Here is a 57,671-nt window from a genome sequence, read left to right on the forward strand (position 1 = left end):
CGGTTCAACTATACCCTCGAACCACCACCGCGCCCCAGGTATTCCTCGGCGGCCACCGGAAGCCCCGGCGCCCCCCTCCCCGCACCAACGCGCAAACCGCTTGACCGCACCCCACCGCATGCCCGACATTTATCTGCGTGACACAGACATTGCGTGACGCAGATGAAAACGGCCTGCACGACACCCCTCATCCACCCGCCCGCGTCCGCTGGGCGATCCTCGGCGTCGTCCTCGCCGCCGACGTCCTGGACCTCCTCGACGGCACCATCACGAACATCGCCGCCCCGACCATCACCCACGACCTCGGCGGCGGCACCTCCCTCGTCCAGTGGCTCGGCGCCTCCTACGCCCTCGCGCTCGGTGTCCTGCTCGTGCTCGGCGGACGGCTCGGCGACCTGTACGGCCGCCGGCGGCTCTTCCTCACCGGGCTCGCCGGTTTCACCACCGCCTCGGTCGCCTGCGGCCTCGCCCCGACACCGGGCACCCTCGTCGCCGCCCGCCTCGTCCAGGGCGCCTTCGGCGCGCTCGTCGTCCCGCAAGGCTTCGGCATCCTCGGCGCGACCTGGCCCCGCGCCCAGATCGGCAAGGCCTACAGCCTCTTCGGGCCGGTGATGGGACTGTCCGCCGTCGGCGGCCCGATCCTCGCCGGACTCCTCATCGACGCGGACCTCGCCGGACTCGGCTGGCGCCCGATGTTCCTCATCAACCTCGTCCTCGGCGGCGCCGCCCTGTTCGCCGCCGCCCGCCTGCTCCCCCACGACACCGGCGACCGCACGACAGCCGTCGACATCCCCGGCTCCGCACTCCTCGGCGCCACCATGCTCGCCCTGCTCACCGGCCTCATCCAGGGCTCGGCGCACGGCTGGACCGCGTTCCCCGTCCTCGCGTCGCTCGCCGGTCTCGCGCTCTTCGCGGCGTTCTGCCACCGCCAGCGCACCGCGCCCAGCCCACTGATCCGGCCCTCGCTCCTGCACAACCGGGGCTTCACCTCGGGACTGGTCCTCGGCATCGTCTTCTTCGCCGCGGTCTCCGGCCTCCTCTACGTCGTCTCGCTCTTCCTCCAGCAGGGCCTCGGCCGCTCCCCCGCGGGCGCCGCACTCGCCCTCATGCCCCTGTCCGCGGGCATCGTCATCGCCTCGATCGCCTGCTACCGGCTGATCGCCCGGCTGGGCCGCCGCCTCGTCCTCATCGGCTTCCTCGTCACACTCGCCGGAACGCTCCACCTCCTCGCCCTGGTCGCGGCCTCCGGCACCGGCCCCTGGGCCCTGGTGCCGCCCCTGTTCGTCATCGGGCTGGGCATGGGCGCCTGCTTCGGCTCGCTCTACGACGTGACCATCGGCGACATCACCCCCGCCGAGGCCGGCAGCGCGGGCGGCTCGCTCGGCGCGGTCCAGCAGCTCGCCAACGCCGTCGGAGCCGCCGCCGTCACCAGCGTCTACTTCCACTCCGGCGGCGGCGAGAAGCACGCCACCACGGTGAGCCTCACCGTCGTCGCCGCCATCACCCTGCTGTGCTGCCCCCTCGTACGCCTGCTCCCGCCCAAGGCACCCGAGGACCAGCACCACTAGGCCGTGTCCGGCACCTCGAGCCGTCGAAGGGGGTCGTCGAGGCCCGCGAACCCTACGACGCGTCCTGCGCGTCCTGCTGGAGGTCCCCGGCCCGAAGCCGCGCGACCTGCTGCGCGCTGAAGTCGACCGTGCGCCTCATGTGCCCGATGATCAGGGCGACTTCGGCGTCGTCGAGCCCGTCGAACAGGGCGTACCAACCGCCGCCCAGCCGGTCCCACATACGGCCGAACTCGGCGATCTTCTCCGGCACGGTCGCCACGAGCACCCGCCGCCGGTCCACCACGTCGCGCTCCCGGACGACGTAGCCCGCCTTCTCCAGCCGGTCCACCAGGCGCGTGGCCGAACCGGTCGTCAGCCCCGTCATCTCGGCGATCCGGCCGGTGGTCACCGGCTCCGCCTCCAGGCTGAGCAGGTTCACACACTGCACGTCCGTCGGATGCAGGCCGAGGTGGTCGGCGAGGGCCTGGTTGAACAGGGCGTACGAGGCCATGTACCGCCGCGACACGACCGCCAGTTCACCCAGCAGCCCCTCGCGCCCGTCCCCAGCCATCCCGCCCCTTCCCAAGCCCTCCAGAAATCCTACGCCGCCCCCGCCTCCGGCACCCCGACCAGGCTTCATCCGCCCCCTCCCGACCCGTACATAGGGCTCCGCCCCGGACCCCGCTCCTCAATCGCCGGAGGGGCTGAAATTCACGCCCGCACCCGGCCCCCGACGAAAGGGACGCGCCCCGGCCATTCGCTGCCCGCACCCGGCACTCGACGAAAGGGACGCGCCCCGGCCATTCGCTGCCCGCAGTCGGCATGCGGCGTGAGGGGCCGTGCCGGTACATCACATGCCCGTCGCTTACGCCCGGATCGAGCAGCTCCAGCCTCTCGACCGACGTCTGATTCAACGGCGACGGGCGGATGTACCGGCACGGCCCCGACCCACCCACCGGACAGGAGCCGAAGCCGAAGGCACCCTCACCGCCGCGCCTAGAACGCGTACGCGTCCCCCGTGTCCAGCACCAACACCTGCTGCCGGTCATTCGCATGGTTCCGGTCCACCGACCCCCCGCCCCACACCGTGTCCAGCCCCACCGTCACCTCGGACGCGACCTCCCGCAGCCGCACGGTCATCCTGATCTCCTCCCCCGGACCGTCCGCCGGCAGCGCCCCCGTCCGGCACACCACCACCCGCTCGCCCGACCGGGCGCACCCGACCGGCAGCACCTGGGCGTCGCCCAGCGCGGCCGACCACCGCAGCCGCACCGTCGCGTCGTCCACCGGGTCGGGCCCGTGGTTCCGCGGCGTCAGGCGGACGTCGACCAGTCCCGAGGCCATGGACGCGGTCCCGTGATAGGCGAGATCGGCCTCAGGAGCCACCGCACCCCCGAGACCCCCCGGGCCTCCCACGGCACCCGCCCCTCCGACCAGCACAGCCCCCGAACCCAACAGACCCACCGCACTCAGCAACCACATGGCCATTTCCTCCGCCGGCACGAACCATCACGATCATCGAGTCGTCGTCGACCCACCGTCCCGGGATGTATCCCACCCTGGCCGCCCCCCAGGCGCCCTCCAACAGGTGACACCCCGGAACCGGCCCCGGCCCCCGTGTCCACCACCCCCACCACCCCACCGCCCCCATGTCAGAGTGACCGCATGCTCGTCGCCCGCTCCGCCGCCCTGTTCGTGCTGGCCGCCCTCTTCGAGATCGGCGGGGCCTGGCTGGTCTGGCAGGGCGTACGGGAGCACCGCGGCTGGCTGTGGATCGGCGCGGGCGTGATGGCCCTCGGCGTGTACGGCTTCGTCGCCACCCTTCAGCCGGACGCCGAGTTCGGCCGCATCCTGGCCGCGTACGGCGGCGTCTTCGTGGCCGGCTCCCTCGCGTGGGGCGTGGTCGCCGACGGCTACCGCCCCGACCGCTGGGACATCACCGGCGCCCTGATCTGCCTGGCCGGCATGGCCGTGATCATGTACGGCCCCCGCAACGGCGCCTGAGACCCGCCTCACCCCCGGCCGCGTCCCGCCCGCACCCACCTATCCTTGCCGGAGACACCAGCCGGCCCGCCCGAGCCGCCGCCAGACGGCCCGCGAGCCACCGCCGAGGAGCAGGAGCAGCCGTATGACCCCCGCCGCCGCATCCCGTATCGCCGTCATCACCGGCGCCAGCAGCGGAATCGGCGCCGCGACGGCCCGGCAGCTGGCGGCCGAGGGCTACCGCGTCGTGATCACCGCCCGCCGCAAGGACCGTATCGAGGCGCTCGCGGAGGAGATCTCCGCGGCGGGCGGCCAGGCGACCGCGTACGCCCTGGACGTCACGGACCGCGCGGCGGTCGACGAGTTCGCTTCGGCGTTCAGGACGATCGGCGTGCTGGTGAACAACGCGGGCGGCGCGCTCGGCGCCGACCCGATCGCGACGGGCGACCCGGCCCAGTGGCGCCAGATGTACGAGACGAACGTCATCGGCACCCTGAACGTGACCCAGGCCCTGCTGCCCGCGCTCACCGCCAGCGGCGACGGCACGGTCGTCGTCCTCTCCTCGACGGCGGGCCACGGCACGTACGAGGGCGGCGGTGGCTACGTCGCCGCCAAGCACGCCGAGCACGTCCTCGCGGAGACGCTGCGCCTGGAGATCGTCGGCACGCCGGTCCGGGTGATCGAGGTCGCCCCCGGCATGGTGAAGACGGACGAGTTCGCGCTGACCCGCTTCGGCGGCGACACGGAGAAGGCGGCGAAGGTCTACGCGGGCGTCGCCGAGCCCCTCACCGCGGACGACGTCGCCGAGACCATCACGTGGGCCGTCACGCGCCCGAGCCACGTCAACATCGACCTGCTCGTGGTCCGCCCCCGCGCCCAGGCGTCGAACACCAAGGTCCACCGGGAGCAGTGATGCCCACCCCGGCGTCACCCGAGGACCGGCTCCCCGCGGACGAGGGCGAGAAGGCCCGCCTCGCCCTGGAGAAGAAACGCGAACGCTTCGTCTGGTACTACCTCGCGTACTTCCTCTTCGGCATCCACATCATCGCCTTCGTCATGATCTACGCGGTCCTGCACGCGAAGTGAGGAACCGATCGAAGACAACAGCCGAACGGCCCTCATGTAACCCACAAGGGTGAACTGAATCGATCACCCATACGTGGACAGAACTCGCGATCTAGGCTCAGCCGCATCATCGAAAGCGACGGCCCTCGGCCGGGACTGCCATCCCGGCCGAGGGCCTGACCAGCACGGAAGTGAGCCTTCCTCGTGGCTGAACGCGAGCCTAACGCTGTCCCCCGGCCTGCGGACGAAACCCGCAGTACGACAACCGGTTTCATGGACCTCGAAGACCCCGAGTACGCCTACATGTTCGGCTTCTTGCAAGCCGACGGGCACCTCTCGAAGGGGACGGGCCAGAAAGGGCGCCTGACCGTCGAGATCAGCGCTCGCGACGTGGGAATTCTGCGCGAATTCCAACGCCTGACCCCGTACAACAGCAGCATCACCGGACGGACCCGGACCACGAACTTCGCCGCGTCGCACAAGTCCGCCAGCTGGAACCTCTGCGCCCTCGAAGCCAGGACCAGGCTCAACGAACTCGGGCTGCCGTACGGCCGAAAGTCCACGAGCATCGCGCCTCCCCAGGTCCCGTTCTCGCCGCGCGACTATCTCCGAGGAGTGATCGACGCAGACGGCTCGGTGGGCTTCACGGCCCAAGGATTTCCCTTCTGCTCACTGACCACTGCCAGCACCGCCGTCGGCGCCTACCTCTGTTTCTACGCGGGCAAGATCACCGGCGCCGAGCGGTCCATCAGGCGCAACACCCGCGACGGCATCTTCAACATCCTGTACACGAACGAAGCGGCCCAGAAGCTGAGCGCCCACCTGTACTACCCGGATTGCCTGGCCCTAGAGCGCAAGCGGATTGCCGCCGCCGCTCTGGCCACGTGGTCGCGCCCCGCGAACATGCGCGTCGCACCCGACCGCCGCCGCTGGACGGAGTCGGAGGACCGCGTGCTGCTGGCACTGAACGACGATGCCGCGGCGGCCAGGGAACTCGGTAGGACTGAGAAGAGCTGCTACATCCGGCTCTGGCGGCTCCGCACCGGCAAAACACCGATGCCGACCGTCCGGCCGAACTCCGTCTGACCGACGAAGAGTCGTGGGGCCCCCGGCAGCGAGGGCCCCACGACTTCAGCCCTTCACACAGATGAACTGCTTCAACTTCGCCACGACCTCCACGAGGTCCCGCTGCTGCTCCATCACCTGCTCGATCGGCTTGTAGGCGCCCGGGATCTCGTCCACGACGCCCGAGTCCTTACGGCACTCCACGCCTCGCGTCTGCTCCTCCAGGTCCTTCGTCGTGAAGCGGCGCTTCGCGGCGTTACGGCTCATGCGCCGACCGGCACCGTGCGACGCCGAGTTGAAGGCCTTCTCGTTGCCGAGACCCTTGACGATGTACGAACTGGTGCCCATTGAGCCCGGGATGATCCCGTACTCACCGGAGCCCGCACGGATGGCGCCCTTGCGCGTGACGAGCAGGTCCATGCCCTCGTACCGCTCCTCCGCGACATAGTTGTGGTGGCAGGAGATCTCCGGCTCGAACGTCGGCTTCGCCTTCTTGAACTCCTTACGGACCACGTCCTTCAGAAGCGCCATCATGAGCGTCCGGTTGTTCTTCGCGTACTCCTGGGCCCAGAACAGGTCGTTGCGGTACGCCGCCATCTGAGGGGTATCGGCGACGAAGACGGCGAGGTCACGGTCGACAAGCCCGTGGTTGTGCGGGAGCTTCTGGGCCACGCCGATGTGGTGCTCGGCCAGTTCCTTGCCGATATTCCGGGATCCGGAGTGCAGCGTGAGCCATACGACGCCATCAGAATCGAACAAAAGCTCGATGTAGTGATTTCCGGATCCGAGCGTTCCCATCTGCTTCAGTGCCCGTTCCTGACGGAACTTGACCGCATCGGCCACTCCGTCGAACCGCCCCCAGAAGTCGTCCCAGCCCGCGGTGGGCAGGCCGTGGAAGGCGTACGGGGTGATCGGGGAGTCGTGCATGCCGCGGCCGACCGGGATCGCCTGCTCGATCTTGGAGCGGAGGCGGGACAGGTCGCCCGGCAGGTCGTTGGCCGTGAGGGACGTCCGGACGGCGGACATGCCGCAGCCGATGTCGACACCCACCGCGGCCGGGCACACCGCGTCCCGCATCGCGATGACGGAGCCGACCGTCGCACCCTTGCCGTAGTGGACGTCCGGCATGACGGCGAGCCCCTTGATCCAGGGCAGGGTCGCCACGTTCTGGAGCTGACGGAGTGCCACGTCCTCGACCGACGCCGGGTCGGTCCACATACGGATGGGAACCTTCGCACCCGGTACCTCTACGTACGACATATCGCCCTCAATCCCCCGGGAACCAACAGAAGTCATTAATCGCAAAACCGGCGCCTAGGTCGACGTATGGGACAACGGACCGGCGTCCACGGCTGTGCGTGCGATACACATTGTCTCCAGGGGTCGCCCCTGTGCGGCAACCGAATAACCACAGGACACCCGGGCGGAAGCGCGCCGGGGAACCGTCGAGAGGAGCCTGACCGTGCAGCGGAAGGCGTACGTACCCGGCGCCGCCGTGCTCCTCGCGGCTTTGCTGGCGGGCTGCACCGGCGCTTCGGACGACGGGGGTTCGCCGACCGACTCCAAGGGCGGCGACACCGGCACGACGGCCGTCGCGGCTCAGCCGGGCAAGTACCGCACGCTGCCGGAGGCGTGCGGCGCGGTCGATCACGACACCCTGGACGCCCTGCTGCCGGGCATCGGGCAACTCCCCGACGCGGCGCAGCAGGAGCAGGCGTACGAGGGCGAGGCGGCCCTCACGTACGACACGGACCGGCGTGACGGCTGCAGTTGGAAGGTGGAGTCCGCCTCCGCCACCGACCATCTCTCCATCGCCTTCGAGCGGGTCGTGTCCTACGACAACACGGTGAGCGACGACAACAAGGCGGAGGAGCTGTACTCCACCCAGGAGACGGCGGCGGACCTTCCCGAGCCCGCGGCCACCGGCAGCGACGCCTCGTCGAGTCCGGGCGGCGACGCCGGCACGCCGAGCGGTGACGCCGGCAGCAGTGACAGTGGCGGCGGCAACGACAGCGGCGGGAGCGGCTCCGAGCCCACGCCGTCCGGCTCCGGTTCCCCCGCGGAGACGTCCGCCGCGCTCCAGCCCCGCGTGCTCGACGATCTGGCGGACCAGGCGTTCCTGAACGACAAGCTGAGCGCCGGCTCCTCGACCGCCCGGCAGCGCACGGTGACTGTGGTGTTCCGCACGTCGAACGTCATCGTGACGATCGAGTACGCGGAGCAGCCGACGGCTTCCGGGGGCGTCCCCGACAGCGAGGAAATGCAGGACAGGGCCCGGAAACTGGCCGACGTGCTCGCCGGAAAGCTCGACGGCTGACGGGTCGGCGACCCCGTCGGGCACCCCTGCACGAACCGCCCGAACGGGAACCGGCCCGGCGGATCACCGCGTACCGTGGCCCCTCGGACCCGACCGGCCGCACGCCCCATGTGCGGTCGTACCACGAGCCTCGAGTGAAGGAACCATGCACCGACCAGTACAGCGAGTAGGCCGAGCACCGCGACTCACCCGCATCCTTGTCAGCGCAGCAGCCATCCCGGTGGCGCTCGTCGCCGCGGGCTGTTCCTCGGACTCCGGCTCCACGGACGACGCCCAGAAGAGCGCGAGCGCGACACCGGACGCGAAGAAGTCCGCGAGCCCGACGGCCGAGGCCGTGCAGCCGGCCGCGTACGGGACGCTTCCGCAGCCGTGTTCGGTGCTGTCGAAGAAGACGCTGGGCGAACTGGTCCCGAAGGCGGGCAAGCCGGGCAAGAAGGGCGCATCGGACGATGCGGCCCAGCGCGGCAACTGCAACTGGAGCAGCCTCGACAACAACGGCGTGAAGGGCTCGCAGTTCCGCTGGCTGAACGTGGCACTGCTGCGCTTCGACTCGGACGCGCGCGGCGCGGGCGACAAGCAGGCGCACGCGTACTTCGAGAAGCAGGTCACGGCCGCGCAGGCCGTCAAGGGCGCGAAGGGTGCCAAGTCGGCTCCGGTCGCCGGCACGGGCGACGAGGCGACGGCCGTGCACTACGACCTGAAGAAGAAGGAAGGCGCCTTCAAGCAGCAGACGATCGTGGCGCGCGTGGAGAACGTGGTCGTCACGGTCGACTACAACGGCGCCGGTCTCGCGGGAGAGAAGACCCCGGACTCCGGTGATCTGCTGAAGGCGGCCGAGAAGGCCGCGAAGGAGGCCGTCGCGGCGGTGTCCGCGGCCAACAAGGACGGTGGCTCGACCGGTTCGTCCCCGTCGAAGGGCTCGTCCTCGAAGCCCTCCTCCGGCGCGACGTCGGCCTCGCCGTCCAAGAGCGCGGACAAGAGCGACGCGAAGGGCGACTCCAAGGGTGACGCGAAGGCGGGCTCCGGGAGCGACTCCGCGACCGCGTCCCCGTCGAAGTCCGCGTCCAAGTCCGCGGCGACGAAGAGCTGACCCGACCACGATCCTTCCGGAGGCCCAACTTCCGGTCTGAGCTGGACAGTTGCGGGAGCCCGGTACCCGAGGGGGCCGGGCTCCTCCCCTGCCGGGCACCCGGACGCCGCACACATGTGCCACTCTGTTGCGCGCAACAACACGCAAGGGGAGGGGAGTACAGGTGTCCGCGCCCATACAGCTGACTCGGATGCACAAGATACTCATCGGTGTGGTCGTCGCCGGTGCGGTCGTCATCGCCGGGATCGGCTTCGCGGGTTCGTACGCGGCGGTCCGTGAGCTGGCGATCAAGAAGGGGTTCGGGAACTTCTCGTACGTCTTCCCGATCGGTATCGACGCCGGGATCTGCGTCCTGCTCGCGCTGGACCTGCTGCTGACCTGGATCCGCATCCCGTTCCCCCTGCTGCGCCAGACCGCGTGGCTGCTGACGATCGCCACGATCGCCTTCAACGGCGCGGCGGCCTGGCCGGACCCGCTCGGTGTCGGCATGCACGCCGTCATCCCGATCCTGTTCGTGGTCTCGGTCGAGGCGGCCCGGCACGCGATCGGCCGGATCGCCGACATCACGGCCGACAAGCACATGGAGGGTGTCCGCCTCACCCGCTGGCTGCTCTCCCCCGTCCCGACCTTCCTCCTCTGGCGCCGGATGAAGCTGTGGGAGCTGCGCTCCTACGAGCAGGTCATCAAGCTGGAGCAGGACCGCCTCGTCTACCAGGCCCGCCTGCACTCCCGCTTCGGCCGCGCCTGGCGCCGCAAGGCCCCCGTGGAGTCCCTGATGCCGCTGCGCCTGGCGCGCTACGGCGTCCCCCTCGCCCAGACGGCCCCCTCGGGTCTCGCCGCGGCGGGCATCGAGCCGGTGCTGCTGCCGCCCGCGCCGCAGCTGGAGGTGGCGCGCGAGCCCGAGCCGGCGGCACCCGCCGTGCAGAGCGACGCCGCATCTGTCCGGGAGCAGCTTCCCGCCGGCGGGGCGAACGAGTCCCCCGACCGGACGGACGGCCCCGCCGAGCCGCAGAATCCGTGGCTGCACTCACGCAGCCCCCAGGCCGTCGCCTACCAGGGCGGCTACGACCCGTCGTACGACCCGGATGACGCGGCCCAGCAGTGGTACGAGGAGCAGCAGCGGGCCGAGCAGTTCCAGCAGGCCGACCCGTCCCGGCAGGCCGAGGAGTTCCAGCAGGCCGAGCAGTTCCGGCAGGCCGACCAGTTCCGCCAGTACGAGGAGGAGCAGCGGCGGTTCGAGCAGCAGGCGTTCCCCCAGCAGCAGTACGCGGAGCAGCCCGACCCCGTCGCCGCCGCCGCTCCCGCGCCGGAGCCGTCTCCGGAGGACACCGGCACGTTCCCGATCCCGGCCGGCCCGGGCCGTACCCGTGAGATGGGTGCGGGCGGCGGCTCGGAGCCGACCGAGGACGACTACTACCTGGTCTTCAAGAAGTCGATAGACGGCAGCTATCCGACGTCGGGCCAGTTCAGGGGCAATGTGGAGGCCACGTACGGCACCACGCTCCCGCAGCGCGAGGCGGAGCGGATGGTCAACCGCTTCACCAACCGCCACACCGCGGAACTGCAGGAGGACCACATCGCGTAACCGCGAGACGGCCTACGACGAGGGGGGCGCCCGGTGATCACCGGGCGCCCCCCTCGTCGTACAGCCGGACTCCAGCCGGACTCCCTACGCGGAGAGCAGCTTGCGGACCCGGTCCTGGCCGACCGCGAGGAGCAGCGTGGGCAGACGCGGCCCGGTGTCGCGGCCGACGAGCAGGTGGTAGAGCCGGGCGAAGAAGGTGCGCTGGGCGACCTTGATCTCGGCGGGGAGTTCCTTGGCGGTGGCGTCGGCGGAGAAGCCGGCCTGGACCTTGGGAACGCCGTAGACGAGGTGGGTGAGGCCGTCCAGGGACCAGTTGCGCTCCAGTCCGTCGAGGAGCAGGCGCAGCGACTCGCGGCCCTGGTCGTCGAGGGACGTGATGAGCTCGACGTCGGGCTCGTCGCGGACGACGGTGCGCTCCTCGGCGGGGACCTGGGTGTTGATCCAGGTCTCGGCCTTGTCGAGCCGGGGCCGGACCTCGTCCAGGGACGCGAGCGGGTTCTCGGGGTCGAGTTCGCTCAGGATGCGCAGGGTCTGGTCCTCGGCGCCGGCGGTGATGTCGGCGACGGAGGCCAGGGTGCGGTAGGCCATCGGACGGGGGGTGCGGGGCAGTTCCCCGGCGGCGGTGCCGACGGCCCGGCTGTACGCGGCGGCGTCGGCGGGCAGCACCGAGCCGTCGGCGACCTTGCCGGCGAGCTTGTCCCACTCGTCGTAGAGCCGCTGGATCTCCTGGTCGAAGGCGATCTTGAACGACTGGTTGGGACGGCGGCGGGCGTAGAGCCAGCGCAGCAGCTGCGGCTCCATGATCCGCAGGGCGTCCGACGCGGTGGGGACGCCGCCCTTGCTGCTGGACATCTTGGCCATGCCGCTGATGCCGACGAAGGCGTACATGGGGCCGATGGGCTGCTTGCCGCCGAAGAGGCCGACGATCTGCCCGCCGACCTGGAAGCTGGAGCCGGGCGAGGAGTGGTCGACGCCGCTGGGCTCGAAGACGACGCCCTCGTGCGCCCAGCGCATGGGCCAGTCGACCTTCCAGACGAGCTTGCCGCGGTTGAACTCGCTGAGGCGGACGGTCTCGGAGAACGCGCAGGCGGTGCAGGTGTAGGTCAGCTCGGTCGTCTCGTCGTCGTAGGACGTGACGGTGGTGAAGTCCGTGCCGCACTGGCCGCAGTAGGGCTTGTACGGGTAGTACCCGGACGTCGAGCTGCCGTCGTCCTCGGCGGCGGCGCCGGAGCCCTCCGCGGCCTCCAGCTCGGCCTCGTCGACGGGCTTCTGGCCCTGCTGCTTCTTGGCGGGGGCCTTCTTGGTGCGGTACTTCTCCAGGATGGCGTCGATGTCACCGCGGTGCTTCATCGCGAACAGGATCTGCTCGCGGTAGGCGCCCGAGGTGTACTGCTCGGTCTGGCTGATCCCGTCGTACTCGACACCGAGCTCGGCGAGCGCCTCGGTCATCGCGGCCTTGAAGTGCTCCGCCCAGTTCGGGTACGCCGAGCCGGCCGGGGCGGGGACGGAGGTCAGCGGCTTGCCGATGTGCTCGGCCCAGGACGCGTCGATGCCCGCGATGCCGGCCGGGACCTTGCGGTACCGGTCGTAGTCGTCCCAGGAGATCAGGTGGCGCACGGTGTACCCGCGGCGGCGGACCTCGTCGGCGACCAGGTGCGGGGTCATGACCTCGCGGAGGTTGCCGAGGTGGATCGGGCCGGAGGGGGAGAGGCCGGACGCGACGACGACGGGTTTGCCCGGGGCCCGACGCTCCGACTCCTCGATGACCTCGTCCGCGAAACGGGAGACCCAGTCGGTGGTCTCGGTGCTCTGAGCCACGATCGGCACGTCCTTCTTTCTCATACGCCAGTACGGCTGACGGGACCATTCTCCCAGCTCGGGCCGCAACCGCGAAAACGGCTTTTCACCGCGTGGGATACTGGCTTTCCTGTACTGCACGAACCCGGAACCCGACTAGAACGGCAGCCACTCCATGGCCTCGGTCACGTCCCTCACCGCTTCCGTCCACCAGCGCCTCGCGGACGCCCTCTCGGCAGCCCTGCCGGAGGCCGGTTCCGCGGACCCGCTGCTGCGCCGAAGCGACCGGGCCGACTTCCAGGCCAACGGGATCCTGGCCCTCGCGAAGAAGGCGAAGGCGAACCCGCGCGACCTGGCGACGCAGGTGGTGGCGCAGGTGGCGTCCGGTGACGTGATCAAGGACATCGAGGTCTCCGGGCCCGGCTTCCTGAACATCACGGTCACCGACGGCGCGATCGTCCGGAACCTGGCGGAGCGGTACGCGGACAGCGCCCGCCTCGGTGTGCCCCTCGCGGAGCACCCGGGCACGACGGTGATCGACTACGCCCAGCCGAACGTGGCGAAGGAGATGCACGTCGGTCACCTGCGGTCCGCGGTGATCGGTGACGCGGTGGTGCAGATCCTGGAGTTCACCGGTGAGTCCGTCGTGCGGCGGCACCACATCGGCGACTGGGGCACCCAGTTCGGCATGCTCATCCAGTACCTGATCGAGCACCCGCACGAGCTGGACCACCAGGGCGGCGAGGTCTCCGGCGAGGAGGCCATGTCGAACCTGAACCGGCTCTACAAGGCGGCGCGGACGGTCTTCGACTCCGACGAGGAGTTCAAGACGCGGGCGCGGCGCCGGGTGGTGGACCTCCAGGCGGGCGAGCCGGAGACGCTGGCCATGTGGCAGAAGTTCGTGGACGAGTCGAAGATCTACTTCTACTCGGTCTTCGACAAGCTCGACATGGACATCCAGGACGCGGACGTGGTCGGCGAGTCCGGCTACAACGACATGCTGGACGAGACGTGCCGGCTGCTGGAGGAGTCGGGCGTCGCGGAGTACTCGGACGGCGCGCTGTGCGTGTTCTTCGACGACGTGAAGGGCCCGGACGGCAACCCGGTGCCGCTGATCGTGAAGAAGTCGGACGGCGGCTACGGCTACGCGGCCACCGACCTGTCGGCGATCCGTGACCGGGTGTTCAACCTGAAGGCGTCGACGCTGCTGTACGTGGTGGACGCGCGGCAGTCCCTGCACTTCAAGATGGTCTTCGAGACGGCACGCCGGGCCGGCTGGCTGAACGACGACGTGAAGGCGCACCAGTTGGCGTTCGGCACGGTGCTGGGCAAGGACGGCAAGCCGTTCAAGACCCGTGAGGGCGAGACGGTGCGGCTGGTCGACCTGCTGGACGAGGCGATCGACCGGGCCACGACCGTCGTGCGCGAGAAGGCCGAGAAGGTGGGCCTGAGCGAGTCGGAGATCGAGGAGAACGGCCGGTACGTCGGCGTCGGCGCCGTGAAGTACGCGGACCTGTCGACCTCCGCCGTCCGGGACTACAAGTTCGACCTGGACCAGATGGTCTCGCTGAACGGTGACACCTCGGTGTACCTCCAGTACGCGTACGCCCGGGTCCGGTCGATCTTCGGCAAGGCGGGCGACCGTACGCCGGTGGCGCACCCGGAGCTCGAACTGGCCCCGGCGGAGCGGGCGTTGGGTCTGCACCTGGACCGGTTCGGGGAGACGCTGGAGGAGGTCGCCGCGGAGTACGCGCCGCACAAGCTGGCGGCGTACCTGTACCAGCTGGCCTCGCTCTACACGACGTTCTACGACCAGTGCCCGGTCATCAAGCCGGCCCCGGCGCAGGAGGTCGCGGAGAACCGGCTGTTCCTCTGCGACCTGACGGCCCGGACCCTCCACCAGGGCATGTCCCTGCTGGGCATCCGGACGCCCGAGCGGCTCTGACGCCCCGGCAGGACGCGCGGACCTCGCGGCCCCGGCGGAACGGTGACATCACCGTCCCGCCGGGGCCGTCCGGCTGTCGGCCCGCCTGTCAGGCGTAGTAGTGGATCGTGCCGTGGAGCGCGGGGGTGCCGCCCTCGCAGTGCTGGACGAACGTCGCCGCGAACGCCTTCACGGTGCCGTCGTCGTTCAACGCCAGTTTGCCGACGGTGAACTCACCGGTGCTGCTGTTGCAGCCGCGGCCGTTCCCGCCCAGGTCGAGTTCGCCGACCTCCGCCGTACGGAAGCGCTCCGTGGCGTAGGTCGTCCCGACCTCGAACCGCTCCCCCACGGGCGGGGCGATGGACGCCGACCAGTACTCACGCTTGCCGGAGACGCCGTACCGGACGCCGTCGGCACCCCCGCTGAGCGAGAACGTGCTGGTGGCCCCGGTGTGGGTGGCGCTCACACCCTGCCCGATGTAGTCCCCGGCGTCACTCGTGTAGGAGTAACCCAGCGGATAGGCGCGGTACTTGACGACTCCGGTCAGCGCCGGGGCGGTCGCGCTCTCACAGTGCTGGGTGTACGTGGCGTCGAGCGCCGTGATCGTGCCGTCGGCGTCCGTCTCGATCTGGTTGACCGAGAACTGCCCGTACACCTCGTTGCAGCCGCGCCCGTCCCCGGAGACGTCGAGACCCGGTGAGCGTCCGGTGCGGAACGCCGCGCGCTCGGCGTTCCGGTAGACACCGGGGTGGAGCTTCTCCCCCTGCGGTGCGGCGAGGTCGACGTCCCACCAGGTGTCGTCGGTCGACACCCGGAAGCGCGCGTACTCGGCGGAGCCGCCCGCGCTGATCGTCGCCGTCTTCGGCGTGTACGACGCGGTGGCCCCCTGGCCTATGTAGTCGCCGGGTCTGCTGCTGTGGCTGTACTTGGTCACCGCCACCGGCGTGCCGGTGGCTGCCGCGGCGGGCGCGGCGAGCGCCGTGGTGAGGCCCACCGTCGCGGTCAGCCCCGCCAGGACGCCGGTCAGGACGCGTCTCCATCCAGTGCTTCTGGGCACGGATGTCTCCCCCCTCCATGAGAGCGGGCACCCCGTCCGGGCACCCGTGCCCCACAAGTAACCAGCACCGCACACGCCCGTCGAACTATTTCCTCCCACCATCAACTTCTTTCGGCCGTAACGGCGTTGGGGTCTTGCGCCCGCCGAACTCGCACCACACCGCCTTGCCCGGGTCGCGCGCGTCGACCCCCCACCGGTCGGCGAACGCGGCCACCAGCAGCAGGCCCCGGCCGCCCTCGTCGGCCCGGTCGGCGATCCTCGGCGTCCCCGGCCCGCTGTCGTGCACCTCGACCCGCAGGACGGTGCCGTCGTAGCGCAGGAAGACGCGGAAGTGCCGGCCCGGCGGTACGGCGTGCACGAGGGCGTTGGTCGCGAGCTCGCTGACGCAGAGCAACACGTCGTCGGCCTGTTCGGTGCCGGCGAGCCCCCATCCGGCGAGCGTCTCGTGGGCGAACCGCCTGGCAGCGGCCACGGCCCGCCGGTCCCGTCGAAAGAAACGCTCACGCAGGGGCGGGAGGTGGATGGTCTCGTTCACGGGACGAGAGTCGCGCAGAGTCACTACCGTGGATCACTGCGTGAGGCAGTACGGATTTTCTGTACGGGTTCGTGCGGGGTCAGACGCCTTCAGGTGTGGGGAGTTGGTCGGACATGACTGCCGGAAAGCGTCCACGGAAGAATGCGTCGGCCATGAGGATGCTGGGCGCCCAGGTGGCCGCATTCCGTCGGGCCGAGGGTTACACCCAGCGCTCGCTCGCCGAGAGCCTGCTCGTCGACGAGGAGACCGTCGCCTCGATCGAGCAGGGCAGGCGCCCGTTGAAGAGGGACTTGGCCGAACATCTCGATGAGCTTCTCCGCACGAAGGGAGTGCTGGTCGTCGGCGTGGACAACATGCCTGAGGTGGACCTCTTCCCCCGCTGGGCGGCCGAGTTCATCGATCTGGAGCGAGAAGCCTTGGCGCTCTCGTCGTATCAGAATCAGGCACTGCCCGGGCTCCTGCAGACCGAGGCGTACGCCCGGGCGGTGTTCCGCAACGAGGTGCCCAGCCTCACCGACGACGAGACCCAGTTGCGCGTGGCCGCCCGCATCGCCAGGCAGCAGATCCTCCACCGCGAGGACTCACCGACTGCAAGCTTCGTCATCTCCGAGACGACACTGATGGACCGGCTCGGCGGCGACGACGTCCACCTGGAGCAGATGCACCATCTGCACGCCTGCAGCCGGCTTCCCGGCGTCACGCTCCAGGTCATGCCGGTCGGCCGGGACTTCCATGCCGGGCTGTCCGGCCCCTTCGTCCTCATCGAGACACCCGATCACCAGCGGGTCGCATACGTCGAGGCCCAGCTCAACGGCTGGATGATCGCTGACCCCGGCCAGGTGTCCATCCTGGAGCGCAAATATGCGATGCTGCGGACACAGGCTCTCAACGCCCAGGAGACAGAGCGCCTGTTGAACCGTTCGCTAGGAGAGCGATGAACGCCGCACTGCAGTGGTTCAAGTCCAGCTACAGCACCGAGCAGGGCGGCGACTGCCTCGAAGTCGCCTACTCCGGGCTCCAGTCCGGCAAGGTGACCGCCGTGCACCTCCGTGACTCCAAGAACCCGGCGGAGCCAGGCCTCCGTGTCTCGGTGCGGGCCTGGGCCGCGTTCACCGCAGCCCGGTAGGAGAGCGGAGCGGCCCCGTTGTCAGTGGGGGCCCCTACAGTCACCGGCATGGCGACTCTTCCCAACCCGCTGCCGCGGCTGGTGGCAGACCCGAGTGGGCGCACCCTCGGGCTCGATCTCCCCGCCGGGAGACTGATCGACGCGACCCACGAGGGCACGTGGCACGAGCCGTTGGTGTGGCATGCCGAGGAGCGGCCGGCCGACGGAGCCTGGAGCGCGGCCGACTCCGCCCGCACGCTCGGCCTGCTGCCGGTGCTGCTGGACGTCGGCGGCCCGCAGAACGGCCCGGGCGGCTGGGAGTTGATGCCCGGCGCGATGTCGTACGCCGGGGACCACGACGCCGACGAGGTGCTGGCCGACTTCTGGGAGCGGTACGCGGCGGACGAGCTCGGGGACGACGGGGACTACGCGAGCCGGGAGGTCGTGGAGAGCCTCTTCGGCAGGCCGGAGCCCTATGACGCGAAGGTCGCGCCGTACGGCCCCGTGTGGCCGGGGCTCGCCCCGGCCGGGCAGCAGGAGGCCGATCCGGACGCGCGTGCGGCGGAGATCGCGGACGCTCTCGGGGACCGCGGCTCGTGGCTGAAGGAACCGCGTCTCGCGCTCGTTCCGGCGCGCCGCAGTGCGGACATCCCGGCGGCGCTGGGCTGGACGGGACCGCTGAACTACGAGAACGACGTGGCGCGCCTGTGCGCGGTCCTGCGGTCCTGGGAGGACCGTTTCGGGATACGGGTGGTGGCGCTGACCTTCGACCAGTTGGTGGTGTCGGTGGCGGCGCCGCCGACAACCCTGGCGGAGGCCGAGGCGGTCGCCGCCGAGCACTTCGCGTTCTGCCCGGACAACATCACGCAGGGCAGTCACACGGCGCTGCGGACGTATGCCGAGCAGGAGGTGCTGAACGAGCCGGTCTGGTCCTTCTGGTGGGACTGACCGGCGCGCCCGGCACCTCCCCGGTGACGGCGGTGACGGCGGTGACGGCGGTGACGGCGTCCGGGGTCAGCCGTGCAGGCCCGAGGCGAGCCGCCGCAGCCCCTCCGCGATCTCGTCCGGGGTCTGCGTGACGAAGCACAGGCGCATCGTCGACGCCTCCGGGGTGCCCGCGTAGAAGGGCGCGCCGGGCACGTAGGCGACCCCGTGCTCCACGACCGTGCGGAGCAGGGCCGTGGTGTCGTACGGCTCGGGCAGCCGGGCCCAGAGGAACATGCCGCCCTCGGGCCGGGTCCACGTCGACCCGGCCGGGAGGGCGTCGCCGATCCCGGCGAGCATGGCGTCGCGCCGCTCGCGGTAGACGGAGGCGACCCGCCCCACATGGGCGTCGAGGTCCTGGTCGGCCAGGTACCGGGCGGCGGCGAGCTGGTTGACGGTCGGGGTGTGCAGGTCGGCGGCCTGCTTGGCGACGGCGCAGGCCCGCCGGAGTGCCGCGGGCGCCCGCAGCCAGCCCAGCCGCATCCCGGGTGCCATCACCTTGGAGAACGACCCGAGGAGCACGGTCCGGTCCCCGGCACCTTCGTGGGAGGCGATCCACGGAACGCGCTCGCCCTCGAAGCGCAGTTCGCCGTAGGGGTCGTCCTCGACGATCCACAGGCCGCGGGTGGCGGCGACGCGGGCGACGGCGGCGCGGCGCCCGGCGGGGAGGGTGCGGCCGGTGGGGTTCTGGAAGGTGGGCACGGTGTAGAGGAGCTTCGGCCGCTCCCGGGCGACCAGGGTGTCCAGTGCCTCGGGGTCGATGCCGTCCTCGTCGCCCGGCACGGCGAGCACGCGGGCGCCGGCGAAGGCGAACGCCTGAAGTGCCGCCAGATAGCAGGGGCTTTCGACGAGAACGGTGTCGCCCGGCTCCAGCAGGGCCGTGGCGAGCAGCGACAGCGCCTGCTGCGAACCGGTGGTGACGAGCACGTCGTCCGGCCCGGTCGGCAGACCGCGCGCCGCGGTCCGCGCGGCGAGGGCCGTCCGCAGCACCGGTTCGCCCTCGGTCGTCGAGTACTGCAGGGCCCGTGCGGGTTCCTCGGTGAGGACGTCGCGGTAGGCGGCGGCGATACCGGTCGCGTCGAACAGTTCCGGGGCGGGCAGTCCGCCCGCGAAGTTGATCACCTCGGGGCGGGCGGTGACCGCGAGGATGTCCCGTACCGGTGAGCCTCCGATCGCGGTCGCCCGGGCGGCGAGCGGGGGCATGGGGGCGGTCGTGGCGGCGGGCTCGATGACGGTCACGATGACGGCTCCTTGTCCTGGCGGAGACCTCGCGGGGGCCGGTGGCCCTCCCGGGGGCTGCGGGCCGGGCGGCCCCGTCGCCCCGGGACCGCTCGTGCCCGCACCCTAGGCGGATAGGTGCCGTCTACACCCGTCAATTCCGGCATCCGGACGGAGAACCGGGGCGAGCCGGCGCCCCGGTGACCGTCGGGCCTGCGGGTGTCCGTCGGCTACGGCTTGACGCCCGTCGCCACGTACACGTTGATGTCCGCGTCCGTCACGTCGTTGATGTCGCGGTAGCGGACCATCTCGATGGCGTCGAGCGTGGCCAGCAGGTCGGGGTCGGCCTTCTCCGGAGCCGGGGCGCCGTCGTCGGGACGCCAGTGGTGGGCCGGGACGACACCGGGCTCGTCCAGCACCAGACCGTTCTCGGTGAAGAACCGCTCGACCTCCGCCCGCGACCGCAGCACGAAGGTGAACCCCCGCTCGGTGTAGGTGCGTTGCACCGCGCGGATGGCCTCGGGGTTCAGGTCCTCGGTGAGGTGGCTGAGGACGATCCGGCTGCCGGACGGCAGGGCGTCGACCAGGTCGCGGACGATCGGGTAGGCCTCCTCGTCCTCGACGAAGTGCAGGATCGCGACCAGCACCAGGACGACCGGCTCGTCGAGGTCCAGGGTCTTGGCGGCCTGTTCGAGGATCTGACCGGGCTGCTTGAGGTCCGCGTCGATGTAGTCCGTACGCCCCTCGGGCCCGCTGGTGAGGAGGGCGCGCGCGTGGGCGAGGACCACCGGGTCGTTGTCGACGTACACGACCCGCGCGTCCGGGGTGATCGCCTGCGCGATCTGGTGGACGTTCTCCTGGGTCGGCAGTCCGGTGCCGATGTCGAGGAACTGCTTCACGCCGCTCTCCGCCGTCAGCGACGTCACGGCGCGCCGGAGGAAGTCCCGGTTGTGCCGGACGTCGAGGTAGCCGCGCGGGTTCGCGGCGAGCGCGGCGGCGGCCGCGTTGCGGTCGACCGGGTAGTTGTCCTTGCCGCCGAGGAAGACGTCGTAGACCCGGGCGGGGTGTGCCTTGGTGGTGTCGATCCTCTTTCTCAGCTCCGCGGGATCCTGGCTGAGGGCATCACCGGACATGAAACATCTCCCTGGAGAGTCGCGTCATACAACTGGCAACAACCTAGCGCCTGGGGCGACTTGATGACGCCGGTCAGCCGGGAGGAGCGGCCTTCCCCCACTCGCTGCCGCCCAGCGGGTAGTCGTACGCGGGCCGGCCCACGTTCCCGCTGGTCCGGAACGGCTTGCCGTGGTCGTCGACGCGTACGGTGCCGCTCTTCGTGCCGCTGGACCAGTCGAGCTCCAGGTACCAGCTCACGTCGTGCGCCTGCGTGTCCGCGAACACGGAGAAGACCTCGGGGTCGGACTCGCTCACCTTGAAGGGGAAGGCGCGCTGCCCGCCCTTGAGCGCGACCGCCGGACGTCCCGCGTCGAGGTCCACGGTGAACGACGTCGTCTCCACCCCGCCGCCGCAGCCCACGCCCATCGCGTAGTCGTTCCAGGCGAGCGGCGCGCTCTTGTCCAGCACGCGCACGTGCAGCGCCTTCAGGACGACGGTCGCCTTCCCGGTCCCCTGCACGGTGAGCGAGAGCAGTTGCTCCCCGCTCGGGACCCCGCCGAGTGCGGTGACCCAGCCCCGCGCGTCCGACTCGTTCGGCGGCGGGGGCACCTGCTGCGCCGGCCGGTTCACCAAGTAGTGCTGGCTGCACGGGTCGTCGAACCTGTACGGGTCGACGACGACGGTCGGTGCACCGGCACCGTCGTCGGCACCGGCCGCACCGTCGTCGGCGACGCCGTTCTCGTCGACGGCTCCGCCGACCGTCGATCCCGACGGCCGGGGGCTCCGGTGCGCGGCGGACGGCGAGGCCGAGCCGTGGCGCGCGCCGGGCGTCGTGCCGGTCGCGCTCGCCCGCGCCGCGGGCGGCACTCCGACGGCCACGGCGCCTCCCTGGGCGTCGTCGTCACGGCTGCCGGACCCGAGTTGCACGGCCAGCACGCTGGACACGATCGCCGTCACGACGACGGCACCGACCCCGGCGAGCACCGCGGACCGCCGGTTCCGCAGCCGGCTCGGCCGCACCGGCACGGGCCCGACGGCCGCACCGCCCTCGCTCGCCGGCCGCCCGTCCGCCGTACCGTCCGCCGTGTCGTCCGCCCCCGCGCCGGACACGGCACCGCTCGCGTCCGCGGTCTCGGCCCCCGCCACGACGTCCGCCTCCGCCTCCGCCTCCGGAGCGTCATCGGCCGGGTCCCCGGCTCCCGTTCGCCCCGGGCCCGGGCCCTTCTTCCCCCGCAGCGCGTCCGCCAGGACCCACCGCCGGTGCAGCTCCACCAGCTCGTCCGGCGTGGCCCGGCAGACCCGCGCGAGCCGTTCGACGGGCGCGTAGTCCGCCGGCACCGCGTCGCCGTTGACGTACCGGTGCAGTGTGGACGTACTGACGTGCAGCCGCTTGGCGAGTGCCCCGTAGCTGAGACCGGACCGCTCCTTCAGCTCCCGGAGCAGTCCCGCGAACTCGTCCCCCGCCACCGTTCCTCCATCCCCCGTGTCCCGGACCGCGTTCCAGGGAGTTGTCGTTCCCCCAGGTCAGAGCCTGTTTCGGCGTTCCAGCGTCCCGTGTTGCCCGCCGGGTGTGGCGGCCGGGACGGATCACCGCACAAGCTGCTGCCATCCAAGCACGCCGCTCCCCACGACCGGTCGAGCGGCCGTTCCACCAGCGACACCCCAGGGGGATCACCCATGTCCGCACGCACCACCCGCACCCGTCTGCTCGCCGCCTCCACCATCGCGCTCGCCGCGTTCGCCCTCACGGCGTGCGGCAACGGAGACGGCGTCCGCGACGAGGGCCCGTCCGCCGGGGCCCGCTCCTCGGCCCGCCCGAGCGAGGGGACGGTCGGCGGCACGACGGCGAAGCCCGCGGGCACCCGCACCACCACGGGCTCGACGAGCGGTTCGAAAAACACCGGCACCACCACGGGCTCGAAGGGCACCGGCGGCACCGGGTCCAGGGGCGGCTCCGCGGGCGGCAACGGCAGCGGCACCCGCAACCCGGCGTGCGTCGCGGCCACCACCCGCACGACCGCGACGGTCGTCTCCCGCCCGCTCAACCACCTGCTGCTCACCGTCACCAACAAGAGCTCGAAGAACTGCGACCTGACGGGCTACCCGATCGTCCGCTTCAGCGAGGCCCAGTCCGTCCCGCCGGTCGCGGAGGAGACCCACCCGCAGGCGGTCGTCACGCTCGCTCCCGGCGAGTCCGGCTACGCGGGCGTCCTCCTGTCCGCGGCCGACGGCAGCGGCGTCCACGGCTACACCGCCAAGACGCTGGAGGTCTACTACGGCGACCAGGGCCGGAACGGAAGCGCCCGCCCGGCACTCCCCGCGAAGGGCGTCTACATCGACGAGAAGCTCACGGTGACGTACTGGCAGCAGGACCTGGACACCGCGCTCTCGTACTGAACGCGGCGCACGGCCGTGCCCGGCACGCCCAGGAGCCGTGCCGGGCACGGCCGTTGAGGCCCGCGACCTCGCGGCACCACCGTTTCGCGGGACGGTGCCATGGCATACGCTGCCGGACGGCGAAGCGATGATCCGCACGGTGAGCCGAGAGGTCGATGACACAGGAGCCGAGGTCACACGGACGGGACGCCGGCCCGGCCGACGCTCCCGCGCCGCCGCGCGACGCCCGCGCCCGCGAGGCCGTCGAACGCTTCCTGACCTGACCCCGGTGATCCGCCGGACCGCTAGCGCAGGTTCCGCGCGACCTCGGTCGCCCAGTACGTGAGGATGTTCTGCGCGCCGGCCCGCTTGATGCCGGAGAGGGACTCCATGATCGCCTTGTCCCGGTCGATCCAGCCCTTCTCCGCCGCGGCCTCGATCATCGAGTACTCGCCGGAGATCTGGTACGCGACGACCGGCACCTCCGACGCGTCGGCGACCCGGGTCAGGATGTCGAGGTAGGGGCCGGCCGGCTTCACCATCACCATGTCGGCGCCCTCCTCCAGGTCGAGCGCCAACTCCCGCAGGGACTCCCGCGCGTTGGCCGGGTCCTGCTGGTACGTCTTGCGGTCGCCCTTGAGCGAGGAACCGACGGCCTCCCGGAAGGGGCCGTAGAAGGCGGAGGAGTACTTGACGGTGTAGGCGAGGATCGCGACGTCCTCGCGGCCGATCTGGTCGAGGGCGTCCCGGACGACGCCGATCTGGCCGTCCATCATCCCGCTGGGGCCCACGATGTGGGCGCCGGCGTCGGCCTGCACCTGGGCCATCTCGGCGTACCGCTCCAGGGTGGCGTCGTTGTCGACCCGTCCCTGCTCGTCCAGCACACCGCAGTGCCCGTGGTCGGTCGTCTCGTCGAGGCACAGGTCGGACATCACGAGCAGTTCGTCGCCGACCTCGGCGCGGACGTCGCGCAGGGCGACCTGGAGGATGCCGTCCGGGTCCGTGCCCGGCGTGCCGACGGCGTCCTTCTTGGCGTCCTCGGGAACGCCGAACAGCATGATCCCGGAGACCCCGGCCTCCAGCGCCTCCACGGCGGCCTTCCGCAGACTGTCCCGGGTGTGCTGCACGACCCCGGGCATCGCGGCGATCGGCACCGGCTCGCGGACACCCTCGCGCACGAACGCGGGGAGGATCAGATCGGCGGGGTGCAGCCGGGTCTCGGCGACCATCCGGCGCATGGCGGGCGTCGTACGCAGCCGCCGGGGACGCGTACCGGGAAAGGATCCGTACTTCGTCATGACATCTACGCTACGCCCGCCCCAAGACCACCTATACCGACGCCGTGTCGGAGCCCGCAGACCACACGATTCAGCCCCTCCGGCGTTCGAGGAGCGGGGTCTGGGGCGGAGCCCCGGGGACGGGAAGGGAAGGGGCGGAGGGGGCGAGAACCCCCACCCCCGCCCCCACCTGCGTCAGGTGGTGCGTCGGCGGCGAGAGCCCGGCCGGCGCTCACTGGGCCGCGTCACCGGATCCCCCGCGTCGAGCGCGGCGGCCCGCCGCCGCAACCCGAAGTCGGCCAGGGCCTCGGCCAACTTGTGCACGGACGGCTCAGGAGCCATCACGTCGACCCGCAGCCCGTGCTCCTCGGCCGTCTTGGCCGTGGCAGGACCGATACAGGCGATCACCGTCACGTTGTGCGGCTTGCCCGCGATACCGACCAGGTTGCGCACGGTCGACGACGAGGTGAACAGCACCGCGTCGAACCCGCCGCCCTTGATCGCCTCACGGGTGTCGGACGGCGGCGGCGACGCCCGCACGGTGCGGTACGCCGTGACGTCGTCGACCTCCCAGCCCAGCTCGATGAGCCCGGCCACCAGGGTCTCGGTGGCGATGTCGGCACGCGGCAGGAACACCCGGTCGATCGGGTCGAAGACCGGGTCGTAGGGCGGCCAGTCCTCCAGGAGACCGGCGGCGGACTGCTCACCGCTCGGCACCAGGTCCGGCTTCACGCCGAAGGCGATGAGCGCCGTCGCGGTCTGCTCGCCGACCGCGGCGACCTTGATGCCCGCGAACGCACGGGCGTCGAGCCCGTACTCCTCGAACTTCTCGCGCACGGCCTTGACCGCGTTCACCGAGGTGAAGGCGATCCACTCGTACCGGCCCGTGACCAGGCCCTTGACCGCGCGCTCCATCTGCTGGGGGGTGCGCGGGGGTTCGACGGCGATCGTCGGAACCTCGTGCGGCACGGCCCCGTACGACCGCAGCTGGTCGGAGAGCGACGCCGCCTGCTCCTTCGTCCGCGGCACGAGGACCTTCCAGCCGAACAACGGCTTGGACTCGAACCACGACAGCTGGTCGCGCTGGGCGGCGGAGGAACGCTCACCGACCACGGCTATCACCGGGCGGCCACCGTCCGGGGACGGCAGCACCTTCGCCTGCTTCAGCGTCTGCGCGATCGTACCGAGGGTGGCCGACCAGGTGCGCTGACGGGTCGTCGTACCGGCGATCGTCACCGACATCGGGGTGTCGGGCTTGCGGCCGGAGGCCACCAGCTCCCCCGCCGCCGCGGCCACCGAGTCGAGCGTCGCCGACACCACGACGGTGCCGTCGGAGGCGCCGACCTCGGTCCAGCAGCGGTCGGAGGCGGTCCGCGCGTCGACGAACCGGACGTCCGCACCCTGCGCGTCCCGCAGCGGAACACCCGCGTAGGCGGGCACCCCGACGGCGGCGGCGATGCCGGGCACGACCTCGAACGGAACACCCGCGGCGGCGCAGGCGAGCATTTCCTCGGCCGCGTACGTATCAAGTCCCGGGTCCCCGGACACCGCCCGGACGACCCGCTTGCCGCCCCGTGCGGCCGTCATGACAAGATTGGCGGCATCCCTCGACGCGGGGTCACCAACGGTTGTTGACGTGCCGTCAACAACCGTCAGCTGAGGCGTGCCTGTGCTCTGGTACGTATCCGGCGAAGTGTCCGGATCCGTGTTCAGAACAGCGACGCCCTGTCTGGCGTGCGCGCGCACCACGTCGAGCACGTCGTGCTCGGCGACGAGGACGTCCGCGTTCGCCAGCGCCTCGACGGCGCGCAGTGTCAACAGCCCTGGATCTCCGGGTCCGGCACCCAGGAAGGTGACGTGCCCGTGGTCCGGACCGGCGGGAAGGTTGGTGGGGCTCAAAGTGCTCGCTCCCCCATCAGACCGGCCGCGCCCTTGGCAAGCATCTCGGCGGCGAGTTCACGGCCGAGCGCCATTGCTTGGTCATGTGTCTCGGGCACGGGACCGGTGGTGGACAGCTGCACCAGCGTCGAGCCGTCGGTCGTGCCGACGACGCCGCGCAGGCGCATCTCCTTGACAATCTGCCCGTCGGCGAGGAGGTCGGCGAACGCGCCCACGGGTGCGCTGCAGCCGGCCTCCAGGGCGGCGAGCAGAGATCGCTCGGCGGTCACGGCGGCCCGCGTGAGCGGGTCGTCGAGCTCTCCGAGCGCGGCGACGAGGTCCGCGTTGTCCGCGGCACACTCGATTGCCAGTGCCCCCTGGCCGGGGGCGGGCAGAACGGTGTCGACCGACAGGAAGTCGGTGACCTCGTCGATGCGGCCGATCCGGTTCAGTCCGGCGGCGGCGAGCACGACGGCGTCGAGCTCCCCGTCGCGGACGAAGCCGACGCGGGTGTCGATGTTCCCGCGGATGGCGACCGTCTCGATCGTCAGGCCGTGGCTGCGCGCGTACGCGTTCAGCTGGGCCATGCGGCGCGGTGAACCGGTGCCCACACGGGCGCCGTCCGGCAGCTCCGCGAAGGTCAGCCCGTCACGGGCGACGAGCACGTCCCGCACGTCCTCACGCACCGGCACCGCGGCCAGCGCGAGGTCCTCGGGCTGCGCGGTCGGCAGGTCCTTGAGGGAGTGCACGGCGAAGTCGACCTCCCCGCGCACCAGTGCCTCGCGCAGGGCCGTCACGAAGACGCCCGTACCGCCGATCTGGGCCAGGTGCTCGCGGGAAACGTCGCCGTACGTCGTGATCTCGACGAGCTCGACGGGCCGTCCGGTCACCTGGCTCACGGCTTCCGCCACCTGCCCGGACTGGGCCATGGCGAGTTTGCTGCGCCTGGTCCCGAGCCTCAAAGCCTGCTCACTCATGCTCGCCCTCGGTTCTTGGCGTTCTCGGTGTTGTTCTCGGCCCGCGAGACGGCGGCGACCGTCTCCGGGTCCAGGTCGAACAGGGTCCGCAGCGCGTCCGCGTACCCGGCACCGCCGGGCTCGGCGGCCAGTTGCTTGACCCGTACGGTCGGAGCGTGCAGCAGCTTGTCGACGACGCGGCGCACGGTCTGACCGATCTCGCCGCGCTGCTTGTCGTCGAGGTCCGGCAGCCGTCCGTCCAGCCGCGCGATCTCGTTCGCGACGACGTCGGCTGCCATGGCGCGCAGCGCCACGACGGTGGGGGTGATGTGCGCGGCCCGCTGGGCGGCACCGAACGCGGCGACCTCGTCGGAGACGATCCGGCGGACCTGGTCCACGTCGGCGGCCATCGGCGCGTCCGCGGAGGCCTCGGCCAGCGACTCGATGTCGACGAGGCGCACACCGAGCAGCCGGTGCACGGCGGCGTCGATGTCCCGGGGCATCGCGAGGTCGAGCAGTGCGAGCACCGGCGCGGGGCGCGGCACCCGGGAGAGGGGCTCGGGCCTACGGCGCTCGGGGATACGGCCGACCGTCGCGGCCGTGGCGGCCAGCGCGCTGATCAGCTCGGCGTCGGCGTCGGGCGTACCGCGGGTGTCGCGGCGCTCCTCGGTGCCGGTGCCCTTGTCCACCCAGGCCGCGTGCTGCTCCAGGGTGGCCGCGTCCATTCCGGCGACGGCGGCCTCGCCCATGACGGAGAAGCCGGTCGCGCCCTGGACGGCGGACAGGTCCAGGGGACAGCCGTCGTCGGTGCCGATGCCGGCCGGGGCGAGCTGACCGTCCGCCGCGGGCGTCTCGTCGCGGACGGCGACGGGGCTGCCGGTCCGTCCCTCGACGGCGGCCGCGACGGAGTCGGCGCTCAGCACGAGCCCGGTCGCGCCCGTGCAGGAGACGGCGATGTCGGCACGTGTCAGCTCGGCCGGCACCGCGTCCATCGGTACCGCGCGGGCCAGCACGTCCGTGTCGTCGCCGCCGGAGAGGATCTCGGCGAGGCGCTCGGCGCGGTCGGGGGTGCGGTTGGCGATCACGATCTCGCCGACTCCGGCGCGCGCGAGCGTCGCCGCGGCCAGCGAGGACATCGAGCCGGCGCCGATCACGAGGGCCTTCTTGCCCTTGGCCCAGGCCTCGACGGCCCGGCCCGCGGACAGCTGCTCCAGACCGAAGGTGACCAGCGACTGTCCGGCCCGGTCGATGCCGGTCTCGGAGTGGGCGCGCTTGCCGACCCGCAGCGCCTGCTGGAACAGGTCGTTCAGGAGACGGCCCGCCGTGTGCAGTTCCTGCGCGGTGGCGAGCGCGTCCTTGATCTGGCCGAGGATCTGGCCCTCGCCGACGACCATCGAGTCCAGACCGCAGGCCACCGAGAAGAGGTGGTGGACGGCCCGGTCCTCGTAGTGCACGTACAGGTGGGGGGTGAGCTCCTCCAGCCCGACGCCGCTGTGCTGGGCGAGCAGGGTGGACAGCTCGGCGACGCCCGCGTGGAACTTGTCCACGTCGGCGTACAGCTCGATGCGGTTGCAGGTGGCGAGGACGGCGCCCTCGGTGGCCGGCTCGGCGGCGAGGGTGTCCTGGAGCAGCTTGACCTGGGCGTCCGCGGACAGCGCGGCGCGCTCCAGGACGCTGACCGGGGCGCTGCGGTGGCTCAGCCCGACGACGAGGAGACTCATGCCGGCATCACCGCGGGAAGGTCTCCGTCGGGTCCCTTGCCGTCGTTCTCGCGGGCGGCACGGTCGGCGGCTCCGGCCTGCGCCTCGGCCTCCTCGCCGGCCTTGCGCTGCTCGTGGAACGCGAGGATCTGCAGCTCGATGGAGAGGTCGACCTTGCGCACGTCGACGCCGTCCGGGACGGTCAGGACGGTCGGCGCGAAGTTCAGGATGGAGGTGACTCCGGCGGCCACCAGGCGGTCGCAGACCTGCTGGGCGGCTCCGGCCGGGGTGGCGATGACACCGATCGAGACACCGTTCTCGTCGATGATCTTTTCCAGCTCGTCCGTGTGCTGGACCGGGATGCCGGCGACGGGCTTTCCGGCCATCGCGGGGTCCGCGTCTATGAGCGCCGCGACACGGAATCCGCGGGAGGCGAACCCTCCGTAATTGGCCAGTGCCGCACCGAGGTTGCCGATACCGACGATCACAACCGGCCAGTCCTGGGTCAGGCCCAGTTCGCGGGAGATCTGGTACACGAGATACTCGACGTCGTAGCCCACACCACGCGTCCCGTAGGAGCCGAGGTAGGAGAAGTCCTTGCGCAGCTTCGCGGAGTTGACCCCCGCCGCGGCCGCGAGCTCCTCCGAGGAGACCGTGGGTACCGAGCGTTCCGACAGTGCGGTGAGGGCTCGGAGGTACAGCGGAAGCCGGGCGACGGTGGCCTCGGGAATCCCTCGGCTGCGGGTCGCCGGTCGGTGAGTTCGGCCAGTTGCCACGGTGCTCCTGCGGGTAGAGCGGGGCTGCAGGCGGTCACACGTACCTAGACCGCCCCGTCGAATGCAGGCTATGTCTTTGTGAACGCGTGCACAAAGATGGTGTCCGATTTGCCCGGCCAACGTGACCGGGGTCACGCATGTCCGGCGCGCGGCTATGGAACCGGCGCGTGGACAGCTTCGTTCCGCTCCTGAAGGGGGCAAAACCGCACACACTCCTCAACGCATCCCGCCCCCGAGACCAATCCGCCGTCGATCCTAGGCGACTTTCCCGGCCACTTGGACTACTCGGTCAGGTCACAAGTCGGCGTACGACGCGCACGGGACGGGCCTCCCCGCACGGAACTCACGGCGCGAGGGCCTTGCGCAGGCGCTCCTCGTTCACGCGCCAGAACGTGTGCTGGGCACCGTCCACCAGCACGACCGGGATCTGCTCCCAGTACTGACGGTGCAACTCCTCGTCCTCGGTGATGTCCTTCCTCTCCCACGGGACCCCGAGGTCGGCACAGACCTTCTCGATGACTTCCTGTGCGTCATCACACAGGTGACACCCGGGCTTCCTGATCAACGTGACCAGGCGGTCCTCGGGCGCCTTCCTCTCCGTACGGCGATCACTGCGCCGGAACATGGGGCTCATACGCGCCATTCTCCCGCCCCCGGCGCATCCGCGGGCCAGGTCCGCGCTGTACGCGACAACCCGTGCGGGCACTGGGACGACGCGCCGGGACGACCCCGGACCGGTTCCCTTCTTTAACGGCTCGGTCGCGGAGAGTTCACAGCGTCGAATCCTCTCGACTCCGGAACCACCGAACAGACTGGCTATGCTCACGACATGGCCGCTCTCGGATGGCTCACTCCCCGTAGGCGCTCCGCGACCGCGCGGAGCGTGTTGGCAGGCGAGGCCTCTGCGGAGGCAGCCCGCAAGTCCTCGCAGGAACTGGAAGAACTGGCGCCGCCGGAGGCCGCCGAGGAACCGGTGTTCCCGGTGCTCGGCGACGACAGGGCCGCCGCGTTCTTCGACCTCGACAACACCGTGATGCAGGGCGCCGCCCTCTTCCACTTCGGGCGGGGCCTGTACAAGCGGAAGTTCTTCGAGACCCGCGACCTCGCCCGGTTCGCCTGGCAGCAGGCGTGGTTCCGGCTGGCCGGCGTCGAGGACCCCGAGCACATGCAGGAGGCCCGCGACTCCGCGCTGTCGATCGTCAAGGGCCACCGGGTCGCCGAACTGATGTCGATCGGCGAGGAGATCTACGACGAGTACATGGCCGAGCGGATCTGGCCCGGCACCCGCGCCCTCGCCCAGGCCCACCTGGACGCGGGCCAGAAGGTGTGGCTCGTCACGGCCGCGCCCGTGGAGATCGCGACGGTGATCGCACGGCGCCTCGGCCTGACCGGCGCGCTCGGCACCGTCGCCGAGTCGGTGGGCGGCATCTACACCGGCAAGCTGGTGGGCGAACCGCTGCACGGACCGGCGAAGGCCGAGGCCGTCCGCGCGCTCGCCGCCGCCGAGGGCCTGGACCTCTCACGCTGCGCGGCCTACAGCGACTCGCACAACGACATCCCGATGCTCTCGCTCGTCGGACACCCCTACGCGATCAATCCCGACGCGAAACTGCGCAGGCACGCGCGGGACTTCGACTGGCGCCTGCGCGACTACCGCACGGCGCGCAAGGCCGCGAAGGTCGGCATCCCGGCCGCGGCGGGCGTCGGCGCGGTGGCCGGCGGCACAGCGGCGGCCATCGCCCTCCACCGCCGCCGCCGCTAGACGCCGCACGGACGTCGCGGGCAGAGTTTTCGGCCCCTGCGGCGTTCGGGGAGCGGGGTCCGGGGCGGAGCCCCGGGTGGGGGACGGGCAGGGACGGCGGGGGCGGCGGGTGCGAAAACCTGTCCGGACCTGGGCGGAGCCCCTCGCACGGCAGCCAATCATCAAGTCCTACCCACGCCGTGGGTCCCCCAGTCGCGCCCATCACAGGCGGGCACAACACGCCCTGCACTCAGACGGAACGCGAACCGATTCGATCAACAACCGATCACCGAGCGGTACTTGAACGGGCACCGATACGCCTCAGAAGTGTCGTAATCGATGATTTGAGCAACTCGGTGTAGCGCTGCCTGTACGAAGCGTTATTCTCCTCAGACGCAAACCGGTACCCCACCTTCGCTACGAAGGGTGAAAGGTCCCGCACTGCACGTGATGGAAGCTCTGCCTCTGGGAGTCCCGTGTACTCACACGTCGGGGTTGACGCCTCTGGCCTGGCTACGCTGCGCGCAACGGTCCTCGACCGTCTGCGCGGCTTCGTCCCCACCGCGTACGCCGTCCCCGCCTTCGCCGTCGCCGCGCCTGTCGGTCCTTGCTATGCCCTGGCCGACGGCAACGCCGCGGTCGGCAGACGGGGCCGATCAGGCTCGGCCACCACCGCACGCCGTCCGGCCGCCGACAGCGACAGCGCCCGGATGATGGATCTCGTGGAGCGCGCCCAGGCCGGCGAGGCCGACGCCTTCGGACGGCTCTACGACCAGTACAGCGACACCGTGTACCGCTACATCTACTACCGGGTGGGAGGTAAGGCGACTGCCGAGGACCTCACCAGTGAGACCTTTCTGCGGGCGTTGCGCCGGATCGGCACCTTCACCTGGCAGGGCCGCGACTTCGGCGCCTGGCTGGTGACGATCGCCCGCAACCTCGTCGCCGACCACTTCAAGTCCAGCCGTTTCCGGCTGGAGGTCACCACCGGCGAGATGCTCGACGCCAACGAGGTCGAGCGCTCCCCCGAGGACTCCGTCCTGGAGTCCCTGTCGAACGCGGCACTGCTGGACGCCGTGCGCCGGCTCAACCCGCAGCAGCAGGAGTGCGTCACGCTGCGCTTCCTCCAGGGGCTCTCGGTCGCCGAGACCGCCCGGGTGATGGGGAAGAACGAGGGTGCCATCAAGACCCTCCAGTACCGGGCCGTCCGTACGCTGGCCCGCCTCCTGCCGGACGACGTCCGCTGAACCTGCTTCGAGCCACAGTGATCCAACACGTTCAGCGACGATCAACTCACCGTCCGTAAAAGTCCGTTGACTTCGCGGTCCGATCATCCGTCGTCCGTAACCCAAGTGCCGCGACGCTCGTTGTGCGGGATACAGGCTCCCTGTGGTCACGCCTTGGCCATCGCCGATCACCCGATCGTGTGGATATGGCCAAGGGGTGCAACCCTCAGGACCCCCTGGGGAGTCGACCGTCATGACGAGAGGAGGTGCCGCCAGTGATCGCGAACGTATCGGCACACCGGCGGGCGGACGCCTTCGCCCAGGCCCTGGAGGAGTCCGACCAGGGCACGGCGGCCGAGCAGCCCGATGGGCCTGCACCGTCCCGGGCTGCTGCGGAACGAACCGAGCGAGAGCTGCTGACGGCTCTCGCCACGGGTCTCGGCGAGCTGCCCAAACCGGAGCTGGATCCCGAGGTCAAGGTCGTGCAGCGAGCCCAGCTCGTCGCCGCGATGGAGGCCATGCTGCTGGAAGGCACCGCCGCCGGAGGCGAGGGTTTGGACCGTGCCGTGCCCGAGCAGCGGTCCCGTCGGGCCAAGGGCGCGCACCGGGCGACCGGACTGGGGAAACTGCGCCCCAGGTCGCGACTGACCAAGGGGCTCGCCGCGGGCGGGCTCAGCATCGGCGTGGCCGCCGGAGCCCTCGGCGGTGTGGCCGCCGCGAGCTCCGACGCCCTGCCCGGTGACTCCCTCTACGGCCTCAAGCGAGGCATGGAGGACATCAAGCTGGGCCTGGCCCACGGCGACAGCGACCGGGGCGAGCTCTATCTCGACCAGGCCTCCAGCCGCCTGAGCGAGGCACGCCGGCTGATGGAGCGCGGCCGCTCCGGACAGCTCGACCACGAGTCCCTGGGCGAGGTCCGCCGCGCCCTGTCCGGCATGCAGCACGACGCCTCCGAAGGCCACCGCCTGCTGCACGAGGCGTACGAACGGGACGGCTCACTCGGCCCCATCCAGGCCCTGTCCGCCTTCTCCCAGTCGCACCGCGAGGCCTGGGGCGCGCTGCGCGACCGGCTGCCCGTGCAGCTCGGTGACGTCAGCGACCAGGTGTCGTCGGTGTTCGACGCCATAGACGAAGAGGTCGGCCCGCTCCGCTCGCTGCTGCCCACGACCCCGGCCCCCGAGGGCACCGGGCGTCACCGTGGCAGGAGCGAGGAGTCCACCGGCTCCCCCGGCACGGACGCACCGGAGCCCAGCGCCACCGGCGGTTCCGCGAAGGGCGGCCACAGCGGCGCCACCAGCGGCAAACCGAAGCCCTCCAGCTCGGGCAGCGAGAGCGACGACGGCCTCCTCGGTGGCAACACCGGCGGCCTGCTCGACCCGCCCCAGGACGACACCAGTTCCTCGCCGTCCAGCAGCAGCGGCAGCAGCGCGACGACCAAGCCCGACGTCACCCTGCCTCCCCTGCTCCCCGGTCTGCTGCCGGGCCTCGGCATCGACACCGAGGACAGCGGCTGACCCAGGCACTCCGCGTACGGCGATGGGGCGCCCTTCTCGGGAAGGGCGCCCCATCGCCGTACCGCCGAAAGCCCGCGGGCATATCAGGGCATCATCAGCAGAACCGTAACTGCATGATCAGAAGAAGACGGACCTGCGCTGCACCAGCAGCTTGTACAGGGTGTGCTGGATCTGCTCCCTGACCTGGTCGGTCAGGTTGAACATCAGCATCGGGTCCTCGGCCGCCTCCGGCGGATAGCCGTCCGTCAGGATCGGCTCGCCGAACTGGATCGTCCACTTCGTCGGCAGCGGGACCGCGCCGAGCGGACCCAGCCACGGGAACGTCGGCGTGATCGGGAAGTACGGGAACCCGAGCAGCCGCGCGAGGGTCTTCGCGTTGCCGATCATCGGGTAGATCTCCTCCGCGCCGACGATCGAGCACGGGATGATCGGGGTGCCCTGACGCAGCGCCGTCGAGACGAAGCCGCCCCGGCCGAACCGCTGGAGCTTGTAGCGCTCGCTGAACGGCTTGCCGATGCCCTTGAAGCCCTCCGGCATCACACCGACCAGCTCACCGCGCTCCAGGAGCCGTTCGGCGTCCTCCGCGCAGGCGAGCGTGTGACCGGCCTTGCGGGCCAGCTCGTTGACGACCGGGAGCATGAAGACGAGATCGGCGGCCAGGAGCCGCAGGTGCCGGTCGGCGGGGTGGTTGTCGTGGACGGCGACCTGCATCATCAGGCCGTCCAGCGGCAGTGTGCCCGAGTGGTTGGCGACGATCAGGGCGCCGCCCTCGGACGGGATGTTCTCGATGCCCTTCACGTCGACCCGGAAGTACTTCTCGTACAGCGGCCGGATCAGCGACATCAGGACCTGGTCGGTCAGCTCCTCGTCGAACCCGAAATCGTCGATCTCGTAGTCGCCCGTGAGCCGGCGGCGCAGGAAGGCGAGGCCTCCCGCGATGCGCTGCTCCAGGCCGGCACCTCCCTGCTGGGGCTGCTGGGGCGGCTGTTCTTCGTGCGTCACGGGAACATCATCCTGCGGGACGGTCCGTCCCGGCAGGGGCTGGACCTCCCGGACCGCGCTCGGCTCGCCCTTGCGCCGGGTCCCGTGGGCCCGGCGCCGCGGCGGGCGTTGCGCGGCAGCCCCGCGCGACCGGTCGTCGTCGAACGGAATGACCTTGGCGTCCGCCATCGTTGATGCGCTCCTCAGTTGGCGCTCTGCGTCGGGTGGCCGCCGCTCAGGAGGGGCAGTGCGGCGATCCGGTCCACGGCCCCCGCGAGGGCCTCCGGGGGCAGGAGTCCGGGCCCCCGGCTGTGGGCGAAGTCCGCGAAGGTCTCCGCCGTCGTGTACTTCGGGTGATAGCCCAGGGTTTCGCGCATCTGGTGCGTCGCGACCACCCTGCCGTGCGTCAGCAGCCTCAGCTGCTCCGGCGAGAAGTCCGTCACGCCCAGGGTACGCACGGCCGTGCCGGCCCAACTGAGCGCGGGCAGCAGCAGCGGGACCGTGGGGCGGCCGAGGCGTCGCGCGCACTGCGAGAGCAGCAGGACGCCGTCGCCGGCGATGTTGAACGTGCCGCTGTTGAGGGTGCCCCGGCGCGGCTCGTCCGAGGCGAGCAGCAGCAACTCGATGACATCGCTCTCGTGCACGAACTGGAGCCGCGGGTCGTAGCCGAACACGGTCGGCAGCACGGGCAGCGAGAAGTACGAGGCGAGCGGTGAGTCCGCGCTCGGGCCGAGGATGTTGGCGAAGCGCAGCACGCACACGGCGACGTCGGGCCTGCGGCGGGCGAAGCCGCGCACGTACCCCTCGACCTCGACCGTGTCCTTCGCGAAGCCGCCGCTGGGCAGGGACTTGGGCGAGGTGGTCTCGGTGAAGACGGCGGGGTCGCGGGGCGCCGAACCGTAGACGTTCGTACTGGACTTCACGACGAGCCGCTTGACCGTCGGGGACTTCTGGCAGGCGCCTAGGAGCTGCATGGTGCCGATGACGTTGGTCTCCTTGACCGAGGTCCGGCTGCCGGAGCCCAGCGGCGTGCCCGTCACGTCCATGTGCACGACCGTGTCGACGGAGTGCTCCGCGAGCACCCGGGCGATCGCGGGCTGTCTGATGTCCGCCTGCACGAAGTCGGCGCCGCCGATGTGGTGCTCGGGCGGCACGGCGTCGACGGCGATCACCCGGTCCACCCGGGGGTCACGCTGGATCCGTCGTACGAACCGGCCCCCCAACTGGCGGGCCACTCCGGTCACGAGCACGACCTTCCCCAAGATCAGCGCCTTCCTTCCAGCTCTGGACGTAGCTTCGCTCGTACCTGCCGCGTTCCCCGTGTGCCGCCAACCTAGCGGGTCGATGTTGCGCTGTGATGACCGCCCGATGCATCACGTGACGACAGCCGCAGACGTACGACCAGACCAAGCCATTCGGCCCACAGGCGTACGCGGGACGCGCGGGAGCCCGTTCGACGTCCGAGTCGCCTTTCGGGAGGTTCCCGTCGGACGGCGTTCGCGGATGCCGTCGCGAACTCCCGGATGCCGCAGCCGAATCCCGGGGGCCGCCCCTGCGGGTGACCCTCCCGGAGCCGGACATGCCTGTGGCCCCCCACCTGCTGGTGAGGGGCCACAGTACGCGCGCGTTTCCGCGGCGTCGCCTACTTCTTGTTGCGACGCTGAACGCGAGTGCGCTTGAGCAGCTTGCGGTGCTTCTTCTTCGCCATCCGCTTGCGCCGCTTCTTGATAACAGAGCCCACGACTACCCTCGCTCACTTCTCTTTACTCGGTGCTGGGCTGCATGGGCCCACACGACCTATGAGGGGCCAGCCTACCCGTCCGAACGCTGAGGTCGTAATCGAGGTGTTCCGGGAGATCACGGAGGATCTCCCGGAACGTTCGTCAGGCGGTCTCCACCCCCACATAGCTCTCGCGGAGGTACTCGTGAACCGCTTGCTCCGGAACCCGGAAGGACCTCCCCACCCGGATCGCCGGCAGATGACCGCTGTGCACCAAGCGGTACACGGTCATCTTCGACACTCGCATCACCGAGGCGACTTCCGCCACGGTAAGGAACTGAACCTCGTTCAGAGGCCTCTCGCCTGCAGCCATGACACACCCGAACCTTCCGCACTCGACGGTCACCGGCTTCCCCTTCCGGTGACTCTTCGTCGTTGCGTGCTCACTCCCCAATGTAGGGGCGTGTGATGCGAGTGGGGAAGAGGGGATGCGATCGGCCGCCTACTGTGACAGACACGCTCGATTGAGTACATAGCGAGTAAGCGGTCGGTAGTAATCGGACCGCACAGCGTCATCAAGCGGAACGGCGACGGCCACCCGCCCCTCCGCCTCTCCGACGAAGAGCGCGGGATCGTCCGTATCGGCGAGCCCGATGGCCTCGAACCCCAGCTGACCTGCTCCGCAGACCCATCCGTGGTCCCCGATGACAAGCTCCGGGAGGGGCCCTCCGGACGCCGCCGCGGCCGCCAGGACCGTCCGAACCGGGAGCGGTGAATGGCTGTGCGCGCCGGTCGTGCGACCGGCGGCCGACACCCCGGCTTCGCGTACCAGCGCGACGCCTTGTACGTAGTCGAGGTTGTACGTGCGTAGACCGAACCGGGTCGTTATGTCGACAGAGCTACCCTGCGCAGGGGTGAGGACGGTACATCCTGCTGACGACAAGGCGTCCGCGATCGCGGCGTAGAAGGCGATCAACCGGTGCGGATGGCCCGTACCCAGGAGCACAGGGTGACGATGCCGGGCTGCCCGAGCAAGCCGCTCCGCGAAAGCGTCGAGAGCCGCCAGAGTCCGTTCCGGGTCGATCACATCATGCCCTGAAACGTGCGAGGGGTCGGCCGAAACCCCGCACTTGTCCGCCATCAGTTCGATCAGCTCCCGCTGACCCCAGGTCCACTCGGGGTCGAGCCCGAGCAGCACACGGGGATCGCGGGCGGCGAAGAGCCGATAGCTGCGCAGGCTCTCCTCGCGCGAGGTGGCCACGGGCCCGGCCAGCCGGGCGGCCAGCAGATGTGCACGCAAAGCTCCGGTGCTCAACACGCCAGCGATGCTGGCGCATCACCGAAGATCGAACGCCCAAAACACGGGAAATGCCCCACAGTTGGCCTAATGGCCCTCCGCGTCGCTCCCAAGACCCCGTCCGGCGCCGGATCTACGGCAGCAGACCCCGCAACGGGAACGAGGCCCGCCGCGTCGCCACGATCGCCTGGTCGAGACGGTCCGCCGGGTCGTACCCCGACTCCCAGTCCTTCCAGGACACCGGCCCACCGCCGTCCGTCATCCGCATCGGCGCCAACTGCCGCGTCCGGGCGAAGACTTCCTGACGCCAGCCCTCCGGGATCACCGTCTCCGGCTCGACCGGCCGCCCCGCCGCGATCGCCACGAGATGCGTCCACGACCTGGGGACGACGTCCACCACCGCGTACCCGCCACCACCCAGTGCCACCCAGCGCCCGTCCGCGTACCGGTGCGCCAGGTCGTGACAGGCCACCTGCACCGCACGCTGCGCGTCGAGCGAGACGGCGAGGTGCGCGAGCGGGTCCTCGAAATGGGTGTCCGCGCCGTGCTGCGTCACCAGCACCTGCGGCCGGAAGTCCGCGAGCAGTTCGGGCACCACGGCGTGGAACGCCCGCAGCCAGCCCGCGTCGCCCGTCCCCGCCGGCAGCGCGACGTTCACGGCCGAACCCTCGGCCTCGTCAGCGCCGGTCTCCTCCGGCCACCCCGTCTGCGGGAACAGCGTCCGCGGATGCTCGTGCAGCGAGATCGTCAGAACACGCGGGTCCTCCCAGAACGCCGCCTGGACACCGTCACCGTGGTGCACGTCGACGTCCACGTACGCGACCCGCTCGGCGCCCAGTTCCAGCAGCCGGGCGACAGCGAGCGCCGCGTCGTTGTAGATGCAGAAACCGGACGCGGCACCGGGCATCGCGTGGTGCAGCCCGCCGGCGAAGTTCACCGCGTGCAGCGCCTCACCGCGCCACACCGCCTCGGCGGCCCCCACCGACTGCCCCGCGATCAGCGCGGACACCTCGTGCATCCCGGCGAACGCGGGATCGTCCGTCGTCCCCAGCCCGTACGCCGAGTCGGCCGCCTCCGGATCGGCGGAAGCGGCCCTGACCGCGTCCACGTAGTCCTCACGGTGCACCAGCCGCAGCGTCGACGGCCCCGCGGGCTTCGCCGCGACGACGGCGACCTCCCGGTCGATCCCGAAGGCGTCGACGAGACTCCGGGTCAGGGCGAGCCGGACCGGATCCATCGGATGGTCCGGCCCGAAGTCATACCCCGTTACTGCCTCGTCCCACATCAGCTGTGCGCGGCCGCTCATGCACGTCACCGTATCGGTCCGGTTCGGAAGCGAACGACCGGGCGTACCCCAAGGTCGCGAGCACCAGGACCATCGGTACGAGCATGGCGCCGCGGTAGTTCCAGGCGTCACCCAGCGCCCCCACCAACGGCGACCCGATCAGGAACCCCACGTAGTTGAAGATGTTCAGCCGCGCGATCGCCGCGTCCGACGCCCCCGGGAACAGCCGCCCCGCGGCCGCGAAGGTCTGCGGCACGATCACGCACAACCCGAGCCCCAGCAGCGTGAACCCGAGCATCCCCACCCACGGCCCCGGCGCCACCGCCACCACCCCGAACCCGACCGCCGCGACCACGGCGCCCAGCCGCACCACCGCCACGGCCCCGAACCGCCGCACCCCGAAGTCCCCGACAGCCCGCCCGACCAGCGTCATCACCATGTAGACGTTGTACGGAACGGTCGACAGCTGCTCGGAACTGCCCAGCACGTCCTGGAGGTACTTCGCGCTCCAGTTGGAGACCGTCGAGTCCCCGATGTACGCGAACGTCATCACCAGGCAGAGCGGCAGCAACAGCCGGAAGACCAGCGGCCCGGCGCCGGACCCGCCCTCGGCCGCCCGGTCCTTCCCGTCGACGTCGACCGCACCGCCGTCGACGTACCACCGGCTCCCGACCAGCGTCAGCGGCAACAGCACCAGCACGACCGGCAGATACGACCCGAACAGCGACTGGTGCCAGTGCGCCCCCGCCCACGCCAGCGAGGCACCCACGATCCCGCCCAGGCTGTACGTGGCGTGAAACCCCAGCATGATGCTGCGCCCGTACGTCCGCTGGAGACTCACCCCGAGCATGTTCATCGAGGCGTCCAGTGCCCCCACCGCGAGCCCGAAGACACCGAGGGCCACGGCCACCTCGGCCAGCCGGTCACCGGCGCCGACGCCGAGCAGGGCCAGCAGCACGACCGGCTGCGACCACCGCAGGACGCGGCTGGGGGGTATCCGCTTCACCAACTGCTCGGTGGTGACGCTGCCGACCCCGGCCAGCACGGGGACGGCGGCCAGGAAGACCGGCAGCAACCCGTCGGAGATCCCGTAGCGGTCCTGGATGGCGGGGATGCGCGTCACGAGCAGCGCGAAGGCGGCTCCCTGAGCGAAGAAGCTGAACGCCAAAGAGGCCCTACCGCGCCGCAGCACATCTGTCATGGCGGCGAGCGTAGGGCCCCGGCCTACCCGTGGGTAGATCAAGCCGAAGATGAATTCTGCTCAGGTCTGTGGCCGGCCCTGCCGGCAGAGGTCCTTCAGCGGTCCGACTCGGCCCCGGCGGCGAGCTCCCGCTCCAGCATCTTCTCCATCGGGACGACCGCGAAGCGCCCGCTGACCAGGAAGGCGAGCGTCATCGAGACGGCCATGACGACCGTGCCGAGCCACACCATCGTGTCGATCGGCAGCGTGTACGCCCCGACCACCCGCGCGACACACTCGGCGAGCAGCACCACACCCCACACGAGCGAGAACGTCCGCTCGGCCTTCCGGAACGCCTCCGAACCGGCCGCCAGCCTGTCCCAGGCCGCGGCCCGCGCCGCGTCCCCCTTCACCAGGAAGGGCTTCATCCCCTGCGTCATCATCGGCCGCCCGAACCTGACCGACAGCAGGATGCCGATACCGACCGCGCTGCTGACCCCGCTGTCCTTCGCCAGCATGAGCCGCGGGTCACCGGCGACGAGGCTGAGCGTCAGCCCGACCACGTTGACGAACAGGATCAGCCCGGCGAGCGCGTTGAGCCTGCGCTCCCTCACCACACCCCACACGGTCCGCACGGCCGGCACCACGCTGCTCCAGCCGAGCGCTGCGACGGTCCCCATCCCGAACCCGTTCTTCAGCAGGTAGTACGACCCGACGGGCACCACGACGTCCACGATCAGCGGCAGGAAGCTCGGCCGGGGACCCGCGGTCTCAGGAGTGACCTCCTCGACCGGGGCGATGACCGCCGGAGCGGCGTAGTCGGTCGATCCGGCGCTGATCTCGCTGGCGGTGATGCTCATGATCGGGTCCCTCCGTCGTCACTGTGTACGTCCCGTTCCGATGTACTCAGCTTCGCGGTCGGACCCCGTCCCCCGACAGAAACGATCGTCCGGTGCTCCGCATGACAAATGTCAGCGCCGCTCCCCGGGTGCCGTCATACGGCCCGTCATACCAGCAGGTCAGCCAAGTCCCGCATGCCGCCGAAGAGTTCGGTGGCCCCGGCCAGCCGGTCGGCGGGTGTCATGGCGGTGAACCCGTACACGTCCATCCCGGCCGCGTTGGCCGCCCGCACCCCGAGCGCGCTGTCCTCGACGACCACGCACTTCTCCGGTGGCACACCCATGCGCTCGGCCGCGTGGAGGAACAGGTCCGGCGCCGGCTTGCCCCGGCCCACGTCCTGGGAGCTGAAGATCCGCCCGTCGTCGAACCACCGGTCGAGTCCGGTCGTCCGGTGTCCGACCCGGATCCGCTCATGACTCCCGGAGGAGGCCACGCAGTACGGCACCCCGTCGGCCGCCAGCTTCTCCACGACCTGCGGGGCGCCGGGAACGGGCTTCAGCTCGCGCTCGAACGCCGCGAAGACCCGCGCGTGGAACGCGTCGTCGAAGTCGTCCGGCAGACGCTGTCCGGTCCGCTCCAGGACGATGTCGTGGACGCGGTGCAGGGCGGCACCCATGTAGTCGCGCAGGGACTCCTCGTACGAGGTGGGGTGCCCCAGTTCGGTGAGATAGGCGGCCAGAAGGGTATTGGAGATCGGCTCACTGTCCACGAGGACGCCGTCGTTGTCGAAAATAACCAGGTCGTAGCGCATGGAAAAGACCCTAAACGCAGAAAACCCCCTTGCCGAATGGCAAGGGGGTTTTCTCAAAATAAGTTCGGCGGCGTCCTACTCTCCCACAGGGTCCCCCCTGCAGTACCATCGGCGCTGTGAGGCTTAGCTTCCGGGTTCGGAATGTAACCGGGCGTTTCCCTCACGCTATGACCACCGAAACACTATGAAACTGTCAACCGGAGCCGTGGCATAGCTACGACGGTTGTTCGTGGTTTCAGAACCAACACAGTGGACGCGAGCAACTGAGGACAAGCCCTCGGCCTATTAGTACCAGTCACCTCCAGCGGTTACCCGCCTTCCAGATCTGGCCTATCAACCCAGTCGTCTACTGGGAGCCTTAACCCCTCAAGGGGGTGGGAATACTCATCTCGAAGCAGGCTTCCCGCTTAGATGCTTTCAGCGGTTATCCCTCCCGAACGTAGCCAACCAGCCATGCCCTTGGCAGGACAACTGGCACACCAGAGGTTCGTCCGTCCCGGTCCTCTCGTACTAGGGACAGCCCTTCTCAATATTCCTACGCGCACAGCGGATAGGGACCGAACTGTCTCACGACGTTCTAAACCCAGCTCGCGTACCGCTTTAATGGGCGAACAGCCCAACCCTTGGGACCGACTCCAGCCCCAGGATGCGACGAGCCGACATCGAGGTGCCAAACCATCCCGTCGATATGGACTCTTGGGGAAGATCAGCCTGTTATCCCCGGGGTACCTTTTATCCGTTGAGCGACGGCGCTTCCACAAGCCACCGCCGGATCACTAGTCCCGACTTTCGTCCCTGCTCGACCCGTCGGTCTCACAGTCAAGCTCCCTTGTGCACTTACACTCAACACCTGATTACCAACCAGGCTGAGGGAACCTTTGGGCGCCTCCGTTACTCTTTAGGAGGCAACCGCCCCAGTTAAACTACCCATCAGACACTGTCCCTGATCCGGATCACGGACCCAGGTTAGACATCCAGCACGACCAGACTGGTATTTCAACGACGACTCCACCATGGCTGGCGCCATGACTTCAAAGTCTCCCAGCTATCCTACACAAGCCGAACCGAACACCAATATCAAACTGTAGTAAAGGTCCCGGGGTCTTTCCGTCCTGCTGCGCGAAACGAGCATCTTTACTCGTAGTGCAATTTCACCGGGCCTATGGTTGAGACAGTCGAGAAGTCGTTACGCCATTCGTGCAGGTCGGAACTTACCCGACAAGGAATTTCGCTACCTTAGGATGGTTATAGTTACCACCGCCGTTTACTGGCGCTTAAGTTCTCAGCTTCGCCACCCCGAAGAGTGACTAACCGGTCCCCTTAACGTTCCAGCACCGGGCAGGCGTCAGTCCGTATACATCGCCTTACGGCTTCGCACGGACCTGTGTTTTTAGTAAACAGTCGCTTCTCGCTGGTCTCTGCGGCCACCCCCAGCTCACCGAGTAAATCGGATCACCAGTGATGGCCCCCCTTCTCCCGAAGTTACGGGGGCATTTTGCCGAGTTCCTTAACCATAGTTCACCCGAACGCCTCGGTATTCTCTACCTGACCACCTGAGTCGGTTTAGGGTACGGGCCGCCATGAAACTCGCTAGAGGCTTTTCTCGACAGCATAGGATCATCCACTTCACCACAATCGGCTCGGCATCAGGTCTCAGCCTTGATGTGTGACGGATTTACCTATCACACGGCCTACACCCTTACCCCGGGACAACCACCGCCCGGGATGGACTACCTTCCTGCGTCACCCCATCACTCACCTACTACCACCTTGGGCCGGCGGCTCCACCACTCCCCTCAACTCCGAAGAGATCAGGGCGGCTTCACGGCCTTAGCATTAATGGGCTCGATGTTTGACGCTTCACAGCGGGTACCGGAATATCAACCGGTTATCCATCGACTACGCCTGTCGGCCTCGCCTTAGGTCCCGACTTACCCTGGGCAGATCAGCTTGACCCAGGAACCCTTAGTCAATCGGCGCACACGTTTCTCACGTGTGTATCGCTACTCATGCCTGCATTCTCACTCGTGAACCGTCCACCACTGCCTTCCGGCGCGGCTTCACCCGGCACACGACGCTCCCCTACCCATCACAGCGGGCGTTGGCCCTATTGCTGCAATGACACGACTTCGGCGGTACGCTTGAGCCCCGCTACATTGTCGGCGCGGAATCACTAGACCAGTGAGCTATTACGCACTCTTTCAAGGGTGGCTGCTTCTAAGCCAACCTCCTGGTTGTCTGTGCGACTCCACATCCTTTCCCACTTAGCGTACGCTTAGGGGCCTTAGTCGATGCTCTGGGCTGTTTCCCTCTCGACCATGGAGCTTATCCCCCACAGTCTCACTGCCGTGCTCTCACTTACCGGCATTCGGAGTTTGGCTAAGGTCAGTAACCCGGTAGGGCCCATCGCCTATCCAGTGCTCTACCTCCGGCAAGAAACACACGACGCTGCACCTAAATGCATTTCGGGGAGAACCAGCTATCACGGAGTTTGATTGGCCTTTCACCCCTAACCACAGGTCATCCCCCAGGTTTTCAACCCTGGTGGGTTCGGTCCTCCACGACCTCTTACAGCCGCTTCAACCTGCCCATGGCTAGATCACTCCGCTTCGGGTCTTGAGCGCGCTACTAAATCGCCCTATTCGGACTCGCTTTCGCTACGGCTTCCCCACACGGGTTAACCTCGCAACACACCGCAAACTCGCAGGCTCATTCTTCAAAAGGCACGCAGTCACGACGCACCGAGTAAACTCGATGCGCGACGCTCCCACGGCTTGTAGGCACACGGTTTCAGGTACTATTTCACTCCGCTCCCGCGGTACTTTTCACCATTCCCTCACGGTACTATCCGCTATCGGTCACCAGGGAATATTTAGGCTTAGCGGGTGGTCCCGCCAGATTCACACGGGATTTCTCGGGCCCCGTGCTACTTGGGTGTCTCTCAAACGAGCCGTTGATGTTTCGACTACGGGGGTCTTACCCTCTACGCCGGACCTTTCGCATGTCCTTCGTCTACATCAACGGTTTCTGACTCGCCTCACAGCCGGCAGACTGTGAAAGAGAGATCCCACAACCCCTTGCATGCAACCCCTGCCGGGTCTCACACATACAAGGTTTGGCCTCATCCGGTTTCGCTCGCCACTACTCCCGGAATCACGGTTGTTTTCTCTTCCTGCGGGTACTGAGATGTTTCACTTCCCCGCGTTCCCTCCACACTGCCTATGTGTTCAGCAGTGGGTGACAGCCCATGACGACTGCCGGGTTTCCCCATTCGGAAACCCCCGGATCAAAGCCTGGTTGACGGCTCCCCGGGGACTATCGTGGCCTCCCACGTCCTTCATCGGTTCCTGGTGCCAAGGCATCCACCGTGCGCCCTTAAAAACTTGGCCACAGATGCTCGCGTCCACTGTGCAGTTCTCAAACAACGACCAACCACCCATCACCCCCGGTTACCACCGGAGTTCACTGGGGCCGGCACTGAAGGCAGCCTTTCGGCCGTACCTTCAGACACCCAACAGCGTGCCCGACACCCTCACCACTCGTGATCAGCTTTCCACGCTCCGAAGAACAGTACTTGCAGCCCGAGATGACTTGAGTGCCGAATAATCAACGTTCCACCCATGAGCAACCACCGTCGAACGTATGCCGACGTAATGGCCCTGGACCACCAAGCAAGCTTGGCGGCCTAGATGCTCCTTAGAAAGGAGGTGATCCAGCCGCACCTTCCGGTACGGCTACCTTGTTACGACTTCGTCCCAATCGCCAGTCCCACCTTCGACAGCTCCCTCCCACAAGGGGTTGGGCCACCGGCTTCGGGTGTTACCGACTTTCGTGACGTGACGGGCGGTGTGTACAAGGCCCGGGAACGTATTCACCGCAGCAATGCTGATCTGCGATTACTAGCAACTCCGACTTCATGGGGTCGAGTTGCAGACCCCAATCCGAACTGAGACAGGCTTTTTGAGATTCGCTCCGCCTCGCGGCTTCGCAGCTCTTTGTACCTGCCATTGTAGCACGTGTGCAGCCCAAGACATAAGGGGCATGATGACTTGACGTCGTCCCCACCTTCCTCCGAGTTGACCCCGGCAGTCTCCTGTGAGTCCCCATCACCCCGAAGGGCATGCTGGCAACACAGAACAAGGGTTGCGCTCGTTGCGGGACTTAACCCAACATCTCACGACACGAGCTGACGACAGCCATGCACCACCTGTACACCGACCACAAGGGGGGCACTATCTCTAATGCTTTCCGGTGTATGTCAAGCCTTGGTAAGGTTCTTCGCGTTGCGTCGAATTAAGCCACATGCTCCGCTGCTTGTGCGGGCCCCCGTCAATTCCTTTGAGTTTTAGCCTTGCGGCCGTACTCCCCAGGCGGGGAACTTAATGCGTTAGCTGCGGCACCGACGACGTGGAATGTCGCCAACACCTAGTTCCCACCGTTTACGGCGTGGACTACCAGGGTATCTAATCCTGTTCGCTCCCCACGCTTTCGCTCCTCAGCGTCAGTAATGGCCCAGAGATCCGCCTTCGCCACCGGTGTTCCTCCTGATATCTGCGCATTTCACCGCTACACCAGGAATTCCGATCTCCCCTACCACACTCTAGCCTGCCCGTATCGACTGCAGACCCGGGGTTAAGCCCCGGGCTTTCACAACCGACGTGACAAGCCGCCTACGAGCTCTTTACGCCCAATAATTCCGGACAACGCTTGCGCCCTACGTATTACCGCGGCTGCTGGCACGTAGTTAGCCGGCGCTTCTTCTGCAGGTACCGTCACTTTCGCTTCTTCCCTGCTGAAAGAGGTTTACAACCCGAAGGCCGTCATCCCTCACGCGGCGTCGCTGCATCAGGCTTTCGCCCATTGTGCAATATTCCCCACTGCTGCCTCCCGTAGGAGTCTGGGCCGTGTCTCAGTCCCAGTGTGGCCGGTCGCCCTCTCAGGCCGGCTACCCGTCGTCGCCTTGGTGAGCCACTACCTCACCAACAAGCTGATAGGCCGCGGGCTCATCCTTCACCGCCGGAGCTTTTAACCCCCACCCATGCAGGCAGGAGTGTTATCCGGTATTAGACCCCGTTTCCAGGGCTTGTCCCAGAGTGAAGGGCAGATTGCCCACGTGTTACTCACCCGTTCGCCACTAATCCACCCCGAAGGGCTTCATCGTTCGACTTGCATGTGTTAAGCACGCCGCCAGCGTTCGTCCTGAGCCAGGATCAAACTCTCCGTGAATGTTTTCCCGTAATCGGGACGACACCACGAGAGCGGAACAACCGGTCGGAATAGGACCGGTCGTTCACAGCGTCCTCGCTGTGCGCCTACCCCCAAGGGGGCAGGACTTTTTTCAAAGGAACCTCGTCCCGGCCGATCGGCCGGAGACGGGGTATCAACAAATCTGGCGTTGATTTTTGGCACGCTGTTGAGTTCTCAAGGAACGGACGCTTCCTTTGTACTCACCCTCTCGGGCTTTCCTCCGGGCGCTTCCCTTCGGTCTTGCGTTTCCGACTCTATCAGACCGTTTCCGTATCCGATTTCCTCGGCGCTTTCCAGGTTTCCGCTTTCGCGTTTCCCTTTCCGGCGAGTCCGACTCTATCAGATCCTTTCGGGCCTGACCCCCAGTCAGCGGGGCTTGTCCTCGCGGCTGTTGGGCCGTTCCGACGAGTGAGACATTAGCGGATTCCTGGCTCCCGAGCTAATCGGGGTGGCGCCCTTTCGAACGCGGAATCCTCATTTCGCAAACACGCATGAAAACGAGCGGACGACGAGTCGTCGATCGTTGAATGGTGGTGCGGAATGGCTGTCCGGGGACCGACCGGGGTCGGCGCTCACGTCGGACAACTCGGAGAACACTACGTACGGGGTGGGGGCGTGTCAACTCCGGTCCGGAGGGGCCTGCCGGGGCGTACTGTGGCGCCCATGACTACGCGTACGTGCACCCAGCTGTGGTGGGCCGCCTGACGGCGGCCGTACGCACGTAGGTACTCAACGGCCGCCGCTCTCGGCGGCCGTTTTTGTGTCTCCCTCCTGGGGGCCGGCCGGTGGGTGCGGCGGCCTCGATCAGGAGGTGGAGAGATGACGCGGATCTTCAGTGGGGTCAAGCCGACCGGGCATCTGACGCTGGGGAACTACCTGGGAGCCGTGCGGCGGTGGGCCGAGGTGGACCAGCACCGGGCCGACGCGCTGTTCTGCATCGTCGACCTGCACGCGCTGACCGTGGACCACGATCCGGCGCGGGTGCTCAGACTCAGCAGGCAGGCGGCGACGTTGTTGCTGGCGTCGGGGCTCGATCCCGAGGTGTGCACCGTGTTCGTCCAGAGTCATGTCGACGAACACGCGCGGCTGTCGTATCTGCTGGAGTGCGTCGCGACGGACGGGGAGATGCGGCGGATGATCCAGTACAAGGAGAAGGCCGCGCGGGAGCGGGCGCGGGGTGGGAGCGTTCGGCTGTCGTTGCTGACGTATCCCGTGCTGATGGCGGCGGACATCCTGGCGTACGGGGCCGACGAGGTGCCGGTGGGGGACGACCAGACGCAGCACGTGGAGCTGACCCGGGATCTGGCGGTGCGGTTCAACCAGCGCTACGGGCACACGTTCGTGGTGCCCCGGGCCACCCGGCCGGAGGTGGCGGCGCGGGTCATGAACCTTCAGGAGCCGACGTCGAAGATGGGCAAGAGCGACGACGTGGGACCGGGGGTCGTCTATCTGCTGGACGAGCCCGACGCCGTGCGGAGGAAGGTCGCGCGGGCCGTGACCGACAGCGGCACCGAGGTCGCGTACGACCGGGAGGAGCGGCCGGGGGTCTCGAACCTGCTGGAGATCCTCGCCGCCTGTGCGGGCGGGGATCCCGAGGAGCTGAGCGGTGGGTACACGTCGTACGGCGCTCTGAAGAAGGACACCGCCGACGCCGTGGTCGAGCTGCTCAGGCCGGTGCAGGAGCGGCACAAGGAGCTGTGTGCCGATCCCGCCGAGGTCGAACGCGTGCTGCGCGACGGCGCGGCGAGGGCCAGGGAGAAGGCGCGGCCGACGGTGGACGCGGCGTACCGGGCGATCGGGTTGCTGCCGGCCGCGGACTGAGGAGTGCCGGGAGCGCGCCTTCGGCACCCGGTCGCGAGTGCCGAAGGCGGTCGGCTCGGTCAGCTGTTGCCGGAGGCCAGTTCGCGGCTGCGGTCGCGGGCCGCTTCGAGGGCGGCGATGAGGGCGGCGCGGACGCCGTGGTTCTCGAGTTCGCGGATCGCGTTGATCGTGGTGCCCGCGGGGGACGTGACGTTCTCCCGGAGCTTGACCGGGTGCTCCCCGCTGTCGCGGAGCATCACGGCGGCGCCGATCGCGGACTGGACGATCAGTTCGTGGGCCTTGTCGCGGGGCAGGCCGAGCAGGATGCCCGCGTCCGTCATGGCCTCGACGAGGTAGAAGAAGTACGCCGGTCCGGAGCCGGACAGGGCCGTGCAGGCGTCCTGCTGCGACTCGGGGACGAGGAGCGTCTTGCCGACGGCTCCGAAGATCTCCTCGGCGTAGGCCACGTGCTCGGGCGTGGCGTGGCTGCCGGCGGAGATGACGGACATGGCCTCGTCGACAAGGGCGGGGGTGTTCGTCATGACGCGGACGACGGGTGTCCCGGCGGCCAGGCGCTCCTCGAAGAACGAGGTGGGGATACCGGCCGCGCCGCTGATGATCAGGCGGTCGGCGGGGATGTGCGGCGCGAGCTCGTCCAGAAGGGTGCCCATGTCCTGCGGTTTGACGGTCAGGATCAGGGTGTCGGCGGTCTTGGCCGCTTCCGCGTTGGTGACCGGGGTGACGCCGTGGCGCTCCTGGAGTTCCTTCGCCCGCTCCGGGCGGCGGGTGGTGACCAGGAGGTCGGTGGGGGCCCAGCCCGCTCGGATCATTCCGCTGAGCAGGGCTTCGCCGATCTTGCCGGTGCCGAGGACTGCGACTTTCTGGACCATGGTTGCGGGTGCCCTCCGAGGGTTGGGTCGTCCGTGTTCATCCTCCCACCGGGGTGGTGGGCGCGGGCGGGTTGTCCGGTGGGCGGACGGGCGCGGAGGGGCTCGGGCGGGGCGGGCGGCTAGGACGTACGGCGGCGGAGGGTGGCCGCGCCGAGGAAGAGGACCAGCAGGGCGCTGCCGGCGACGATCAGGATGTCGCGTACGAAGGTCGCGGTCGTGTCGGTGTGCTTGAGGACCTCGTTCATGCCGTCGACCGCGTACGACATCGGGAGCACGTCGGAGACGGCCTCCAGGGCGGGGTGCATGGCGGAGCGCGGGGTGAACAGGCCGCAGAGGAGGAGCTGGGGGAAGATCACGGCCGGCATGAACTGGACGGCCTGGAACTCGGAGGCGGCGAACGCCGAGACGAAGAGGCCGAGGGCGGTTCCGAGGAGGGCGTCGAGCAGGGCGACGAGCAGGAGCAGCCAGGGCGAGCCGGTGACGTCGAGGCCGAGGACCCAGACGGCGAGGCCGGTGGCCAGGGCCGACTGGACGACGGCGACCGTGCCGAAGGCGAGGGCGTAGCCCGCGATCAGGTCGCCCTTGCCGAGGGGCAGGGCGAGGAGGCGTTCGAGCGTGCCGGAGGTGCGTTCGCGCAGGGTCGCGATGGAGGTCACCAGGAACATCGTGATCAGCGGGAAGATCCCGAGCAGGGACGCGCCGATGGAGTCGAAGGTCCGGGGGCTGCCGTCGAACACGTAGCGGAGCAGGAACAGCATCACGCAGGGGACCAGGATCATCAGCGCGATGGTGCGCGGGTCGTGCCGGAGCTGGCGCAGGACGCGGCTCGCGGTGGCGGTGGTGCGGGAGACGGTGAGCGCGCTCGGGCGGGAGGCGGCGCGCGGGCCCTGGGCGGGCTCGTGCGGGGAGGCGTCGGGGGTCTCGGGGGTCGTGGCCGCGGTCGGCTGGGCGGGGCTCATCGGGCGGTCTCCTCGCGGGGGTCGGTGGCGGCGGCCTCGTCGACGAGGGTGAGGAAGGCGGCCTCGACGGTGTCGGACCCGGTCCTCTCGCGCAGCGCGTCCGGGGTGTCGTCGGCGAGGATCTCTCCCTCGCGCATGAGCAGGAGCCGGTGGCAGCGCTCGGCCTCGTCCATCACGTGGGAGGAGACGAGGAGGGTGGCGTCGCGTTCTTCGGCGATGCCGTGGAAAAGGCTCCACAGTTCGCGGCGCAGGACCGGGTCGAGTCCGACGGTGGGTTCGTCGAGCACGAGGAGTTCGGGGGCGCCGAGCAGGGCGACGGCGAGGGAGACGCGGTTGCGCTGGCCGCCGGAGAGGGTGCCGGCCAGGGCGTCGGCGTGCGAGGTGAGGTCGACGTCGGTGATGGCGCGGGTGACGTCGGTGTGCCGGCGTTCGGCGGCGGCCCGGCCGGGATCGAGGATCGCGGCGAAGTAGTCGAGGTTCTGGCGGACGGTCAGGTCGTCGTAGACGGACGGGGCCTGGGTCACGTAGCCGATGCGGGAGCGGAGCGTGGGGTCGCCGGCGGGGCTGCCGAGCACTTCGAGCGTCCCGGTGACCTTGGCCTGGGTGCCGACGGTCGCGCGCATCAGGGTCGACTTGCCGCAGCCGGAGGGGCCGAGCAGCCCGGTGATCCGGCCGCGCGGAACCGTGAAGTCGAGGCCGCGCAGGACGGTACGGGGGCCGCGCAGAACGGTGAGGCCTTCGGCGCGGACGGCGGGCTGGGGTGAGGACACGGGCGTTCCCGGGGGTCGGGGTCGGATGCGGAGTCTGTTGTCGGGGGTGGGGCGCCAAGTGCCTGGCGCTAAATAATCATCACTCGATGAATATTGCTCCTGTGCGGCAGACCGGTCAAGAGCCGGGAGCGCAGGGCCGCTTCGGGCCGACGGTCCGGTGCCGCGCGGTGCGGCCGTGCGAGGAGGGCGTCTCGGGAGGCGCGGCTGCACGATGTCCTGGGGCTGTCGTCGCCAGGGGGTGCCGGGCCTGGCCGCAAGGGGAGGCGGGCGGACCGGGACGGGGTCGTCCCCGCGCTCGCGCTGTCCGTTTCGACGGAGGGGTGCGGTTCCCCGCGGGAGGGGTGCGGTTCCCCGCGGGAGGGGTGGCGGGCGGCGCCTACGTGCTCGTGGAGGCGGGCGGGGGCCGAGGCGCTGGCGTGGTCACGAAGGCGGATGGTCGGTGCGGCGGCCTTCGGGGGTGGGCCGCCGCACCCGGGTCTACGAGTGGGTCGCGACCAGGAGTTCCACGACGTAGGTCTCCTCGACGATCTCGTCGGGGAACGTCAGGAGGAGGTGCTCGCGCTCCTCCGCGAAGAACGCCGCGGTGGCCTCCTCGCCCAGGACGAGAAACGCCGAGTGGCTGCCGATGTTGGCGAGGTGCGTGTCGAGCGGGACGCGGCGGCTCCAGCGGACCCGCCTCCGGTCGAAGGACAGGCGGCCACCGGGGTCGGCGCTGAGGGAGTGGGCAGCACGGGCGCCGCTGCCGTTCTTCTCGACCACCGGGTCGATGCCGAAGAAGCGCTCCATACGCCGGGCGGCCGCCTCGATCCACGGCACGTCGAGCGCCTCGGTGTTCCACCACAGGGCCAGTGCACCGCCGGGCCGCAGTACCCGCAGCGCCTCCGGCACGGAACGGTCCGGGTCGGTCCAGTGCCAGGACTGGGCGTACGTCAGGAAGTCCACGGAGGCGTCCGCGAGGGGGAGGGCGTCGCCGCTGCCCCGCACGATCGGGAGGCGAGGGTGGACGCGGCGGAACTCCGCTGCCATGCCCGGGCCCGGTTCCACGGCGAGGACGTCGGCGCCGCGGTCGTGCAGGAGGACGGTCGAGATACCGGTCCCCGCACCGACGTCGGCGACCTTGGCACCGGCCAGGGTCCGGCCCGCGAGCTCCTCGACGGCGTCGAAGAGGGTGGGCGGGTACGAGGGACGGTTCGCCGCGTACTGGGCCGCCGCCGCGTTGAAGGAGTGCGCTCGGGTGGCGTGCGGGGCGGGCTCGGGGGCGGAAGGAGAGGAGGAAGCCGTCATGGGGCCATGATCGCTGGCGGGGCGGAGGGTTGAGTAGGGGGTTTCGCAGGAGGGAGAGCGGGACCGGGTCAGGCCTTGCGGCTCTTCTTCGCCTTCGACGGGTTGCCGGTGCGGCGGGTGGTCCGGCGGGCGTACTGCTCCTTCGCCGCCTCGTACTCCTCGCGGTTCAGCCGCTCGCCGGGGGCCTCGGTGAGGGCGCGGAAGCAGTACGCGAGCAGCGAGCCGACGAAGCCGATGGCGAGGAGCCCCCGGAGGGATGCCTGGCGGTCGGGGTCGGGGCGCTTGGCGAACGAGTCCCAGGTGTGGCGGAACGCGAGGGCGCTGCACACCGCGAACATCACGACGACCATCACCGTCACGGGCGTGCCGACGTCGGCGATGGCCAGACCCTGGTAGGCGAAGCGGAGCACGAAGCAGGCGGCCACGGCCGCGGCGAGGGAGCCGACGGCCACACCGGCGCGTCGGCCGGCGTAGCCGCCGTCATGCTCCAGCCATGTCGTCCCGAAGAAACGCAGGGGCTCGGGCAGGGGCCCCGCGGGGGTGCCGGTCGCGGTTCCGGGGGTCGTCGTCTTGTCGCTCACCCGACGATTATCGCCCCGGCTCCGTGCGCGGTGGGCGCCGCGGGGCCCTGGTGCGGTGATGCGGTGGTGCGGGTCAGGAGCACTGCGGGGCGACGTAGCCGTCGCTGCCCGTGTGCACGTAGGCGTCCGAGACGAACTGGGCGTTGGCGATGTTGTCCCAGATGGTCGACGTGCCGTAGTAGCCGCTGACGGACTCCCCCTGGCACTGGCAGCGGATCGGGACGCTCTGACCCGCCGGGATCGTGCGGACGACCGGGTAGTGCGTGCCGGGCCCGCTGCGGACATTGACGCTGGCACCGGGCGCGAGCGGATACGTCCTGGTGACCGCTGCCGCCTGGGACATGGTTCCCGCCACGGCCAGGAGCGTGGCGGCGAGCCCGCCCACCAGCATCCCCTGTCTGCCGGACACGATCTTCACAGTCGGTTCCCTTCGTATGACGTCAGGAGCACTTCGGGGCGACATAGCCGTCGCTGCCCGTCTGTACGTACGCGTCCGACACGAACTGGCCGTTGGAGATGTTGTCCCAGATCTTGCTCACGCCGTAGGGACCGGTGACGGACTCACCCGGGCACTGGCAGTAGATCGGGATACGCGAACCCGCCGACAGGGTGCGGACGATGCTGAAGTGGGTGCCCGGGCCGCTTCTGACGTTGACGGTGTGACCCGGTGCGAGGGGGTAGGTGCGGAGCGCCTGGGCGGTCAGCGGCTCGGCTTCCGCCGCTTCGGTCGAGTCTGTGAGAGCAAGGTCTTCCGTGGCCATATCGATCTCCCCCGTTGATTGGTTCACGCCAAAATCAGGCTGCGCGCCGAGGCTAGCAAGCCGCCGATGTTTCGTACGCGGGATCGACTAGGCTCTGCGCGTCGCGCATGCGGTCGAACCCACGGGGGTGAGTGATGCCGCCACAGCGCAGCACCGGTACGGACCCGGAAGCGGAACAACCGCGCTATGCCGGGCAGTACCTGCTGGAGGCGGAACTCGGTTCCGGTGGCATGGGCATCGTGCATCTGGCGCGCTCCGCCTCCGGGTTGAGGCTCGCCGTCAAGGTCGTCCACGCCGCGCTCGCCCAGGACCCCGAGTTCCGGGGGCGGTTCCGCCAGGAGGTCACGGCCGCCCGCCGGGTCAGCGGTGCCTTCACCGCGCCCGTGGTCGACGCCGATCCCGAGGCCGAGAACCCGTGGATGGCAACGCTGTTCATCCCGGGGCCGACCCTTGCCGAGCACGTGAAGCGGAACGGCGCGCTGTCGTCGGCACGGCTGCGCCATCTGATGGCCGGACTCGCCGAGGCGCTGCGGGACATCCATCGTGCCGGAGTCGTCCACCGCGACCTCAAGCCGAGCAACGTCCTGCTGGCCGACGACGGTCCGAAAGTCATCGATTTCGGTATCTCCCGCCCGGCGGACAGTGAACTTCGCACAGAGACAGGCAAGTTGATCGGTACGCCGCCGTTCATGGCGCCGGAGCAGTTCCGCAAGCCGCGGCATGTGGGGCCGGCCGCCGACGTGTTCGCCCTCGGTTCGCTGATCGTGCACGCCGCCACCGGGAGCGGGCCCTTCGATTCGGACAGTCCCTATCTGGTCGCGTATCAGGTCGTGCACGACGAGCCGGACTTGACAGGCGTCCCGGACGATCTGGTCGGTCTGGTAGCGCGCTGCCTCGCCAAGGAGCCGGAGGACCGGCCCACGCCGGACGAGCTGATGACGGCGCTGCGCTCGGTCTCCGCGTCGTACGACACCCGGGCGTTCATACCCGAACAGCGCACCGGGAACGGGGAGTCGGAGAAGCCCGCGTTCGCGGTCCGGAGTGCGGTGCCCGAGCGTCCTGAGGGTTCCGAGGACCCGACCCACACGGCCGGGCGGAGGGGGCCCGGCAGGCGGTGGCGTCTGCCCGCGGCCGTCGCGGTCGCCGTCGCGGCCCTGACCGTCGGCGGCCTCGGCTTCCTCGGCCTTCATGGACACCCGCACGACCCTGCCGCGAAGGAGGAGACGGCGGCGACACCGCGGAACGCCTTCCGGCCGTGGGAGCTCGATCTCGGCGCCGCCGGCACGAAAGCCAAGGGACAGCCGCAGTGCACGGACGCGCCGAAGGCGCTGTTCTGCGTCCGGCCCGGTGTCCTGGCCGCCGGGATCGATCCGGACGACGGCAAGGTCCTGTGGTCCCGCAGCGACCCGGGGGAGGCGAGCGCCTACGCCACTTCGGCTCCGGTCCTCTCCGGCGGACTCCTGCTGGTCGGCAGCAGCAACGGGCAGCGCCTGACCGCGCTGGATCCCGCGACCGGCTCGACGCGCTGGAGTCGCGATGTCTCGCGCTACTCCGGCGGTGTGGCCCACGTCGGCGGCGTCGTCCTGCTCAGCGGCTCCGACTCCCGGGTCACCGCCCTGGACGCCGCCACCGGCGAGGAGAAGTGGCGCCACGCGATCCCGGGTCTGGCCGTGCCGCAGTTCCACACGTACGGGGACGGGACCGCCTATGCGGTGGCACCGTCCTCCGGGGCGGGGACCCGGGTGACCGCGGTGGACCCGGAGACCGGCGACGTGAAGTGGCAGCGCCGGGTGGAGGGGACGCTGGACCTGGTGGCCGCCCGGGACGGCGCCGTCTGGTTCACCTCGGCCACCGTCGACCAGTACACGAACGCCGTCCTGCGCTACGACGTGGCGACGCGGACGCTCCGCCGCACCGTGCTGCGCATCCCACAGGCGCAGGCCCAGACGGTGCTCCGGGGAGACGTGGCCTACCTGTTGGGGAGCGACGGTTCGCTGGTCGCCGTGGACACCCGGACCTCGAAGCAGCTGTGGCGGGTGGAGACGTCCGTCAGCAAGGCGTCGGCGCCGGTCGTGTCGGGCCATCGCCTCTACCTCAGCGCGGTGGACGGGCGTCTCATCGCGGTCGACACCGATCGGGGCGCCCTGCTCGGACAGACCCGGGCCCGCCTGGGTGACCAGCGGGGCTCACGCGTCGGACTGCTCCCCGCCCCCCTCCCCGCCCGCGACAAGATCTACGCCACCTCGCCCGACGGCTTCCTCTTCGCGGTCGACGCGCGGGATCCCTCGGGGTGGTGACAGCCGAAGGGGGCCGCCCCGGCAGGAGCGGCCCCCTTCGCTGTCTTCAGGCCGGTGTTCGGGCCGTTGTTCGGGCCGGTGTTCAGCCCAGCTTCGAGACGTCCCGGACCGCGCCCTTGTCCGCGCTCGTCGCCATCGCGGCGTAGGCACGCAGTGCGGCGGACACCTTGCGCTCGCGGTTCACGGGGGCGTAGGTGCCGTTCAGGGCCTCGTGGCGGGCGGCCAACTCCTCTTCGGAGACGAGGAGTTCGATCGAGCGGTTCGGGATGTCGATGCGGATGCGGTCGCCGTCACGGACGACGGCGATCGTGCCGCCGGACGCGGCCTCCGGGGAGGCGTGTCCGATGGACAGGCCCGAAGTGCCGCCGGAGAAGCGGCCGTCGGTGATCAGGGCGCAGGTCTTGCCGAGGCCGCGGCCCTTGAGGAACGAGGTCGGGTACAGCATCTCCTGCATACCCGGGCCGCCCTTGGGACCCTCGTAGCGGATGACCACGACGTCGCCGTGCGTGATCTCCTTCTTGAGGATCTTGTCGACGGCCTCCTCCTGCGACTCGCAGACGACGGCCGGACCCTCGAACGTCCAGATGGACTCGTCGACACCGGCCGTCTTCACGACGCAGCCGTCGACCGCCAGGTTGCCCTTGAGGACCGCGAGGCCGCCGTCCTGGGAGTAGGCGTGCTCGGCGGAGCGGATGCAGCCGTTCTCGGCGTCCTGGTCGAGCGCCTCCCAGCGCTCGGACTGGGAGAAGGCCTCGGAGGAGCGGACGCAGCCGGGGGCCGCGTGCCACAGCTCGATCGCCTCGGGGGACGGGGAGCCGGCGCGCACGTCCCAGGTCTTCAGCCAGTCGGAGAGCGACGGGCTGTGCACCGAGTGGACGTCCTCGTTCAGCAGGCCCGCGCGGTGCAGCTCGCCGAGGAGGGCGGGGATGCCGCCGGCGCGGTGCACGTCCTCCATGTAGTACGTGCGGTCCTTCGCGACGTTCGGGGCGACCTTGGCGAGGCACGGCACCCGGCGCGAGACGTCGTTGATCTCGTCCAGACCGAACGGGACGCCGGCCTCCTGGGCGGCGGCCAGCAGGTGCAGGATCGTGTTGGTGGAGCCGCCCATCGCGATGTCGAGCGCCATGGCGTTCTCGAAG

At 69.6% G+C, this 57,671-nt stretch carries 50 protein-coding genes and 3 rRNA genes (1 of these 53 running past the window's edge); 18 read left to right on the forward strand and 35 right to left on the reverse strand.

The window, feature by feature from the left end; translation table 11 throughout:
- Window positions 1-137: 137 nt before the first annotated feature.
- Window positions 138-1,568, forward strand: a complete 1,431-nt coding sequence (locus tag OG406_RS18320) for an MFS transporter (protein WP_329186701.1) — start codon at window positions 138-140, stop codon at window positions 1,566-1,568.
- Between the two features lie 52 nt (window positions 1,569-1,620).
- Here OG406_RS18320 and OG406_RS18325 read toward each other — a convergent pair whose 3' ends face one another.
- Both OG406_RS18325 and OG406_RS18330 read right to left on the reverse strand, forming a co-directional pair.
- Window positions 1,621-2,118, reverse strand: coding sequence for a MarR family winged helix-turn-helix transcriptional regulator (locus OG406_RS18325; RefSeq protein WP_267051504.1), 498 nt, complete (start codon window positions 2,116-2,118; stop codon window positions 1,621-1,623).
- A gap of 425 nt (window positions 2,119-2,543) precedes the next feature.
- On the reverse strand, window positions 2,544-2,891 hold the full coding sequence (locus tag OG406_RS18330; RefSeq protein ID WP_323179420.1) for a hypothetical protein: 348 nt from the start codon (window positions 2,889-2,891) through the stop codon (window positions 2,544-2,546).
- Window positions 2,892-3,212: 321 nt separating this feature from the next.
- Here OG406_RS18330 and OG406_RS18335 point away from each other — a divergent pair, with 321 nt between their 5' ends.
- From OG406_RS18335 to OG406_RS18350, 4 genes are all read left to right on the forward strand, one after another.
- Window positions 3,213-3,551, forward strand: coding sequence for a YnfA family protein (locus OG406_RS18335; protein ID WP_081218693.1), 339 nt, complete (start codon window positions 3,213-3,215; stop codon window positions 3,549-3,551).
- Between the two features lie 124 nt (window positions 3,552-3,675).
- Window positions 3,676-4,443 (forward strand): SDR family NAD(P)-dependent oxidoreductase, encoded by a 768-nt coding sequence (locus OG406_RS18340; protein ID WP_329186706.1) that lies wholly within the window; start codon window positions 3,676-3,678, stop codon window positions 4,441-4,443.
- Window positions 4,443-4,616 (forward strand): hypothetical protein, encoded by a 174-nt coding sequence (locus tag OG406_RS18345; protein ID WP_179165281.1) that lies wholly within the window; start codon window positions 4,443-4,445, stop codon window positions 4,614-4,616. The genes OG406_RS18340 and OG406_RS18345 overlap by 1 nt, the downstream gene beginning before the upstream one ends.
- 252 nt (window positions 4,617-4,868) lie before the next feature.
- The gene (locus OG406_RS18350; RefSeq protein WP_329186708.1) at window positions 4,869-5,681 is read left to right on the forward strand and encodes a hypothetical protein; all 813 of its coding nucleotides are present in this window, start codon (window positions 4,869-4,871) and stop codon (window positions 5,679-5,681) included.
- Between the two features lie 45 nt (window positions 5,682-5,726).
- On the opposite strand, the gene OG406_RS18355 is transcribed toward OG406_RS18350, so the two are convergent.
- Window positions 5,727-6,920, reverse strand: coding sequence for an RtcB family protein (locus OG406_RS18355; RefSeq protein WP_329186709.1), 1,194 nt, complete (start codon window positions 6,918-6,920; stop codon window positions 5,727-5,729).
- A gap of 202 nt (window positions 6,921-7,122) precedes the next feature.
- Between OG406_RS18355 and OG406_RS18360 the strand changes: the two genes are divergently transcribed.
- The 3 genes from OG406_RS18360 (at window position 7,123) to OG406_RS18370 (ending at window position 10,652) form a co-directional block, all read left to right on the forward strand.
- Window positions 7,123-7,977, forward strand: coding sequence for a DUF3558 domain-containing protein (locus OG406_RS18360; protein ID WP_329186710.1), 855 nt, complete (start codon window positions 7,123-7,125; stop codon window positions 7,975-7,977).
- 145 nt (window positions 7,978-8,122) lie between these two features.
- A complete protein-coding gene (locus OG406_RS18365; RefSeq protein ID WP_329186711.1) occupies window positions 8,123-9,067 on the forward strand; it encodes a DUF3558 family protein in 945 nt (314 codons plus the stop codon).
- Window positions 9,068-9,257: 190 nt separating this feature from the next.
- Window positions 9,258-10,652: a DUF2637 domain-containing protein gene (locus OG406_RS18370; protein ID WP_329186712.1), complete on the forward strand. Its 1,395-nt coding sequence runs from the start codon at window positions 9,258-9,260 to the stop codon at window positions 10,650-10,652.
- 84 nt (window positions 10,653-10,736) lie between these two features.
- On the opposite strand, the gene lysS is transcribed toward OG406_RS18370, so the two are convergent.
- Complete coding sequence (lysS, locus tag OG406_RS18375; RefSeq protein WP_329186713.1) at window positions 10,737-12,479, reverse strand: lysine--tRNA ligase; 1,743 nt, start codon at window positions 12,477-12,479, stop codon at window positions 10,737-10,739.
- A 145-nt stretch (window positions 12,480-12,624) separates the two neighbouring features.
- Between lysS and argS the strand changes: the two genes are divergently transcribed.
- Window positions 12,625-14,394, forward strand: a complete 1,770-nt coding sequence (gene argS, locus OG406_RS18380) for an arginine--tRNA ligase (protein ID WP_329186715.1) — start codon at window positions 12,625-12,627, stop codon at window positions 14,392-14,394.
- Window positions 14,395-14,482: 88 nt separating this feature from the next.
- On the opposite strand, the gene OG406_RS18385 is transcribed toward argS, so the two are convergent.
- Both OG406_RS18385 and OG406_RS18390 read right to left on the reverse strand, forming a co-directional pair.
- Window positions 14,483-15,430, reverse strand: coding sequence for a hypothetical protein (locus OG406_RS18385; RefSeq protein WP_329186716.1), 948 nt, complete (start codon window positions 15,428-15,430; stop codon window positions 14,483-14,485).
- 85 nt (window positions 15,431-15,515) lie between these two features.
- Window positions 15,516-15,965, reverse strand: coding sequence for an ATP-binding protein (locus OG406_RS18390; protein ID WP_266847556.1), 450 nt, complete (start codon window positions 15,963-15,965; stop codon window positions 15,516-15,518).
- A gap of 152 nt (window positions 15,966-16,117) precedes the next feature.
- Here OG406_RS18390 and OG406_RS18395 point away from each other — a divergent pair, with 152 nt between their 5' ends.
- Genes OG406_RS18395 through OG406_RS18405 form a run of 3 tightly spaced genes read left to right on the forward strand, consistent with a single transcriptional unit; the run spans window position 16,118 to window position 18,018 of the window.
- Window positions 16,118-16,903: a helix-turn-helix domain-containing protein gene (locus OG406_RS18395; RefSeq protein WP_329186718.1), complete on the forward strand. Its 786-nt coding sequence runs from the start codon at window positions 16,118-16,120 to the stop codon at window positions 16,901-16,903.
- Window positions 16,900-17,091 (forward strand): DUF397 domain-containing protein, encoded by a 192-nt coding sequence (locus OG406_RS18400; RefSeq protein ID WP_329186719.1) that lies wholly within the window; start codon window positions 16,900-16,902, stop codon window positions 17,089-17,091. Before OG406_RS18395 ends, OG406_RS18400 begins: the two co-directional genes overlap by 4 nt.
- A 48-nt stretch (window positions 17,092-17,139) precedes the next feature.
- Complete coding sequence (locus OG406_RS18405) at window positions 17,140-18,018, forward strand: DUF4253 domain-containing protein (RefSeq protein ID WP_329186721.1); 879 nt, start codon at window positions 17,140-17,142, stop codon at window positions 18,016-18,018.
- Window positions 18,019-18,084: 66 nt separating this feature from the next.
- Here the strand turns inward: OG406_RS18405 and OG406_RS18410 are convergent, their stop codons facing one another.
- The 3 genes from OG406_RS18410 to OG406_RS18420 all read right to left on the reverse strand — a co-directional run bounded on the left by OG406_RS18410 (window position 18,085) and on the right by OG406_RS18420 (window position 21,852).
- A complete protein-coding gene (locus OG406_RS18410) occupies window positions 18,085-19,293 on the reverse strand; it encodes an aminotransferase-like domain-containing protein (protein WP_329186723.1) in 1,209 nt (402 codons plus the stop codon).
- A 209-nt stretch (window positions 19,294-19,502) separates the two neighbouring features.
- On the reverse strand, window positions 19,503-20,405 hold the full coding sequence (locus OG406_RS18415) for an SAM-dependent methyltransferase (protein WP_164369517.1): 903 nt from the start codon (window positions 20,403-20,405) through the stop codon (window positions 19,503-19,505).
- A 73-nt stretch (window positions 20,406-20,478) separates the two neighbouring features.
- Window positions 20,479-21,852 carry a helix-turn-helix domain-containing protein gene (locus OG406_RS18420; protein WP_329186725.1) on the reverse strand — a complete coding sequence of 458 codons (1,374 nt, stop codon included), beginning with the start codon at window positions 21,850-21,852 and terminating at the stop codon, window positions 20,479-20,481.
- A 210-nt stretch (window positions 21,853-22,062) separates the two neighbouring features.
- On the opposite strand from OG406_RS18420, the gene OG406_RS18425 reads away from it, so the two are divergent.
- Window positions 22,063-22,782 carry a DUF4232 domain-containing protein gene (locus OG406_RS18425; protein ID WP_329186727.1) on the forward strand — a complete coding sequence of 240 codons (720 nt, stop codon included), beginning with the start codon at window positions 22,063-22,065 and terminating at the stop codon, window positions 22,780-22,782.
- Between the two features lie 284 nt (window positions 22,783-23,066).
- Here OG406_RS18425 and hemB read toward each other — a convergent pair whose 3' ends face one another.
- The 6 genes from hemB to OG406_RS18455 form a co-directional block, all read right to left on the reverse strand.
- A complete protein-coding gene (gene hemB / locus OG406_RS18430) occupies window positions 23,067-24,059 on the reverse strand; it encodes a porphobilinogen synthase (protein ID WP_329186729.1) in 993 nt (330 codons plus the stop codon).
- A 174-nt stretch (window positions 24,060-24,233) separates the two neighbouring features.
- Complete coding sequence (locus OG406_RS18435; RefSeq protein ID WP_164369513.1) at window positions 24,234-25,937, reverse strand: uroporphyrinogen-III synthase; 1,704 nt, start codon at window positions 25,935-25,937, stop codon at window positions 24,234-24,236.
- Window positions 25,934-26,893 carry a hydroxymethylbilane synthase gene (gene hemC / locus OG406_RS18440; RefSeq protein WP_081218674.1) on the reverse strand — a complete coding sequence of 320 codons (960 nt, stop codon included), beginning with the start codon at window positions 26,891-26,893 and terminating at the stop codon, window positions 25,934-25,936. Before hemC ends, OG406_RS18435 begins: the two co-directional genes overlap by 4 nt.
- Window positions 26,890-28,593, reverse strand: coding sequence for a glutamyl-tRNA reductase (locus OG406_RS18445; protein WP_164369512.1), 1,704 nt, complete (start codon window positions 28,591-28,593; stop codon window positions 26,890-26,892). Before OG406_RS18445 ends, hemC begins: the two co-directional genes overlap by 4 nt.
- Entirely contained in the window at window positions 28,590-29,348 is a 759-nt protein-coding gene (locus tag OG406_RS18450; protein WP_081218672.1) for a redox-sensing transcriptional repressor Rex, read from the reverse strand. Before OG406_RS18450 ends, OG406_RS18445 begins: the two co-directional genes overlap by 4 nt.
- Window positions 29,349-29,691: 343 nt before the next feature.
- Window positions 29,692-29,991, reverse strand: a complete 300-nt coding sequence (locus tag OG406_RS18455; RefSeq protein ID WP_164369511.1) for a glutaredoxin family protein — start codon at window positions 29,989-29,991, stop codon at window positions 29,692-29,694.
- A 186-nt stretch (window positions 29,992-30,177) separates the two neighbouring features.
- Between OG406_RS18455 and OG406_RS18460 the strand changes: the two genes are divergently transcribed.
- From OG406_RS18460 to OG406_RS18470, 3 genes are all read left to right on the forward strand, one after another.
- Window positions 30,178-31,110 carry an HAD family hydrolase gene (locus OG406_RS18460; protein WP_164369510.1) on the forward strand — a complete coding sequence of 311 codons (933 nt, stop codon included), beginning with the start codon at window positions 30,178-30,180 and terminating at the stop codon, window positions 31,108-31,110.
- 455 nt (window positions 31,111-31,565) lie between these two features.
- The gene (locus tag OG406_RS18465; RefSeq protein WP_081218669.1) at window positions 31,566-32,336 is read left to right on the forward strand and encodes an ECF subfamily RNA polymerase sigma factor, BldN family; all 771 of its coding nucleotides are present in this window, start codon (window positions 31,566-31,568) and stop codon (window positions 32,334-32,336) included.
- A gap of 254 nt (window positions 32,337-32,590) precedes the next feature.
- Complete coding sequence (locus OG406_RS18470) at window positions 32,591-33,829, forward strand: DUF5667 domain-containing protein (protein WP_266615507.1); 1,239 nt, start codon at window positions 32,591-32,593, stop codon at window positions 33,827-33,829.
- Window positions 33,830-33,946: 117 nt separating this feature from the next.
- Here OG406_RS18470 and OG406_RS18475 read toward each other — a convergent pair whose 3' ends face one another.
- The 12 genes from OG406_RS18475 to OG406_RS18530 form a co-directional block, all read right to left on the reverse strand.
- Window positions 33,947-34,999: a lysophospholipid acyltransferase family protein gene (locus tag OG406_RS18475; protein ID WP_081218667.1), complete on the reverse strand. Its 1,053-nt coding sequence runs from the start codon at window positions 34,997-34,999 to the stop codon at window positions 33,947-33,949.
- Window positions 35,000-35,013: 14 nt separating this feature from the next.
- Window positions 35,014-36,072, reverse strand: coding sequence for an NAD-dependent epimerase/dehydratase family protein (locus OG406_RS18480; RefSeq protein ID WP_081218666.1), 1,059 nt, complete (start codon window positions 36,070-36,072; stop codon window positions 35,014-35,016).
- A gap of 380 nt (window positions 36,073-36,452) precedes the next feature.
- Complete coding sequence (locus tag OG406_RS18485; protein ID WP_003948845.1) at window positions 36,453-36,551, reverse strand: 30S ribosomal protein bS22; 99 nt, start codon at window positions 36,549-36,551, stop codon at window positions 36,453-36,455.
- 142 nt (window positions 36,552-36,693) lie between these two features.
- Window positions 36,694-36,903, reverse strand: coding sequence for a helix-turn-helix domain-containing protein (locus tag OG406_RS18490; RefSeq protein ID WP_093781815.1), 210 nt, complete (start codon window positions 36,901-36,903; stop codon window positions 36,694-36,696).
- Between the two features lie 129 nt (window positions 36,904-37,032).
- A complete protein-coding gene (locus OG406_RS18495) occupies window positions 37,033-37,848 on the reverse strand; it encodes a phosphatase (protein WP_266615503.1) in 816 nt (271 codons plus the stop codon).
- A gap of 112 nt (window positions 37,849-37,960) precedes the next feature.
- Window positions 37,961-39,133: an acetoin utilization protein AcuC gene (locus OG406_RS18500; RefSeq protein WP_164369507.1), complete on the reverse strand. Its 1,173-nt coding sequence runs from the start codon at window positions 39,131-39,133 to the stop codon at window positions 37,961-37,963.
- Window positions 39,084-40,313 (reverse strand): MFS transporter, encoded by a 1,230-nt coding sequence (locus OG406_RS18505; RefSeq protein WP_329186734.1) that lies wholly within the window; start codon window positions 40,311-40,313, stop codon window positions 39,084-39,086. Before OG406_RS18505 ends, OG406_RS18500 begins: the two co-directional genes overlap by 50 nt.
- A 95-nt stretch (window positions 40,314-40,408) precedes the next feature.
- Window positions 40,409-41,152 carry a VC0807 family protein gene (locus tag OG406_RS18510; RefSeq protein ID WP_266847570.1) on the reverse strand — a complete coding sequence of 248 codons (744 nt, stop codon included), beginning with the start codon at window positions 41,150-41,152 and terminating at the stop codon, window positions 40,409-40,411.
- Window positions 41,153-41,298: 146 nt separating this feature from the next.
- A complete protein-coding gene (locus OG406_RS18515) occupies window positions 41,299-41,943 on the reverse strand; it encodes an HAD family hydrolase (protein WP_267051485.1) in 645 nt (214 codons plus the stop codon).
- Window positions 41,944-42,005: 62 nt separating this feature from the next.
- Window positions 42,006-42,122, reverse strand: a 5S ribosomal RNA gene (gene rrf, locus OG406_RS18520).
- Between the two features lie 86 nt (window positions 42,123-42,208).
- Window positions 42,209-45,332: ribosomal RNA gene (locus tag OG406_RS18525) — 23S ribosomal RNA — on the reverse strand.
- Window positions 45,333-45,643: 311 nt separating this feature from the next.
- Window positions 45,644-47,169, reverse strand: a 16S ribosomal RNA gene (locus tag OG406_RS18530).
- Together the 16S, 23S and 5S rRNA genes form the textbook arrangement of a ribosomal RNA operon.
- A gap of 840 nt (window positions 47,170-48,009) precedes the next feature.
- On the opposite strand from OG406_RS18530, the gene trpS reads away from it, so the two are divergent.
- Window positions 48,010-49,011, forward strand: coding sequence for a tryptophan--tRNA ligase (gene trpS / locus OG406_RS18535; protein WP_266615494.1), 1,002 nt, complete (start codon window positions 48,010-48,012; stop codon window positions 49,009-49,011).
- 59 nt (window positions 49,012-49,070) lie between these two features.
- On the opposite strand, the gene proC is transcribed toward trpS, so the two are convergent.
- The 7 genes from proC to OG406_RS18570 form a co-directional block, all read right to left on the reverse strand.
- On the reverse strand, window positions 49,071-49,880 hold the full coding sequence (proC, locus tag OG406_RS18540; protein ID WP_081218659.1) for a pyrroline-5-carboxylate reductase: 810 nt from the start codon (window positions 49,878-49,880) through the stop codon (window positions 49,071-49,073).
- 119 nt (window positions 49,881-49,999) lie between these two features.
- Complete coding sequence (locus OG406_RS18545; protein WP_164372967.1) at window positions 50,000-50,839, reverse strand: ABC transporter permease; 840 nt, start codon at window positions 50,837-50,839, stop codon at window positions 50,000-50,002.
- The gene (locus tag OG406_RS18550; protein WP_329186737.1) at window positions 50,836-51,609 is read right to left on the reverse strand and encodes an ABC transporter ATP-binding protein; all 774 of its coding nucleotides are present in this window, start codon (window positions 51,607-51,609) and stop codon (window positions 50,836-50,838) included. Before OG406_RS18550 ends, OG406_RS18545 begins: the two co-directional genes overlap by 4 nt.
- A gap of 477 nt (window positions 51,610-52,086) precedes the next feature.
- Window positions 52,087-52,893, reverse strand: coding sequence for a class I SAM-dependent methyltransferase (locus OG406_RS18555; protein ID WP_329186738.1), 807 nt, complete (start codon window positions 52,891-52,893; stop codon window positions 52,087-52,089).
- Between the two features lie 68 nt (window positions 52,894-52,961).
- A complete protein-coding gene (locus OG406_RS18560; protein WP_164372965.1) occupies window positions 52,962-53,474 on the reverse strand; it encodes an EamA/RhaT family transporter in 513 nt (170 codons plus the stop codon).
- Window positions 53,475-53,547: 73 nt separating this feature from the next.
- On the reverse strand, window positions 53,548-53,865 hold the full coding sequence (locus OG406_RS18565; RefSeq protein ID WP_382751128.1) for a hypothetical protein: 318 nt from the start codon (window positions 53,863-53,865) through the stop codon (window positions 53,548-53,550).
- A gap of 49 nt (window positions 53,866-53,914) precedes the next feature.
- Window positions 53,915-54,235: a peptidase gene (locus OG406_RS18570; RefSeq protein WP_081218655.1), complete on the reverse strand. Its 321-nt coding sequence runs from the start codon at window positions 54,233-54,235 to the stop codon at window positions 53,915-53,917.
- Between the two features lie 134 nt (window positions 54,236-54,369).
- Here OG406_RS18570 and OG406_RS18575 point away from each other — a divergent pair, with 134 nt between their 5' ends.
- The gene (locus OG406_RS18575) at window positions 54,370-56,532 is read left to right on the forward strand and encodes a serine/threonine-protein kinase (protein ID WP_329186739.1); all 2,163 of its coding nucleotides are present in this window, start codon (window positions 54,370-54,372) and stop codon (window positions 56,530-56,532) included.
- An 82-nt stretch (window positions 56,533-56,614) separates the two neighbouring features.
- Here the strand turns inward: OG406_RS18575 and ilvD are convergent, their stop codons facing one another.
- Window positions 56,615-57,671 carry the 3' portion of a dihydroxy-acid dehydratase gene (gene ilvD, locus OG406_RS18580; protein WP_164372962.1) on the reverse strand. The gene runs 797 nt beyond the window's last position, so only the last 1,057 of its 1,854 coding nucleotides appear in the window; its start codon lies beyond the right edge, outside the window; it ends in the stop codon at window positions 56,615-56,617.

Source organism: Streptomyces sp. NBC_01428, assembly GCF_036231965.1.
Lineage (GTDB): Bacteria > Actinomycetota > Actinomycetes > Streptomycetales > Streptomycetaceae > Streptomyces.

Coding starts and splice junctions, on each gene's coding strand:
- OG406_RS18330 (WP_323179420.1), bottom strand. CDS start 2,891: ATGGCCTCGGGACTGGTCGACGTCCGCCTGACGCCGCGGAACCACGGG.
- OG406_RS18325 (WP_267051504.1), bottom strand. CDS start 2,118: ATGGCTGGGGACGGGCGCGAGGGGCTGCTGGGTGAACTGGCGGTCGTG.
- OG406_RS18570 (WP_081218655.1), bottom strand. CDS start 54,235: ATGGCCACGGAAGACCTTGCTCTCACAGACTCGACCGAAGCGGCGGAA.
- OG406_RS18415 (WP_164369517.1), bottom strand. CDS start 20,405: ATGTCCGGTGATGCCCTCAGCCAGGATCCCGCGGAGCTGAGAAAGAGG.
- OG406_RS18565 (WP_382751128.1), bottom strand. CDS start 53,865: ATGCTGGTGGGCGGGCTCGCCGCCACGCTCCTGGCCGTGGCGGGAACC.
- OG406_RS18395 (WP_329186718.1), top strand. CDS start 16,118: ATGAGGATGCTGGGCGCCCAGGTGGCCGCATTCCGTCGGGCCGAGGGT.
- OG406_RS18425 (WP_329186727.1), top strand. CDS start 22,063: ATGTCCGCACGCACCACCCGCACCCGTCTGCTCGCCGCCTCCACCATC.
- OG406_RS18475 (WP_081218667.1), bottom strand. CDS start 34,999: ATGGCGGACGCCAAGGTCATTCCGTTCGACGACGACCGGTCGCGCGGG.
- OG406_RS18460 (WP_164369510.1), top strand. CDS start 30,178: ATGGCCGCTCTCGGATGGCTCACTCCCCGTAGGCGCTCCGCGACCGCG.
- trpS (WP_266615494.1), top strand. CDS start 48,010: ATGACGCGGATCTTCAGTGGGGTCAAGCCGACCGGGCATCTGACGCTG.
- OG406_RS18500 (WP_164369507.1), bottom strand. CDS start 39,133: ATGAGCGGCCGCGCACAGCTGATGTGGGACGAGGCAGTAACGGGGTAT.
- hemB (WP_329186729.1), bottom strand. CDS start 24,059: ATGACGAAGTACGGATCCTTTCCCGGTACGCGTCCCCGGCGGCTGCGT.
- OG406_RS18345 (WP_179165281.1), top strand. CDS start 4,443: ATGCCCACCCCGGCGTCACCCGAGGACCGGCTCCCCGCGGACGAGGGC.
- OG406_RS18335 (WP_081218693.1), top strand. CDS start 3,213: ATGCTCGTCGCCCGCTCCGCCGCCCTGTTCGTGCTGGCCGCCCTCTTC.
- OG406_RS18455 (WP_164369511.1), bottom strand. CDS start 29,991: ATGGCGCGTATGAGCCCCATGTTCCGGCGCAGTGATCGCCGTACGGAG.
- OG406_RS18545 (WP_164372967.1), bottom strand. CDS start 50,839: ATGAGCCCCGCCCAGCCGACCGCGGCCACGACCCCCGAGACCCCCGAC.
- proC (WP_081218659.1), bottom strand. CDS start 49,880: ATGGTCCAGAAAGTCGCAGTCCTCGGCACCGGCAAGATCGGCGAAGCC.
- OG406_RS18365 (WP_329186711.1), top strand. CDS start 8,123: ATGCACCGACCAGTACAGCGAGTAGGCCGAGCACCGCGACTCACCCGC.
- OG406_RS18340 (WP_329186706.1), top strand. CDS start 3,676: ATGACCCCCGCCGCCGCATCCCGTATCGCCGTCATCACCGGCGCCAGC.
- OG406_RS18400 (WP_329186719.1), top strand. CDS start 16,900: ATGAACGCCGCACTGCAGTGGTTCAAGTCCAGCTACAGCACCGAGCAG.
- hemC (WP_081218674.1), bottom strand. CDS start 26,893: ATGAGTGAGCAGGCTTTGAGGCTCGGGACCAGGCGCAGCAAACTCGCC.
- OG406_RS18505 (WP_329186734.1), bottom strand. CDS start 40,313: ATGACAGATGTGCTGCGGCGCGGTAGGGCCTCTTTGGCGTTCAGCTTC.
- OG406_RS18575 (WP_329186739.1), top strand. CDS start 54,370: ATGCCGCCACAGCGCAGCACCGGTACGGACCCGGAAGCGGAACAACCG.
- argS (WP_329186715.1), top strand. CDS start 12,625: ATGGCCTCGGTCACGTCCCTCACCGCTTCCGTCCACCAGCGCCTCGCG.
- OG406_RS18355 (WP_329186709.1), bottom strand. CDS start 6,920: ATGTCGTACGTAGAGGTACCGGGTGCGAAGGTTCCCATCCGTATGTGG.
- OG406_RS18370 (WP_329186712.1), top strand. CDS start 9,258: ATGCACAAGATACTCATCGGTGTGGTCGTCGCCGGTGCGGTCGTCATC.
- OG406_RS18490 (WP_093781815.1), bottom strand. CDS start 36,903: ATGGCTGCAGGCGAGAGGCCTCTGAACGAGGTTCAGTTCCTTACCGTG.
- OG406_RS18510 (WP_266847570.1), bottom strand. CDS start 41,152: ATGAGCATCACCGCCAGCGAGATCAGCGCCGGATCGACCGACTACGCC.
- OG406_RS18350 (WP_329186708.1), top strand. CDS start 4,869: ATGGACCTCGAAGACCCCGAGTACGCCTACATGTTCGGCTTCTTGCAA.
- OG406_RS18515 (WP_267051485.1), bottom strand. CDS start 41,943: ATGCGCTACGACCTGGTTATTTTCGACAACGACGGCGTCCTCGTGGAC.
- OG406_RS18445 (WP_164369512.1), bottom strand. CDS start 28,593: ATGAGTCTCCTCGTCGTCGGGCTGAGCCACCGCAGCGCCCCGGTCAGC.
- OG406_RS18405 (WP_329186721.1), top strand. CDS start 17,140: ATGGCGACTCTTCCCAACCCGCTGCCGCGGCTGGTGGCAGACCCGAGT.
- OG406_RS18555 (WP_329186738.1), bottom strand. CDS start 52,893: ATGACGGCTTCCTCCTCTCCTTCCGCCCCCGAGCCCGCCCCGCACGCC.